At 71.2% G+C, this 54,302-nt stretch carries 29 protein-coding genes; 21 read left to right on the forward strand and 8 right to left on the reverse strand.

Features of this window, described 5'->3' with window-relative positions; genetic code table 11:
• Positions 1-111: 111 nt before the first annotated feature.
• The gene (locus VI078_15840) at positions 112-1,506 is read right to left on the reverse strand and encodes a diguanylate cyclase (protein HEY6000758.1); all 1,395 of its coding nucleotides are present in this window, start codon (positions 1,504-1,506) and stop codon (positions 112-114) included.
• A 234-nt stretch (positions 1,507-1,740) separates the two neighbouring features.
• Between VI078_15840 and VI078_15845 the strand changes: the two genes are divergently transcribed.
• From VI078_15845 to VI078_15885, 9 genes are all read left to right on the forward strand, one after another.
• Positions 1,741-2,751, forward strand: coding sequence for a TRAP transporter substrate-binding protein (locus VI078_15845; GenBank protein HEY6000759.1), 1,011 nt, complete (start codon positions 1,741-1,743; stop codon positions 2,749-2,751).
• A gap of 22 nt (positions 2,752-2,773) precedes the next feature.
• Entirely contained in the window at positions 2,774-3,262 is a 489-nt protein-coding gene (locus VI078_15850) for a TRAP transporter small permease (GenBank protein HEY6000760.1), read from the forward strand.
• Positions 3,259-4,560, forward strand: coding sequence for a TRAP transporter large permease (locus VI078_15855; protein ID HEY6000761.1), 1,302 nt, complete (start codon positions 3,259-3,261; stop codon positions 4,558-4,560). The genes VI078_15850 and VI078_15855 overlap by 4 nt, the downstream gene beginning before the upstream one ends.
• A gap of 14 nt (positions 4,561-4,574) precedes the next feature.
• A complete protein-coding gene (locus VI078_15860) occupies positions 4,575-5,084 on the forward strand; it encodes a universal stress protein (GenBank protein HEY6000762.1) in 510 nt (169 codons plus the stop codon).
• Between the two features lie 18 nt (positions 5,085-5,102).
• A complete protein-coding gene (locus VI078_15865; protein HEY6000763.1) occupies positions 5,103-5,765 on the forward strand; it encodes a TMEM165/GDT1 family protein in 663 nt (220 codons plus the stop codon).
• 232 nt (positions 5,766-5,997) lie between these two features.
• Positions 5,998-8,733 carry a cation-translocating P-type ATPase gene (locus VI078_15870; GenBank protein ID HEY6000764.1) on the forward strand — a complete coding sequence of 912 codons (2,736 nt, stop codon included), beginning with the start codon at positions 5,998-6,000 and terminating at the stop codon, positions 8,731-8,733.
• A 58-nt stretch (positions 8,734-8,791) separates the two neighbouring features.
• Positions 8,792-9,550 (forward strand): metallophosphoesterase family protein, encoded by a 759-nt coding sequence (locus VI078_15875; GenBank protein ID HEY6000765.1) that lies wholly within the window; start codon positions 8,792-8,794, stop codon positions 9,548-9,550.
• Positions 9,550-11,022: a bifunctional serine/threonine-protein kinase/universal stress protein gene (locus tag VI078_15880; GenBank protein ID HEY6000766.1), complete on the forward strand. Its 1,473-nt coding sequence runs from the start codon at positions 9,550-9,552 to the stop codon at positions 11,020-11,022. The genes VI078_15875 and VI078_15880 overlap by 1 nt, the downstream gene beginning before the upstream one ends.
• Positions 11,023-11,146: 124 nt before the next feature.
• Entirely contained in the window at positions 11,147-12,685 is a 1,539-nt protein-coding gene (locus VI078_15885) for a hypothetical protein (GenBank protein HEY6000767.1), read from the forward strand.
• A gap of 100 nt (positions 12,686-12,785) precedes the next feature.
• Here the strand turns inward: VI078_15885 and VI078_15890 are convergent, their stop codons facing one another.
• The 5 genes from VI078_15890 to VI078_15910 all read right to left on the reverse strand — a co-directional run bounded on the left by VI078_15890 (position 12,786) and on the right by VI078_15910 (position 17,713).
• On the reverse strand, positions 12,786-13,370 hold the full coding sequence (locus tag VI078_15890; protein ID HEY6000768.1) for a DedA family protein: 585 nt from the start codon (positions 13,368-13,370) through the stop codon (positions 12,786-12,788).
• Positions 13,352-15,754 carry a phosphoketolase family protein gene (locus tag VI078_15895; GenBank protein ID HEY6000769.1) on the reverse strand — a complete coding sequence of 801 codons (2,403 nt, stop codon included), beginning with the start codon at positions 15,752-15,754 and terminating at the stop codon, positions 13,352-13,354. Before VI078_15895 ends, VI078_15890 begins: the two co-directional genes overlap by 19 nt.
• A 5-nt stretch (positions 15,755-15,759) precedes the next feature.
• Positions 15,760-16,230 (reverse strand): PH domain-containing protein, encoded by a 471-nt coding sequence (locus tag VI078_15900; GenBank protein HEY6000770.1) that lies wholly within the window; start codon positions 16,228-16,230, stop codon positions 15,760-15,762.
• 118 nt (positions 16,231-16,348) lie between these two features.
• The gene (locus VI078_15905) at positions 16,349-17,059 is read right to left on the reverse strand and encodes a rhodanese-like domain-containing protein (protein HEY6000771.1); all 711 of its coding nucleotides are present in this window, start codon (positions 17,057-17,059) and stop codon (positions 16,349-16,351) included.
• A gap of 51 nt (positions 17,060-17,110) precedes the next feature.
• A complete protein-coding gene (locus VI078_15910; protein HEY6000772.1) occupies positions 17,111-17,713 on the reverse strand; it encodes a rhodanese-like domain-containing protein in 603 nt (200 codons plus the stop codon).
• Between the two features lie 221 nt (positions 17,714-17,934).
• Between VI078_15910 and VI078_15915 the strand changes: the two genes are divergently transcribed.
• From VI078_15915 to VI078_15950, 8 genes are all read left to right on the forward strand, one after another.
• Positions 17,935-19,341, forward strand: coding sequence for a sigma 54-interacting transcriptional regulator (locus VI078_15915; protein HEY6000773.1), 1,407 nt, complete (start codon positions 17,935-17,937; stop codon positions 19,339-19,341).
• A complete protein-coding gene (locus tag VI078_15920; protein ID HEY6000774.1) occupies positions 19,338-20,126 on the forward strand; it encodes a DUF3786 domain-containing protein in 789 nt (262 codons plus the stop codon). Before VI078_15915 ends, VI078_15920 begins: the two co-directional genes overlap by 4 nt.
• 301 nt (positions 20,127-20,427) lie before the next feature.
• The gene (locus VI078_15925; protein ID HEY6000775.1) at positions 20,428-22,296 is read left to right on the forward strand and encodes a hypothetical protein; all 1,869 of its coding nucleotides are present in this window, start codon (positions 20,428-20,430) and stop codon (positions 22,294-22,296) included.
• Positions 22,293-28,946 (forward strand): toxin TcdB middle/N-terminal domain-containing protein, encoded by a 6,654-nt coding sequence (locus tag VI078_15930; GenBank protein HEY6000776.1) that lies wholly within the window; start codon positions 22,293-22,295, stop codon positions 28,944-28,946. Before VI078_15925 ends, VI078_15930 begins: the two co-directional genes overlap by 4 nt.
• A gap of 53 nt (positions 28,947-28,999) precedes the next feature.
• Positions 29,000-30,787: a hypothetical protein gene (locus VI078_15935; protein HEY6000777.1), complete on the forward strand. Its 1,788-nt coding sequence runs from the start codon at positions 29,000-29,002 to the stop codon at positions 30,785-30,787.
• A 15-nt stretch (positions 30,788-30,802) separates the two neighbouring features.
• Entirely contained in the window at positions 30,803-41,083 is a 10,281-nt protein-coding gene (locus VI078_15940; protein ID HEY6000778.1) for a hypothetical protein, read from the forward strand.
• A gap of 4 nt (positions 41,084-41,087) precedes the next feature.
• A complete protein-coding gene (locus VI078_15945; protein HEY6000779.1) occupies positions 41,088-42,146 on the forward strand; it encodes a peptidylprolyl isomerase in 1,059 nt (352 codons plus the stop codon).
• Between the two features lie 23 nt (positions 42,147-42,169).
• The gene (locus VI078_15950) at positions 42,170-45,019 is read left to right on the forward strand and encodes a PKD domain-containing protein (GenBank protein ID HEY6000780.1); all 2,850 of its coding nucleotides are present in this window, start codon (positions 42,170-42,172) and stop codon (positions 45,017-45,019) included.
• A 59-nt stretch (positions 45,020-45,078) separates the two neighbouring features.
• On the opposite strand, the gene VI078_15955 is transcribed toward VI078_15950, so the two are convergent.
• Both VI078_15955 and VI078_15960 read right to left on the reverse strand, forming a co-directional pair.
• Positions 45,079-48,195 (reverse strand): efflux RND transporter permease subunit, encoded by a 3,117-nt coding sequence (locus VI078_15955; protein HEY6000781.1) that lies wholly within the window; start codon positions 48,193-48,195, stop codon positions 45,079-45,081.
• Positions 48,192-49,484 (reverse strand): efflux RND transporter periplasmic adaptor subunit, encoded by a 1,293-nt coding sequence (locus tag VI078_15960; GenBank protein HEY6000782.1) that lies wholly within the window; start codon positions 49,482-49,484, stop codon positions 48,192-48,194. The genes VI078_15955 and VI078_15960 overlap by 4 nt, the downstream gene beginning before the upstream one ends.
• 192 nt (positions 49,485-49,676) lie before the next feature.
• Between VI078_15960 and VI078_15965 the strand changes: the two genes are divergently transcribed.
• The 4 genes from VI078_15965 to VI078_15980 all read left to right on the forward strand — a co-directional run.
• Positions 49,677-50,066: a hypothetical protein gene (locus tag VI078_15965; GenBank protein ID HEY6000783.1), complete on the forward strand. Its 390-nt coding sequence runs from the start codon at positions 49,677-49,679 to the stop codon at positions 50,064-50,066.
• Positions 50,067-50,124: 58 nt separating this feature from the next.
• Positions 50,125-51,840 (forward strand): potassium-transporting ATPase subunit KdpA, encoded by a 1,716-nt coding sequence (gene kdpA / locus VI078_15970; protein HEY6000784.1) that lies wholly within the window; start codon positions 50,125-50,127, stop codon positions 51,838-51,840.
• Position 51,841: 1 nt separating this feature from the next.
• The gene (gene kdpB / locus VI078_15975) at positions 51,842-53,917 is read left to right on the forward strand and encodes a potassium-transporting ATPase subunit KdpB (protein ID HEY6000785.1); all 2,076 of its coding nucleotides are present in this window, start codon (positions 51,842-51,844) and stop codon (positions 53,915-53,917) included.
• Positions 53,914-54,302: potassium-transporting ATPase subunit C (locus VI078_15980; GenBank protein HEY6000786.1), on the forward strand; the 389-nt coding region annotated here is incomplete at its 3' end. The genes kdpB and VI078_15980, both read left to right, overlap by 4 nt.

A 54,302-nucleotide genomic window follows, 5' to 3' on the forward strand; every position in this document is an offset into this window, starting at 1 on the left:
CCGGCGGGGTTGCCGCCGGCGGAGCCGGCGCGCATGCCGCCATGAGCGCCACGACCCCGGCCGCACAGGCGGCGCGCGCCCACCGGCACGCCGCAACGACGCGCGGCACGCTCATGGGTCCTGCGCCCCCGCCACCGACAGGTCGCCGGCCTCGCGCGTCCTGCGGTCGACGATGAACTTGCTGCCCGCGATCGTCTTGGCGTACTCCTTGAGCGCCGCCGCGATCTCGCTGACCTTGATCTGGTTCTCGATGGGCCCCTTCTGGTTGGTGACCACGGCAATGGAAAGCGAGACGAACGGGAAACGCGACTTCGCGCCCTGGCGGTTCTCCCCCTCGATATAGCCCCGCTCGCGGTCCTCCGCGTCGTAGAGCGCGGGGACGGCGGCGTCGAAGCGCGCGATGATCTCCCGGCAGATGGCCTCGAAACGCTCCGGAACGGAAATGACGACGAAGTCGTCGCCCCCGATATGGCCGACGAAGTCCTTCGGGTCGCCGAGCGCCTGGTCGACCTCGACGATGATCCGGGCTGCCTGTGTCAGCACCGCGTTGCCGCGCGAGTACCCGTAGCGGTCGTTGAAGGCCTTGAAATTATCGATGTCGATCAGGCAGAAAGCGAACGGCGCCGCGTGCTCGATGCGCGAGCGCAGCGCGTTCTCGATGGCGAGGCCCCCCGGCAGGTGCGTGAGCGGGCTCGAGTCGAGCTTCAGCTGCTCGAGCGCCTTGAGCTTCTGGCCCATCTCGTAGAAGGCCCACGAGAGCTCCCCCAGCTCGTCCTGGCCGCGCAGGCTCGGCAGTTCGTCGAACTTTCCCTCGGCCAGCTGCGCGGTGGCGGCCTTGAGGCGGCCGATCGAGCGGGCGATGTCCCGCGTGATCAGCAGCGCCGCCCCCGCGCCGCCGACGACCCCGAGGAGCGAGAGGGCGATCATCAGCCGGAAGGTGCCGCGCTGCATCTCGGCCATGCGGCGCGTGCGCTCTTCCTGCGCCCAGCGGGCCTCCGCCTCGACCTGCTTGAGCTGGCCGATGATCTCGTCCTGCACCGCGCGGACGCGCTCCCGGAACCCGTCGGCGGCCTCGGCGGCGGGTGCGCCGGCCGCGAACTGCTCGAGGAAGAGGCTCTCGTAGCGCTGGTGCAGCGCGGCGATCGGTTCGGCCCGCGCGGCGAGCGCCGCGGGCGCCTTCTGCCGCAGCAGCGCGAGCCCGTCCTTGAACTCCGCGCCCCGCAGCGCGAAGGCCTCGCGCATCTCGACGCTGTGGAGGATGAAGAAGCGGTTGGCGTAGAGCTCCTGCGAGAGCAGGCTGTCGATCATGCGGCCCGCGGCCTCGGCGGCCGGGATGTCCCGCTCGAGGATGTCCTCGTTGATCGCCATGATGCGCTCGAGGCGCAGGACGTAGGCCGCCGAGAGCGCGACGACGAGCACGACCAGCGGCAGGTAGGCGAAGAGCATCTTCGCGCGGATGTTCAGCCGCAGGTAGCGGCGCAGAATGCCCGAATAGATGGTTTTCACTGCTCCCCCGCGCGCCAGAACCGGTGACCGGGTGTTGCCCGTATCTATTCCTCAAGCCGCGCCCGCTGTCAAGGAGGCGCCCTCCGGCCCGCCTCCCGGGCCGCCGCCGCGGCCCGCCGGCGCGGGTTGACAAACCCCGCCGGAACCGGGCAAATAGTCCCGCCCGTCCGCAGGAGACCGCCGGGCCTTGGAGGAGGAGCGCACACCGTGGGCATGACTGCCGGGAGGACGCCGATGATCAAGAGAGTGCTTTCGCTGCTGGCCGCGACGACGGTGGCCCTGTCCCTGCTCCCCGCGGGCGCCGGCGCCGCGCCGGCCGAGCTGAATTACGCCATCTTCTTCCCGGCGACGCACGGACACACCCTGCTCGCCACCGAGTGGGCAAAGGAGGTCGAGAAGCGCACCAATGGCGCCGTGAAGGTCAACATCTTCGCGGGGGCGACGCTGATGCCGCCGGACCAGACGTACGACGGCGTCGTCAAGGGGATCGCGGACATCGGCCTGTCGGTCTTCAGCTACTCGAAGGGGCGCTTCCCGCTGACCGAGGTGCTCGACCTGCCGCTGGGCTACACGAGCGGCCTGCAGGCCACGCGCCTGGCGAACGCCTACTACCAGAAGTTCCAGCCCAGGGAGCTCTCGGACGTCAAGATCATGTACCTCATGGCCCACGGCCCCGGCATCCTCCACACCAAGAAGCCGGTCGAGAAGCTTGAGGACCTCGCGGGGATGAAGATCCGCGGCACCGGCACCAGCGCGAAGATCGTCTCGGCCCTCGGCGCGACGCCCGTCGCGATGCCGCAGAACGAGGCCTACGACGCGCTGCAGAAGGGCGTCGTCGAGGGGCTCGTCTCGCCGATCGAGACGCTCAAGGGCTGGAAGTACGCCGAGGTCGTCAAGTACACGACGCGCGACCTGGGCGCCTCGTACTCCGTCGGCTTCTTCGTCGCCATGAACCGCGCCAAGTGGGACGCCCTCCCGAAGGAGGCGCAGGCGGCGATCGAGGCGGTCAACGCCGAGTGGGTCGACAAGGCCGGGAAGGCCTGGGACGACTTCGACAAGGCCGGCACCGAGTTCGCGCTCTCCAAGGGCGTGAAGATCATCGAGCTGTCGAAGGCCGAGGACGCCCGCTGGTCCGAGAAGGTGCGGCCGATGCTCGCGGACTACGTCGCCGCCGCCAAGGGCAAGGGGCTGCCCGGCGACGAGGCGCTGAAGTTCGTCCAGGACTGGCTCAAGGCGAACCCGTAGTCGCCGCGTTCGCCGGGGTCCCATGCTCGCGCTCGTCCGCCCGCTCGCGCGCGCCCTGCACTGGGCGGGCGCGGCGGCGCTCGCGTCGATGATGCTCCTCACCGTCGCCGACGTCTTCCTGCGCTCCTTCCGGCGTCCGATCGTCGGCACGTACGAGCTGGTCGGTTTCCTCGGCGCCTTCGCGGTCGGCTTCGCGCTGCCGCAGACCTCGCTGGACCGCGGGCAGGTGCTCATGGACTTCCTCGCCCGTCACCTGCCGGCCGGCCCCAACCGCGTCCTCAGCCTGCTCACGCGCCTGGTCGGCATCGGGCTCTTCGCGGTCCTCACCTGGCACCTGGCGGCGATGGGCCTGGACCTGCGGCGCACCGGCGACGTCACGCCGCTGCTGAGCCTGCCGCTCTCCTGGCCGGCGTTCGCGCTCGCGCTCGCCTGCGCCGTCGAGTGCCTCGTGCTCGCGGCGACGGCGCTGCCGGAGGAGGCGCAGGGCGCCGCCGAGGCGGCGCAGCCGTGAGCCACGCCGCGATCGGCGGGGTCGTCATCCTGCTGCTGTTCGGGCTCTTCGGCCTCGGCGTCGAGATCGGCTTCGCCATGGCGATCGCCGGGGTCATCGGCTTCGCCTGGATCGTGAGCCTGCCGGCGGCCCTGAACCTCATGGCCAAGGACGTCGTCGCGGTCTTCGGCTCCTACGGCTTCACGGTGATACCCCTCTTCGTGCTCATGGGGCAGGTCGGCGCCAGCGGCGGGATCGCGCGCGCCCTCTACGACTGCGCGTACCGCTTCATCGGGCACGTGCCCGGCGGCCTGGCGATCGGCACGGTCGCGGCCGCCACCGGCTTCAAGGCGATCTGCGGCTCCTCGCCGGCCACGGCCGCGACGTTCGCCACCGTGGCGGTGCCCGAGATGGACCGCTACGGCTACGACAAGCGCCTCTCGTGCGGCACGGTCGCGACGGTGGGCACCCTCGGCGTGCTCATCCCGCCGAGCGTGACGCTGATCGTCTACGGCATCCTCACCGAGACGTCGATCGGCAGGCTCTTCCTCGCCGGCATCATCCCGGGGCTGCTCATCGCCTGCTCCTTCGTCGTGACCCTCTACGGCTGGTGCCGCATCAACCCGGCGCTCGGCCCCGCCGGCGAGCGCTCGAGCTGGGGGGCGCGCCTGCGCTCGCTGCCGCCGATCTTCTGGGTGCTCCTGGTCTTCTTCCTCGTCGTCGGCGGCCTGATGAAGGGCTTCTTCACCCCGACCGAGGCCGGCAGCGTCGGCTCCTTCGCGGTGCTCGTGCTCACCGCCGCCAAGCGCGACATGACCCCGCGGCGCTTCGGCAAGGCGCTGCTGGACGCGCTGCGCATCGCCTGCATGGTGATCACGCTCATCGCCGGCGCGACGATCATGGGGCACTTCTTCGTCGTCACCCAGATCCCCTCGCGCGTCGCGGACTGGCTGGGGGCGCTCTCGCTGCCCCCCTTCGTGGTCATGCTGGCGATCATCGCCGTCTACCTCATCGGCGGCTCGTTCATCGAGGATCTGGCGTTCCTGATCCTCGCCACGCCGATCTTCCTCCCCGTGGTGCTGAAGATGGGCTATGACCCGGTCTGGTTCGGCGTCATCGTCTCGGTCGTGACGATGATCGGCGTCATCCTGCCGCCGGTGGCGATCAACGCCTTCGTGGTCTCGGGCGTCACCGGCACCCCGGTCGGCACCATCTACCGCGGCATCTACCCGCACATCGCCGGGATGGCGCTGATGCTGCTGGTGCTGCTGCTCTTCCCGTCGATCTCGCTCTGGCTCCCCTCTCACTTCATGCCTTGAAGGAGGCACCCGCGATGCTGCCCGAGTACCGGACGATCCTCTACGCCACCGACCTCGGCCGCACCGCCCCGGGGGTGCTGCGCCACGCGCTGGGCCTCGCGGCGCGCTACGGCGGCCGGGTGGTCTGCGTGCACGCCGTCGAGCCGCTCGGCCCCTCGGCCCGCCACATGGTCGAGCTCTACGCCGGGGCGGGGGCCTCCGGCGGGGTCGAAGGGCAGCGCTGGCGGGAGCTGCAGCGCTCGCTCGTGGCGCGCCTGGAGGCGTTCTGCCGCGAGGAGTCGTGCCACGCGGCCGACGGCCGCGACCTGCTCGCGGAGGTCCGCGTCGAGCGCGGCCGACCCGACCAGGTGATCCTGGAGGAGGCGCGGCGGGTCGGCGCCGACGCGATCGTCATGGGCTCGCACGGGCACACCTCCGTGGGCGAGCTGTTCGTCGGCTCGACCGCGCATCGCGTCGTGCAGCGCGCGGCGGTCCCCGTACTCCTCGTGCGCGTGGCCGAGGCCGACACCGCCAGCCGCGTCTAGCGCAGGCGGGGAGGGGATATGTCCGCATTCCTGGCCTCGCTGGCCTTCGTCGTCCTCGCGGAGATGGGGGACAAGACCCAGCTGCTCGCGATGGCGTTTGCGGCGAAGTTCCGCTGGCAGACGGTGATGTGCGGCGTCCTCGTGGCGACCATGGCCAATCACCTCATGGCCGCCGCCGCCGGCAGCTGGCTGGCCACCGTCGTGCCGCTCGCGACCATCAAGATCGTCGCGGCCGCGTCGTTCATCCTCTTCGGGCTCTGGACCATCCGCGGTGACCGTCTGGAGGGTGAGGACGAGCGCTATCACTTCAGCCCGTTCTGGACGGTCGCGGTGGCCTTCTTCATCGCGGAGATGGGGGACAAGACCCAGCTGGCGACGATCTCGCTGGCGGTCAAGTACAACGCGATCTGGTCGGTCTGGATGGGGACGACCGCCGGGATGATGGTCGCCGACGCGATCGGCATCGGGGTCGGCATCGTGATGGGCAAGCGCATTCCCGAGCGCGCGGTCAAATGGGGCGCGGCGGCCATCTTCGTCGCCTTCGGCATCTGGGGGCTCTGGGAGAATCTGCCGCGCGACGTCTGGAGCGCGCCGATGGTCGCGGGCGGCGCCGCGGCGCTCGCGGCCGCGACGTGGTTCGTCGCGCGCTGGGGCGCCGGTCGCGAGAAGCCGGCGGGGTGAGCGCAGCGCCGGGCGGCCCCGCTATTGGGGTGTCCGCTTGACCCGCCCCGGGGGTCTTGCTATGGTCGGGGCGACATCGGGGAGTAGCTGAACCGGCCACCATCGTCAGGACGGCCCACGGGGGCCCGGTGGCGCCGGATTCGGGAAACCGAACAGGCGAGACCTTTGTTGCGGCGCAGGCAGTGCCGCGGCAAAGGTCTTTTCTTTTGAGCGGGCAACGGAGCCATTCATCATGAGTGCGGGCGGCATCGAGGACGGCGGCACACCCCGGCGGAGCGGATCTGCGCCCGCTGCCGCCGCCGGGGGGGCGCGCCCGCCCTGGCACCGCCTCGACGTCCCCGCGGCGCTCGCGGCGCTCGGCACGAGCCCGGACGGGCTGACCGCGGCAGAGGCGGCGTCGCGGCTGGCCGGGCATGGCCCGAACGAGCTGGTCGAGAAGCGCCGGCGCACGCCGCTGGCGATCTTCCTCGACCAGTTCCGGGACTTCATGATCCTCGTGCTGCTCGCGGCGGCGCTGCTTGCCGGCGCGCTCGGCGAGGTGGCGGACACCGTCGCGATCCTGGTGATCGTCGTGCTCAACGCCGTCCTGGGCTTCGTCCAGGAGTACCGCGCCGAGAAGGCCATGGCCGCGCTCAGGAGCATGGCGGCGGCGCTGGCGACGGCCGTCCGCGACGGGGTCCCCGTGTCGATTCCCGCCGCGGACCTCGTGCCCGGGGACCTCGTCCACCTCGAGGCCGGGAACATCGTCCCCGCGGACCTGCGCCTGAGCGAGGCCGCGAAGCTGCGGGTCGAGGAGGCCGCGCTCACGGGCGAGTCCGTGCCGGTCGAGAAGAGGACCGCCCGGCTCGCCGAACCCGAGCTGCCGCTCGGCGACCGCACCAACCTCGCATTCAAGGGGACGCGCGTCACCTACGGGCGCGGCGCCGGCTTCGTCGTCGCCACCGGCATGCGCACCGAGCTCGGCCGCATCGCGGCGATGCTCCAGGAGGAAGAGGAGGTCAAGACGCCCCTGCAGAAGCGGCTGACCGCCTTCGGCAGGCGGATCGCCCTGGCGGTGCTCGCGATCTGCGCGATCATGTTCGCGGTCGGCGTCCTGCGCCAGCAGCCCCCGCTCCTGATGTTCCTCACCGCGGTCTCGCTCGCCGTGGCCGCGATTCCCGAGGCGCTCCCGGCCGTGGTCACCATCTCGCTGGCGCTCGGGGCGAAGAAGATGGTCCGCCAGAGCGCGCTCGTGCGCAAGCTCCCCGCCGTGGAGACGCTCGGCTCGGTGACCTGGATCTGCTCCGACAAGACCGGCACGCTGACGCAGAACCGGATGACCGTCGAGGAGGTCTACGCCGGCGGGCGGCTGCTGCGGGCGGCCGAGTTGTGCGAGGTCCCGGAGGCCGCGGGTGCGGAGGGCGGCCGGCCGCTGGCGATGCTGCTGACCGCGCTCGCGCTCTCCAACGACGCGCGCCGGGACGCCGCCGGCGCGCTCTTCGGCGACCCGACCGAGACGGCGCTCTTCGCCCTCGCCGATCGCTGCGGCTTCGCGAAGGAGCGGCTCGAGGAGCACCATCCGCGGCTGGCGGAGCTGCCCTTCGACTCGGAGCGCAAGCTGATGACGACGTTCCACGCCTGGAGGGACGGGAAGGTCGTCTCCTTCACGAAGGGGGCCGTGGAGGTGGTGCTGGAGCGCTCCGTCTCCTCGCTCACGGCGCGGGGCGACGAGCGACTGGAGGCTGCTGGGGTGCTGGCGGAAGCGGACCGGATCGCCGCGGACGGGCTGCGGGCGCTGGGGATCGGGATGCGGGTCTGGGAGCGGCTCCCCGACGACCCGGCGGAGGCGGGGGCGGAGACCGGCCTGACGTTCCTCGGCCTCGCGGGGCTGATGGACCCGCCGCGGCCGGAGGCGCGGGAGGCCGTCCGGACCTGCCGCGTCGCGGGCATCGTGCCCGTGATGATCACCGGTGACCACCCGCTGACCGCGCGCGCCATCGCCCGGCGCATCGGCATCCTCGACGACGGGCACGCGCCGGGGCGGGTCATCACCGGGCGCGAGCTCGATGCCCTCACCCTCGAGGAGTTCGAGCGACGGGTGGAGGAGATCCGCGTCTACGCGCGGGTCGCGCCCGAGCAGAAGCTCAAGATCGTCAAGGCCCTCCAGGACCGGGGGCAGTTCGTGGCCATGACCGGCGACGGCGTCAACGACGCGCCGGCGCTCAAGCGCGCGGACATCGGCATCGCCATGGGCGTCACGGGGACGGACGTCGCCAAGGAGGCCGCGCACATGATCCTCCTCGACGACAACTTCGCGACCATCGTCAAGGCGGTCGGCGAGGGGCGGCGGATCTTCGACAACATCCGCAAGTTCGTCCGGTACGTGATGACCTGCAACTCCGGCGAGATCTGGACGCTCTTCCTGGCGCCGCTCTTCGGCCTGCCGATCCCGCTGCTGCCGATCCACATCCTCTGGATCAACCTCGTCACCGACGGTCTCCCCGGCCTGGCGCTGGCGGCCGAGCCGGCGGAGCCGGGGCTCATGGGTCGCGCGCCCCGCCGGCCCCAGGAGAGCATCTTCGCGCACGGCCTGGGCGCGCACATCCTCTGGGTCGGGCTGCTCATGGGCGCGGCGAGCATCCTCACGCAGGCCTGGTCGATCGGCGCCGGCCTCGCGCACTGGCAGACGATGGTCTTCACGGTGCTCTGCTTCAGCCAGATGGGACACGTGCTGGCGATCCGCTCGGAGAGCGCGTCCCTCTTCTCCCAGGGGCTGCTCTCGAATCGACCCCTCGCCGGCGCCGTCGTCCTGACCTTCGCGCTCCAGATGGCGACGATCTACGTGCCGTCGCTCAACCCCGTCTTCAAGACCGCGCCGCTGACGGCCGCCGAGCTGGGACTCACCCTCGCGCTGTCCTCGGTGGTCTTCGTCGCCGTAGAGGTCGAGAAGCTCGTTCGCCGCCGCCGGGATGTGGCGCGGGTCGCCTGAGGCCGGTATCCCGGGCCGGGTGCACCGTCCCCGCCGCCCCCTTTGCTATGATGCCCCTGTGGACCTCACCGGACAGCGGCTGGCGCTTTTTGCGGACGTGCACGCGAACCGCGAGGCCTTCGCGGCGTGCCTCGCGCACGCGGGCCGGCTGGGGTACGACCGGCCGGTCTTCCTCGGCGACCTCGTCGGCTACTGCGCCGACCCGGCGTGGGTGCTCGACGAGATCGTGCGCCTCGTCGGCGAGGGCGCGGTCGCGGTGCTGGGCAACCACGACGAGGCCGTGGTCCATGGCCCCCAGCCCACGATGCACGCCGACGCCGCGGCCGCGGTGCTCTGGACCCGGGAGCGTCTCGACCCGGTGCACCTGGCGTTTCTCGCGGGTCTGCCGCCGACGATCGAGGCCGGCGAGCTGCTGCTGGTGCACGCCAACGCCTGGGCTCCGCGGCGCTGGGAGTATCTGACGACGGCCGAGGGAGCGGCGCGCAGCCTGGCGGCGACGCAGCGGCGGCTGACGTTCTTCGGGCACGCGCACGAGCCCGCCCTCTACCACCTCGGCACCGTCGGGCCGGTCGGTGCGTTCGCCCCCTCCCCGGGAGTGGAGATCCCGCTTGTCCCGCTGCAGCGCTGGGCGGTCAATCCCGGTTCGGTCGGCCAGCCGCGCGACGGCGTCCCCGCGGCCTGCTATGCAGTCTACGACGGTCGGACGCGCCTTCTCGAATACCACAGGGTGCCGTTCGACGTGGATGCCACCGCGCGCAAGATACGGGCCGCCGGACTCCCGGAGCGCTTCGGGGCGCGGCTCGCCGCGGGGGAGTGATGGCGTCGCGGGGGGCGGACGTCCTCGTGCCGGGGACGGTGCTGGCCGGCTGCCGGATCGACGAGCGGCTGCACCAGGGAGGGATGGCCACCGTCTGGCGGGCGTCGCGGCCCGACGTCCCCTTCCCGATGGCGCTGAAGGTCCCGCGCGCCGGCAACCGGGACGATCCGGCCGCCATCGTCGGTTTCCAGGCGGAGCTGGTCATCCTGCCGCGGCTCGCCGGCCCGCACGTGCCGCGGTTCATCGCCAGCGCCGATTTCGACCAGCAGCCCTACCTCGCGATGGAGTTCATCCCGGGCCCCACGCTCGAGGAGCGCCTGGCCGCGGCGCCGCTGCCCCCGGCCGAGGTCGCGGACATCGGCGCGCGACTCGCGGACGCGCTCCACGAGGTGCACCAGCAGGGCGTGATCCACTTCGATCTTTCGCCGGACAACGTCATGTTCCGCCCGGACGGGGCGGCGGTGCTGCTGGACTTCGGCCTGGCACATCACACGCAGCTCCCGGACCTCCTGGGCGAGGCCTTTCGCCGCCCGCTCGGGACCGCGGCCTGGATGGCCCCGGAGCAGGTGCTCGGGGTGCGCGACGATCTGCGCAGCGACCTGTTCGCACTGGGCGCGATTCTCTACGCCCTGCTCACCGGCAGGCCCCCCCACGGCGCGCCGGAGAGCCCGCGCGGGCTGCGGCGCCGGCTGTCGCACGACCCGGTCCCGCCGCGCGCGTTCGCCCCGGCGTGCCCGCCCTGGTTGCAGGAGATCGTGATGCGCTGCCTCGACGTCGACCCGGCGCAGCGGCACGAGAGCGCGTCGCAGCTCGCGTTCGATCTGCGCCACCCGGACCGGGTCGTCCTCACGGAGCGCGCGACGCGGCTTGGCGGCCGCGGTCTCATCGCGCGGGCGGTGCGCCGCGGGCGCGGGTTGCTGGCGGCGCTCGCGCCGACGCGCGGGTCGACCCGGGCTGCGGCCCGGCGTCGGCGCGTCCAGCGGGTGCCGATCGTGATGGCGGCCGTCGACGTCGCGCAGGGCTCGGAGGCGCTCGGGGAAGCGCTGCGGATCGCCGCGCTCGGCGCGCTCGAACTCGACGTCGAAGCGCGGCTGACCTGCGTGACGGTGCACCGGCTTGCGCCCGGGATGCGGCTGAACGTTGCCGAAGGCGGGCGCGCGGTCCACGTCCAGCGGCTCGTCGAGCTCAAGGAGTGGGCCCGCACGCTGGATCTGCCCGCCGGCCGCGTGAGCTTCCACGTCCTCGACGCCGCAGACCCCGCCGCCGCGCTCGTGGAGTTCGCGCGCGCCAACCACGTCGACCACATTGTCATCGGGGCGCGGGGCGCCTCCGCCCTGCGCCGCCACCTCGGCAGCGTCTCGGCCCAGGTCGCGGCCGAGGCGCCGTGCACCGTGACGGTCGTGCGCGCGCCGGGCGCTGCGGTCCCCGCCGGGCCGCTGGTCGTCCCCGAGACGCGCGAGGGCGGCTTGTAGCCGCGTGTCGCTCCGCGTCCCGCCCCCTGGAGAGCGCCGTCCGCGCTCACGGGACGCAATAACGTTGAGAAATGAAATAGGCGCAGGTATTGTCGGCGCAACAGGCGGAGAGGAGCGTGCGGACATGCGGACGTGGCGGGGCGTCGTCGGTGCGGTGCTGTGTTTCGCGGCGTTGGGAGCCCGGATCCCGTCGGCCGGGGCGGTGGACGAGGTGCTCTCCGGGAGCATCAGGGAGGCGGACAACACGACCGGGCAGAACACGAACGCGGGCGCGGGGATCAAGACGAACCACATCCAGAACAGCGCCGTGACCTCCGTGAAGATCAAGGACGGGAGCGTCACCGGCGCCGACCTGGCGGCAAACGCGGTGACCTCCGCCAAGATCAGGGACGGGAACGTCCTCGCCGCGGATCTGGCCGACGGGGCCGTGACCGCGTCGAAGATCGGCTTCTATTCCCGCGTCATCGTCGTCGACATCAACGGCGGTGGCGACTTCGCGTCGCCGGTCGCGGCGATGGCCGCGGTCGCGACGATGATCCCGGCGCCGTCCGCCGCGGCTCCGGTGCTGGTCAGGATCATGCCCGGGGTCTACGACGTCGGGACGTCCTCCGTGCAAATGCAGTCCTTCGTCGACATCGAAGGCTCCGGCGAGGAGGCGACCCGCATTACCGGCACTGCTCCATACTTTGCCGGGACGGTGCGGGGGGCGAGCGCGGCACAGATTCGATTCCTGACGGTCGAGAACACCAGCGACGACATCCGTCCGGTGGCCTTCCTCGCGCCGCTCGACACCACACCGTCGCTGCTCCACGTGACCGCCCGGGCGGCATCGCCGACGCAGGGCGGCGCGGGGGCCTACTCTTTCGGGGTCTACTGCGCCGTGGGTTCGGCGCCGACTCTGTCGCACGTGACGGCGATCGCGGGCGGCGGCGACCGCACCGCGGCCGTCTACTCCGACAGTGCAGCCCCGCGACTCGAGGACGTGGACGCGACGGGAAGGGACGGCTCGGTATTCAATATCGGCGTCAGCCTCTCCTCCAGCAGCGGCGCCGTGCTGCGCCGGGTCGCCGCGACCGCGTCCGGTCCAAGCGGGGGGACCGTCGGGAATGTCGGGATCTACGTCGGCGTCTCGTCCCCCGTCATCAGCGACTCGACCGCCCTCGCGCTGGGGAGCACCGCCAGGAACACCGGCGTCCGCAACGAGGGGGAGTGCCGGACGCGGATGGCGAATGTGACCGCCCGCGCACTGGACGCCTTGGCGATGGGGATGGAGAATGTCGCGCAAGGCGACGGCACGGCCGACCAGTACGGCATCGTCGTCGACCGCAGCACCTTCGAGGGGGCCACCAGCGCCGTGAACAGCGACAGGGAGTTCACGGTGAGCTTCGGGGCGAGCAAGCTCCTCGGGGGGCCGGCCGCGGGCGGCGGCGGGACTCTCAGGTGCGTCGCCTCCTACGACGCGAGCTACAAGGCGCTCCTGCCCGATTGCTCGAACTGCATACCCGCTTCGGGTGTCTTCACGGTGACCGGCGGGACGTTCGCCGACACCAGCGCCTGCCAGGTCGCGGGGATCGGCCAGGCGGCGGCTGTCTGCTGCAGCGGCTTCGCCACCATGCAGTACGAGCCCGACCCGTTGTTCCTGTGCGCCGGAACCTGCAATTGAGCTGACCCGATCGCGGTCCCGGGCAGCGCCGCTGCCCGGGACCGGCGCCTCTCTCCCGGTCGCTGGTGGCCTCGGGGCGCCGACAGCGCAGCCCCGTGTCTCAGCGAGGTCGTCGCTTCCGGCGTCCGATCCACCTCCGACCCAGCCAGGCCGCGGCCCCGACCAGAAGGATCCCCCCCGCGATCGCCAGCTCGAAGCGCTTGACCCCGCCCAGCAGCGCTTCGATCGAGTGGCCGAGCAGGTAGCCGAGCGCCGCGATGGCCGTGGCCCAGACCGCGGCCCCGGCGGCGTTGAGCGCGACGAACCGCAGCTGGCGCGTGCCGGTGGCGCCGAGGACCACGGGCGTCACGGTGCGGAAGCCGTAGGCGAAGCGGAAGCCGAGGATCACCGGGGTCTCATAGCGCCGCAGCAGCTCGCGCACCCGCGCGGTGCGCTCCTGCCAGTGCGGGCGGCGCGCCAACGCACCCATCCCGCGCCGCCGCCCGATCTGGAAGAAGAGCTGGTCGCCGCTGAAGCTGCCCGCGAACGCGGCCGCGATCACCCAGGGCAGGGGGAAATAGCCGCGGTGGGCGAGGAACCCGCCGAGGATCAGGATCGTCTCGCCTTCGAAGAACGTGCCGACGAGGATCGCCCAGAGCCCGTAGGTCGCGACGAACTGCTCGAGCGTCATCCCGGCCAGCGCCACCCGGTGATGGCGGCGTCGTCCACGCCGTGCTCGTGCGCGTGGCGGCGGCAGGCGATCTGCGCGTTGCGGAAGTGCTCCTTGGCGTGGGCGCCGGCGACGCGCAGCCGCGGCACGCGGTCGATGACGTCGATCGCGACGCTGAAGCGGTCGACCTGGTTGTTGATCGCCAGCTCCATCGGCGTGTTGATGCTCCCTTTCTCCTTGTAGCCGCGCACGTGGATCAGCCGGTTGGCACGCCGGTAGACCAGGCGGTGGATGAGCCAGGGGTAGCCGTGGAAGTTGAAGACCACGGGGCGGTCCGCGGTGAAGAGCCCGTCGAAGTCGGTGTCGGCGAGCCCGTGCGGGTGCTCCGCGGCTGGCGCCAGCCGGAAGAGGTCGACCACGTTCACGAAGCGCACCTTCAGGTCCGGGAACGCCTCGCGCAGCAGCGCCGCGGCCGCGAGCGCCTCGTGGGTGGTGATGTCGCCCGCCGCGGCGACGACGACGTCCGGCTCGACCCCCTGGTCCGAGCTGGCCCAGTCCCAGATGCCGATTCCCTTCGCGCAGTGCGTGATCGCCGCGTCCCGGTCCAGGTACTGCAGGTGCCGCTGCTTGTCCGAGACGATGACGTTGACGTAGTTCTCGCTGCGCAGGCAGTGATCGGCGACCGACAGCAGGCAGTTGGCGTCCGGCGGCAGGTAGATCCGCGTCACCGCCGGGCTCTTGTTGACGACGAGGTCGAGGAAGCCCGGGTCCTGGTGCGTGAAGCCGTTGTGGTCCTGGCGCCAGACGGTCGAGGTGATCAGCAGGTTCAGCGACGCCACCTCCTCGCGCCAGGAGAGACGGTTGCAGGAATCGAGCCACTTGGCGTGCTGGTTGAACATCGAGTCCACGATGTGGACGAAGGCCTCGTAGGTCGAGAAGAAGCCGTGCCGCCCGCTCAGCAGGTACCCCTCGAGCATCCCCTCGAGGGTGTGCTCGCTGAGCATCTCGATCACCCGGCCGTCGGGGGCGAGCTGCGTGCCGTCGGCGTCCTCGGGAAAGCTCTCGGCGAGCCAGAGCTTGCGCGAAACCTCGTAGATCGCGTCCAGCTTGTTCGAGGTCGTCTCATCGGGGCCGAAGACCCGGAAGATGCCCGGGTTCTTGCGCATGATGTCGCGCAGGAACGCGCCGAGTGGGCGCGTGTTCTCGGCCTCGGCGGCCCCCGGGCGCTTCACCGCGACCGCGTAGTCGCGGAAGTCCGGCAGGCAGAGGGTCTTCTTGAGGACGCCGCCGTTGGCGTGCGGGTTGGCACCCATGCGGCGGGCGCCGGCCGGCGCGGCGGCCCGAACCTGCGCGACGGGGCGGCCCGCCGCGTCGAAGAGCTCCTCGGGCCGATAGCTGCGCAGCCAGCGCTCGAGCAGCGCCAGGTGCTCCGCGTTCTGCGGGACATCCGCGATCGGCACCTGGTGCGCGCGCCACGATCCCTCGAGCTGGTGGCCGTCGATCTCGGCCGGGGCGCTCCACCCTTTCGGCGTGCGCAGCACGATCATCGGCCAGCGCGGGCGCGTCGGGTCGCCGGCGGCGCGCGCCTGGCCCTGGAGGGCGCGGATCTCGGCCACGCACTGCTCGAGCGTCGCCGCCATCGCCTGGTGCATGCTCTCGGGGTCGGAGCCCTCGACGAAATACGGCGTCCAGCCGCAGCCGTAGAGCAGCCAGGACAGCTCCTCCGCGCTGATGCGCGCCAGCAGCGTGGGATTGTTGATCTTGTAGCCGTTGAGGTTGAGCACCGGCAGCACGGCACCGTCGCGCACCGGGTTGAGGAACTTCGTGATGTGCCAGGAGGTCGCCAGCGGCCCGGTCTCGGCCTCGCCGTCGCCGACGACGGCGGCGACGATCAGCTCCGGGTTGTCGAAGGCCGCGCCGCAGGCGTGCGAGAGGACGTAGCCGAGCTCGCCGCCCTCGTGGATCGAGCCGGGCGTCTCCGGCGTGCAGTGGCTGCCGATGCCGCCGGGGAAGGAGAACTGACGGAAGAAGTGCCGCAGCCCCTCCTCGTCGTGCCCCTTGTCGGGGTAGATCTCCGAGTACGTCCCCTCGAGGTAGACAGGGGCGAGCACGCCCGGGGCGCCGTGGCCGGGGCCGGCCATGAAGATCATGTCCAGGTCGTTCGCCGCGATCACCCGGTTGAGGTGCGCGTAGACGAAGGAGAGCGCGGGACTCGCCCCCCAGTGGCCGAGCAGCCGGCGCTTGAGGTGCTCGGGGCGCAGCGGTTCGCGCAGCAGCGGGTTGTCGCGCAGGTAGATCATTCCCAGCGCCAGGTAGTTGCAGGCGCGCCAGAAGGCGTCGATGCGGGCCAGTTCTTCGGCGGCGAGCGGCGCCCCCTCCACGGTGGAGCGGGCGGGGCCGAAAGCGCTGAGCGGATGCATGGCGCTCACCCTTGCCCCGCGGCGCGCGCCTGCACCTGCTTGCGGAACTCCAGTGGGTTCGCGATCGACGTGAAGGGCTCGTTGGTGCCGCCCGTGCCGGTGAGGACGATCGTACCGTAGCCGATGAGCCGCGCAAGCAGCCCCTGGTCGACGCGGATCGTCTCGACCTTCGTCAGCAGCATCTCGAGCGTGTGCCGGTGGATCAGGCCGACCTTGATCACGACGCGCTTGTTGGTGATCGCGAATTCCGAGGAGAGGTACAGGATCGCGCGGCCGATGCCGAAGCTGGCGGCATAGATGAGGAAGATGGCGCCGAGCACCCAGAACACGGCCAGCCCCGGGCTTGCGAGGCCGTAGACGACGAAGCCGAGGCCGATGACGCCAAAGACCGCGGACTGCAGGAAGATCACCGGGTGCAGGTGGGCGCGGTACTCGACGGTCTCCCCCGGCAGCAGGTTCCGATCGACATACCCCATGGCTGGCTCCTCCGCTCGCGGTGTGGGCCGCGGTGAAGGGCCATTCTCCGGCCGGCCCCGGGCGCTGTCAACGCTCGAGGCCGGCCGTAGGTGCGCAGCGGGCGGGACGCCGACAGACCTACTTTTCAGTGACCTCGTAGGCGCCGTTGGCGCCGACGACGATGACGGCGTTGAGCCAGCGGACGTTCTTGTATCCCTTCGAGACCAGCAGGTCGTAGGCGTTCTTCGCGAGGATGCCCGTGTTGCAGTGGATGACGACGGTCTTCTCCTTCGGCACCTCGGCGAAGCGGTCCTTGATCTGGCTCTCGGGGATCGGGAGGGCGCCGACGAGCACGCCGTCCACCGGCTGCTCGCGCACGTCCAGGATCAGCGTGTCGGCCGGCCGCGTGTCGGCGATCTTCCTGAACTCCTCGATCGTGATCTCGCCGGGCTTGAGCTTCTTCGTGTACTCGATCTTCGCGGGCGCAGCCAGCGCGCCGGTCGCCAGCTCCCCCTTCCACGAGGTGATGCCGCCCACGAGGACGGTGGCGTTCACGTAACCCCAGCCGCGCACGGTCTTGAAGGCCTCGGCGCCCGCCTGCGCCCCGTCGTAGATGACGATCGGCGCCTTCTTGTTCTCCGGGAAGCGCTCCTTCCACGCGGCGAGGTCCTTCGCCGGGATGCCGATCGCCCCTGGGATGAAGCCCTTCGCGGCGGCCTCCGGGTCCCGCAGGTCGACGAGGACGAACGGCTCGCCGGCCTTCATCCAGGTCTCGAGCCCGACGGGGCCGCTGACGACGAGGTTGCCGGCCTTCTTCCAGGCGGGCAGGCCGGCGTGGAAGACCTTCACGTTCGTGTAGCCCAGAGCCTCCGCCTCACGGGCGGAGAAGGGGCTGAGCGTTCAGGTCTCACCGGCGCAGTAGAAGATCACCAGCGCAGCCTTGTCGGCCGGCAGGACGGAGGCCGCCTTCTCCTTGAAGGCCGCGTACGGGAGGGAGACCGCGCCGGGGATGCGACCCTCGGCGAACATCGGCCCGGGCCGCGAGTCCACGAGCGTGTACTTTCCCGCCTCGGGTCCCTGTGCGACCAGGGCCTGCATCTTCTCGAGCGGCAGCAGCTGCGCCTCGGGGACCTTGAAGGGCTGCTTGACCGCGACCTGCGTGGCGACGGGCGCGGCCTCGCTCCCCTTGAACGTGACCGCGATCTCCCGGTCGCGCGGGATCGTCTTGAGCGCCGCCGGCCCGCCGAAGCTCTGCCCCTCCTTGACCTTGAGATCGTCGCCGTACTTCACGATCCAGACGAGCGGCCCGACCGTCACGCTCAGGCTCTTCAGCTCGCCCGACACCGACACCAGCTTGCCGCGCACCACCCCGTCCGCGGCGGTGTGGCAGATCTTGCAGGACTCCATGATGTTCGGCTTGCCCGCCTCGGCGCTCGCGGTGCCCAGCATGAGGGCGAGGACGCCCCCAGCCGCGGCGATGACTCTCCCAGGTGCTTTCGTCACGACTCCTCCCTCTGTTGGTGGTCCCTCGGCCGCATTCCCTTCTCGCTGCCGTCCGTCCGTTTCCACGCCATAGACAGCAATGCCCGTGCCAACAGCCGGGCGGCGGTCTGTGAAATCCAACACACTGATAATCCACAGGAAGTGTCATATGGGCCTGAAAGCAAGCTTGTAGAGGAATGTTTATCATTGTTTACGCAAACGTTTACTTGTAGTCTATGAACATGAACGTGAACAGCCTTGTCAGGAAGAAGGGATTCCTTCAGAGCGTCCTCGCCACGATGAGCGATGGCGTGATGGTGGTGGACCGCGAGGGCACGATCGTCTTCTTCAACGCCGCGGCCGAGCACATCACGGGCTATCGGGGAGAGGAAGTGGTCGGCAAGCCCTGTGCAATCCTCGACACGGACACGTGCGTCTACCGCGAGGGCGGGCGCACGGCGGTCCGCTGCTCCCTGTTCGACGACGGCGGGGCGGTGCGCAAGAGCTGCCGGATCCGGGCGAAGGACGGGCGCGAGGTCCACCTGGTCAAGAACGCCACCGTCCTGCGCGACGGACGCGGCGGGATGGCCTACGGCATCGAGACGATGACGGACGTCACCTCGCTCGTGCTCAAGGAGCGGCAGATCGAGGAGCTTGCGGGGACTCTCCGCGAAGAGGAGTCCTTCCACGGGATCGTCGGCCGCAACCCCGTCATGCTGCGCCTGCGCGAGCAGATCAAGAACGCGGCCCGCAGCGAGGCACCCGTGGTCGTCCTCGGGGAGAGCGGCACCGGCAAGGAGCTCGTTGCGGCCGCGGTGCACGCGCTCAGCCGACGCCGGGAGGGGCCGTTCGTCAAGGTCAACTGCGCGGCGCTCAACGAACAGCTGCTCGAGAGCGAGCTGTTCGGGCACCGCCGCGGCGCCTTCACCGGCGCGATGCGCGATCGCCAGGGGCGGCTCGAGGCCGCCAGCCGCGGCACGATCTTCCTCGACGAGATCGGCGACATGTCACCGGCGATGCAGGCCAAGCTGCTGCGCGCGCTCGAGGGGCGGGAGATCGAGCGCGTGGGGGAGAACACGCCGGTGCCGGTGGACATCCGCCTGGTCTCGGCCACGAACCGCGACCTCGAGACCCTCGTCGCGGGCGGCGCCTTCCGCCGGGACCTGCTCTACCGGGTCAACGCGATCCCGATCGTGCTCCCGCCGCTGCGGGAGCGGCCCGACGACATCCCGCTGCTGGTCGCCCACCTGCTCGCGCGCATGGGGGCGGCGCACGGCCGGCCCGGGCTGCGGGTGACGTCGGCGGCGCTCGAGAAGCTGGGCGCTCACGAGTGGCCGGGGAACGTGCGCCAGCTCATCAACGCGCTCGAGTACGGGGTCGTCACGAGCCTCGGGGCGGAGATCGACGTCCCCGATCTTCCGGCATACCTCGCCGGCGAGCGCGTCCAGTCAATCCCGCCGCCGGGGCGCCGGGCGGCGCTCACCCGGGAGGCCGTGGCAGCGGCGCTCGCGTCCGCGCGAGGCAACCGCGCAGCGGCCGCCCGGTCGCTCGGCGTCTGTCGCGTCACGCTCTGGAAGCGCCTCCGGGAACTGGGCGGTGGCGAGGCCGCGCGCGCGGGCGCGGCGGGCAGAGAGGCAGGAACGACATGAACGTCCTGGAGCTCTACCGGCGACTGCCGCGGACCAACTGCGGCACGTGCGCCCCGAAAGCGTGCATGCCGTTCGCGGTGGCGCTCGCGAAGGGCGACGCGACGGCCGACGCGTGCCCCGGGCTCACCGAGGAGCAGCGGCGGGAGATCGTCGGCGGCAGCGCGAAGGGCGACTGGCGCGAGACGGTCGTCGCAGGGCTGCGCGCCGAGGTCGCGGCGCTGTCGCTGGCCGACGCAGCGCCGGGGATTGGCGCGGTCTTCGAGGCTGGCGCGCTGCGCATCCGCTGTCTTGGCCGCGACTACCTCGTCGCGGGCGACGGGGCTGTCAGCATTGCGGGCGACGCGAAGCCGGTCCCGCCCTGGACGAAGATCCTGCTCCTGCACTACGCGCGGACGCGGGGCGACGCCCCGCCGGCCGGGCGCTGGGTGGCGTTCGCGGACCTGCGGAGCGGCCTGGTCAAGGCGACGTCGTTCGCGCGCGAGTGCGAGGAGCCGCTGCGGGAGCTCTTCGACCGCGACACCGCGGCGGCGGAGCGCGCGCTCGAGCGGATCGGCGGCGCGCGCGAGGCGGGCGCACCGGCGCCCGTGGCGTGGCGCGTCGAAGCGCTGCCGCGCGTGCCGGTGCTCGTGCTCTACTGGCCGCCGGAGGAGGAGTTCCCCTCCAAGTGCAAGGTCCTCTTCGACGCCAGCGCCGACCGCTTCCTCGACGTCGAGTCGCTGACCTTCCTCGTCGAGGGTCTCGCGAAGAACCTGGAGCACGGCCCCGACGCCCCCCCTCACGACTGACAGACCGCCGCTAACGGCCCATCAGCGCCCGGCGACGGGGTTGCATCGGCGGCCTGTCCGGGGGCGTCTCTCCGACAGTTTTTGTCAGCAAGAGATGAGGCGCAACCCTGTTGACAGGCGCGAGTCGGGAGGCGTATTAGGCTGGAGGTAGACCGCGTTTGACGGCCAGTCCTGGTTCCAGGACACGCACCGAACGATGATGAAGGGCGACTCGCCGTCTTGGGGGCGCTCATGAGTATCCAGGCCGCGAAAGCGAGCGAATGCCATGTGGGACTGCAGGGCGTTCCTTCTGCTCCGGTGTGTGACGGCGCAGCTGTTCCTGGTGTTCTTCCCGGCAGCTGCGTACGCGCTGCTTCCCGAGCCGCCGCACCTGGTCAACGGCGCGGTGACGGTCAACGGTTCCGCGCGGACGTGGGGGACGGTGTCGCTGCGTCTGAGCGGGGCACCGGACCCGATCGCCACCTTCTCGCTGGGGACACTCCCCGGCGCCCTCAACGGCTACGCGCTGGCGGTGCCGATGGACGCCATGGAGCCGCGGGAGCCGGGGACCGCGCGAGAGGGTGACGCCGCGCAGGTGTACCTGGACGGGGTGGCGGCCGCCGCGGTGACGATCGGCGCGCGCGGCGCCTTCCAGACGGTGGACGTGTCCCTGACGGTGGCGCACGCGATCGTGCTGATCCGCGGCCCGACCGGGACGCCGTCGACCACGCCCTCGGGCGGCGCCGTCTACCTGGACGTGGAGGCCGCGGACACCCTGGGGGCGCACACGCTCAGCTACGGCTGGTCCGCCTCCTGCCCGGGGGCGGACAACGGCGCGTTCGACAACGCGCAAACGCCTGTCCCCGTCTGGACCGCCCCGGTGGCCGGCGGCACCCCGCTGGTCTGTACCCTGACCGTCACGATAGCCGACGGGCAGGGCCTGTCGATCGAACCCTCCGTTTCGGTGACCGTCCAGCCGACGGTCGCGCCCGACCCGGTGGCGCAGTTCGTGGCCGGCCCCGACCCCTCGCTGTGCGGGGAGCAGATCGCGTTCGACGCGAGCGGTTCGTACCACAGCAACCCCGAGCGCACGATCGCGCTCTACGAATGGGACTTCGACTACGACGGGATCGCGTTCACGGTGGACGCGACGGGCGTGGCGACGGCGAGCGGGTTCGCGGGCCGCATGACCCCGGTGACCGTGGCCCTGCGGGTCACCGACGACGGGGCGCCGCCGCGCAGCGTGATCGCCACGCGGGAGCTGCACCCCGGCGGGACCAACCGCGCGCCGCTTGCGGCTGCGGGAGGCCCCTACGCGCTGAGCGCGGGGGGATCGCTGGCACTCAGCGGCACGGGTTCGAGCGACCCGGACGCGGCCTGCGGCGACGCGGCCGCCTCGTGGGAGTGGGACCTGGACGCGGACGGCGTGTTCGACGACGCCACGGGCGCGCAGCCGGTGATCGCCTGGAGCACGGCGGAGGCGCTGCTCTGCGGCGGGCGGTGCGTGGACAAGGCCAGCTACCCGGTGGCGCTGCGCGTGACAGACGCCCGGGGCGCGGATGCCGTGGCCGGGGGGACGGTGGCGGTTTCGCTGCTGATCTTCCGGGACGACTTCGCGCACGGGACGTTCAAGGGGGACCCGGACTGGCAGGTCAGGAGCGGGGCCTGGGCAGTGCTCGGGGCGGTCCCGTCGACGAAGTATTACGCCTCGGACCCGCGGCGCGGCGGGCTGGCGGTGGCGAAGCCGGCGCCGCTGGCGGCGCTGCGCGCCGGGCGATTGGAGACGAAGATCGCGCTGACGCGCAGCTTCGTGAGCTATGCCAACGGGGCGCTGGTGTTCGGGTACACGAGCAACACGCGGTACCGCTACGTGCGGTTGCAGCAACAGAACGGCGTGTGGAATCTGGTGCTGGGCCAGGTGGGCGGGATTGGCTCGGACCCTGCGGGAGTCAAGAGGACCAAGAAGCTCACGGGGCTGCGCGTCGGCGGCTGGTACTGGCTCTGGGTGAACGTGTACGACACGGGGTGGGTGAAGGTCTACTTCAAGACATACCCGGGGACGCCGGGGACGACGCCGGCGATCATGTACAAGTTCAAGGCGGCGGCGGCCGGCAAGGCGGGCTACCAGGCGACGGCGGCGCGGGCGTATTTCGACAACTTCGGCGCCTGGGACAAGGCGGTGCTGCCGTGAGGCGTCGGGTGTTGTCGGCGCTGGCCGGCGCGCTGCTCGTGCTCGCCGCCGTCCCCGCGTCCGCCGCCGACAAGAACGGCGTCTCCCCGAACGCGATCTCGCTGCCCTCGGGCCCCGGATCGATCGAGGGGCTCGGCGAGTCGTTCCAGCCGCAGCTCAACACCGGCTCGGCGCGCTACGCGGTGAAGATCCCGCTGCCGAGGCTGCACAACACGCCGGAGCTGAAGCTGCAGTACGAGAGCGGGTTCGGGGACGGTCCCGCGGGGATCGGCTGGACCTACGGCCCGGGGAGCATCGCGCGCCAGGTGGACAAGGGGCTGCCGCGGTACGTGGACGGGCCCAACGGCGTCGACGACGACGCGGACGGGCAGATCGACGAAGCCGACGAGAGCGACACGTACGTGGGCCCGGACGGGGAGGAGTTGGTGCCCGTCGGCGACGGGGTGTACCGGGCGCGGATCGAGGGGAGCTTTGCGCGCTACCGCCGGCTGGTGTCGGGGTGGGAGGTGACGCTGCGCAACGGCACGCGGGTGGACTTTGGCACGAGCGCGGCGGGCCAGGTGGCGGACGCGAGCGGGGCGAAGGTCTTCCGCTGGCTGCCCGAGCGCAGCACGGACACCAACGGCAATGTCGTGCAGTACGCGTGGGCGTCGTACCCGGGCTCGGAGTCCCAGAAGTACCTGCGGCAGATCCGCTACGGCCCGGGGGCCCCGCCGTGGGGGGCGTTCTACTTCGCGTCGTTCAGCTACGAGGACAAGCCGGACTGGCGGGCGGACTACCGCGCCGGCTTCCTCGTGCGGACGGCGAAGCGCCTGGCGAAGATCGAGGTCGGCATCCAGGGAACGCTGCCGGCGCAGTGCGCGGTGGGGGACTGGAACGCAGACGGGACGCAGGACGCGCTGATCGCCCGCTACGCGATCGCCTACGACGGAGCGCACCCGGACCGCTCCTTCCTCGCGAAGATCACCCGCTACGGCGCCGACGGCGTCAACTGGCTCCCGCCGATCTCGTTCGCGTACGCCGCTCACGATCCGCCGCCGGTCGTCTCGGCGTCCAGCGTCCGCGTCGACACCGACAACGCGCCGCTGTCGGTGATGGACAGCCTGCTCGCCGAACTCGTGGACCTGAACCGCGACGGCCTGCCTGACGTCCTCCAGACCGACCGCGAGGGCGGCTTCCACCGGGCGTTCCTGAACCTCGGCGCGGATGCGCTCTCCGGCGGGCGGGTGCGCTGGGCCGATGGGCGCTACCTCGCGAGCGAAGACGGCGTGGCGCCGCAGCTGCAGCTCGCCGAGGCGCGCGTTCACCTCGCGGACATCGACGGGGACGGGATCGCCGATCTCGTCCAGACGAGCGCCGCGGGCGAGGTCTCCTGGTTCCCGAACGACGGCGCCGTCGGCTGGAAGGCGCGTCGGCGCATGAGCCTCGCCGGGGCGGCGCCTCCCGCGCCCTTCACGACCGCGGATGCCGCCGTCGCGGACCTCGACTTCGACAAGCGCATGGACGTCGTTCTCAGCACCGAGAACGGGTACGCCGTGTGGTTCAACCGCGGGGATGACCGCTACAGCGAGGAGGTGCGGACGCCGGGGGCCCGCCACGAGGGCGCGGTCCTGCGGTTCTCCACCCCCGGGGTCCGCCTCGCCGACATGAACGGCGACCGGCTCGCCGACGTGGTGCGCGTCACGCCGACGTGTCTCGTCGTCGCGGCGGGCATGGGCCACGGGCGCTTCGCGCCTGCCGTCGAGGTGCCGATCGCCGGGGCGACGCTGACCGACGGCGCCGACGGGCAGATCGCCCGCGCGCGGCTCGAGGACGTCAATGGCGACGGCCTCGCCGACCTCGTGGTCGAGCGCGCCGAGGTCGGCGAACTGCACTGCTGGCTCAATCGCGGCACCGACACGCTCGGTCCGCGCATCGTCGTGACCGGCATGCCCGTCGTGTACGCGGCGGGCACGGCGGTGCGCTGGGCCGACCTCAACGGGAACGGCACGACCGACCTCGTCTACGCCGACTCGACGGCCGACGAGCGGCTGCGGATGGTGGACGTCGGCGTGCTGCTCGGCGGCTCGTCGCACCCGAACCTGCTCGAGCGCGTCGACAACGGCCTCGGCGCGCTCACCGCCATCGAGTGGCGCGCGAGCACGGAGCTTCTCGTCGCCGACGGCCGCACGGCGCATCCCTGGGCGTCGACGATTCCGTTCCCCGTCCAGGTGGTCGTCGCGATCGAGACCACCACCGGGATGGACCTCGACGACGCGCCGGGGCCCGACCGCATGCGCCGCGAGCTTGCCTACCGCGACGGCTTCTACGAGGACCGCGAGCGCGCCTTCCGCGGCTTCGGCGAGGTGCGGGTCACGGAACCGGGCGACGCCGCTGCGCCCACGCGGGTGGACGTCAGCGGCTTCTTCACCGGTGGGCCCGACGGTGTCGACGACGACGGCGACGGCCTGATCGACGAGATCGGCGCCGGGAACCACCGCGAGGAGGAGGCCCTGCGCGGCAAGCTGCGCTTTGCGGAGGCTCGCTCGGCGACGGACGTCCTCTACCAGCGGGAGGAGAACGACTGGCGGGTGCGGACGCTCCTGACGGCGATGGACGGCTCCGAAGTCCGGCTCGCCTGCCGGACACGCAACGACGCTCTGCAATACGAAGGCACGGCGGCACCGGAGACGGTGCGCACGACGTGGGCGTACGACGACTTCGGCAACCCGACGGAGGAGCGGCGTCAGGGCGCCCTCTCGCTCGAGGGCGACGAGGCCTTCATCCTCACGGAGTACGTCAACGACACCGGGCGCTGGATCATCGGGCTGCCGAGCCGCCGCCGCGTGACGGACGCCGCCGGGACCGACATCGCCGAGACGTTCAACTACTACGACGGGCCCGACTACGCGGGGCTCCCGTTCGGGAGGGTGGAGAAGGGGAACCTCACGCGGACGCTCGGCAAGGTGCGCACCGGCGAGTTCGTCGCACTCACCCGGAACGCGCGCGACGCGTGGGGGAACGTCGTCGGCTCGCTCGACCCGAACGGCGGGCAGCGCACGGTGACCTGGGACTCCCTGCTGCACGCCTTCCCCGTGCGCGAACAGATCCAGGTCGGCGGCGGCAACCCGGACCTGGCCATCGCCGCCGAGTACCACGCGGCCTTCGGCGCGCTGACCGCGAGCGAGGACTTCAACCGCAACCGCTCGGAGTTCCGCTACGACGCCTTCGGCAGGCTCGTGACTATCGTCAAGCCCGGCGACAGCGCGGAGTCGCCGAGCATCGAGTTCCATTTTCGCATGGCGGCCCCGCGTCTGCCGGACGCGGCCGGGGGGCTGACCTACGACTACGACGCCGCAGGCGGCCTGACGCTCACCGCCGGGCCGGCCGGGCCGAGCTCCGTGACGACGGGCGCCCGCGAGCGTTCAGGCGAGGCGGGAACCTGGGACGTCGTCAAGTACACGGACGGGCTGGGCCGCCCGCTCGCCACGGTCTCCGAGGCGGAGGCCGGTTGGACGGTGAGCCGCGCGGTCACGTTCAACGCGCGAGGCACGCCGAGATTCGCATTTCAGCCGTATGCCGCCGGCGCCGCGGCCTTCGGGCGCCCCAGCGCGGTCCTGGCGGCGACGGAAGTCCGCCTGGACGCCATGGGGCGCGAGGTGCTGCGTCTCAACCCGCCGGACGCGCTCGGCGTGGTGAGCGACGTCGCGACCTCCTGGTTCCCCCTCGGCAGGACGCGAACCGACGAGGAGGAGCGCTCGCGGACGTTCCTCCTCGACGGGCTCGGGCGGTTGATCGAGATTCGCGCCCACCACGGCGCCGAGACCTACACGACCCGCAACGCCTACGACCCGCTCGGCCGCGTGGTGCAGGCAACGGACGCCCTCGCGAACGTCCGCACCTTCGCCTACGACGGTCTCGGCCGGCGGACGCTCATCGAGGACCCCGACCGCGGGCGCGTGGAGACGAGCTACGACGCCGCGGGCAACGTCGTCCGCCGCGTGGACAACAAGGGTCAGGGCGTTCTCTACGCGTACGACGCTGCCAACCGGCTGCTGGCCGAGTACCGGCGCGACGGCTCGGGGCCGGGCCCGGCGGTCGAGTACCACTACGACGCGCCTGCGGCGGACTTCCCCGCAGCCGCGAACCTCGCTGGGCGCCTGGCGTGGGTCACCGACCCCTCGGGCGCGCAGCACTTCTCCTACGACTCGCGCGGCAACCGCACGGAGGCGTTGCGCCGCGTCCGCGACCGCGGCACGAGCCGGGACTTCCTGCGCCAGTGGGAATACGACGCGCTCGACCGCGTGACGGCGGAGACCTTCCCCGACGGGGACCGAGCGACCTACGAGTTCAACGGCGGGGGGCTGCTCGAGCGGATCCCGGGCGTCGTCAGCGGCATCGACTATCTGCCGTCGGGGGCGGTCGGACGGATCGCGTACGCCAATGGCCTCGCGTCCGACTACGGCTATGATCCGCGCAACCGCCTCACGGGACTGACAACCGCCCCGGCGGCCGGGTCGGCGATCCAGGACCTGGCCTACGCGCTCGACGGCGTCGGGAACGTCCGCGCCGTCGCCGACGGGCGGCCCGGCGTGACAGGGTCGCCGTCGGACGGCACGCAGTCCTACCAGTACGACGACCTCCACCGGCTGGTCCGTTCCGAGGGGCCCCACGGCGCGGTCATCTTCGAGTACGACGCAATCGGAAACCTGACGTCGACCTCGTCGCCGGCTCTCCCGGACCCGCTGCACATCGCCGACGACCTCGTGAATCTCGGCGCGCTCGCCTACGGCGGCGCCGGCGGCACGAGCGGCCGCGGCCTGCGGGCGCCGGGCGCCGCGCCGGGGCCGCACGCGATCACGGCGACAGCGAGCGGGCTGGCGTACGCCTACGACGACAACGGCAACATGACGAGCCGGGGCGCCGGCGATGCCTACGAGTGGGACTTCAACGACCGGATGGTCCGCGCGCAGGTCGGGACCGCCGTCGCCCGGTTCGTCTACGACTGGGCCGGGCAGCGCGTGATCAAGGAGTTGAGCGCCGGCGCCGCGGTCTCGTCCGCCTGGTACATCGACCGCGGCTACGAACTGCGCGACGGGCGGCCCGTCAAGAGCATCTTCGCCGGCGACCGGCGCGTGGCGCAGATCGAGGGGCGCCTGGCCCCCGGCGCGGAGAGCGGGCAGCAGACGCTGCGCTTCGGCAAGGGCTGGAACTTCTTCTCCCTGGAGGTGGAGCCGGCAGATCCGGCGCTCGCGGCGGTGCTGGCGCCGATCGCCGGCAAGTACGACGGCGTGTGGACGTTCGACGCCGCGGCGCAGGCCTACGTGGCGCCGGCGGAGCTGCACGGTCGGCGGGGGTATCTCATACGCGCCACCGAGACGGTCGAGCTGACGGTGACGGGGACGAAGTCCACGGCGGCCATCGCGCTCTCGCCGGGCTGGAACCTCGTCGCGTGCCCGGCGGAGAACGCGCTGCCGGCCGCCGACGCCTTCGCCGCGGCGGCGCCCGATGCCGTGTGGGCCTACGAGACGGGCGCCGCGACGTGGCAGGCCTGGTCGGCCGCGCCGCCGCAGGGCATCGCGCCGCTCACGCTCGTCGAGCCCGGCCGCGCCTACTGGGTCCACGCGGGGTCGGCGGCGTCGCTGGCGCTCGCGGCGCGCCCGACGCGCATCTTCTTCTACCACCCGGACCACATCGGCAGCACCGCCGTGGTCACGGACCTCTCCGGCGCCGTCGTCGCGCGCAACGAGTACTACCCGTACGGCCGGACGCGCTACACCGAGCGCGCCGGGTTCGATCCCGCCTACGCCTTCACCGGCGCCGAGCTGGACGCCGAGACCGGTCTCGTCGCCCTTGGGGCCCGCTCGCTCGACCCGGTCACCGGCCGCTTCGTCAGCGTTGACCCGGCGTTCGCCGACGCGTACGCGTACGGCTGGAACAACCCGCTGCGCTTCACCGACCCGCGGGGGACGTACGGCAACCAGGACCTCGCCCGGGAAATCGGCGCGCCCGAGCCGACCGACTACACGCCCGGCGAGGAGACGAAGGATCTGGTCGGGAAGGTCAAGGAGACCGGCGGGAAGCTGGCCGACATCTCCATCCAGGACATCGTCAACTTCCTCATCAAGGAGCTGGTCAAGGTTGCGGTCGACGCGCTGATGAGCCAGATCGGCAGCCCCGTGCTCAAGCAGCTCGTCACGAACCTCCTGGAGTCCGACATCCTGGACCTGGACTACGCGCTGAACGAGGTCTGGGGGGCGATCGACAGCGAGGTGATGACCAAGCCGATCATCCAGCAGGTGCGGGAGGCCGGCGGCGAGGGCATGGAGAGCTTCCTCTCCGACGCCGGCGGCGTGCTCAAGGACGTCGGCGGCGTCGCCGAGAGCGCGGCCGGCATCGCCGGCAACGCCCTGGAGTTCGTCGGCAGCATCCCGGGAGGCACGTATCTCACCAACCCGATCGCCGAGAAAATGCGCTCGCTCGAGACCGACATCACCGACAAGATCGAGAAGCCGCTCGACGAGGTGAGCTCCCTCGCCGACCGGATGTCGGCTGCGACGGTCGCCCACACGGGGCCGAACTACTTCTGGCAGGGCGACGAGACGGCGAAGCTCGTCGTGGTCATGGGGCTCGCCAAGGGGATGGACCAGTTCATTCCGCAGCCGTGGTGAGCCGCGGGCCGCGAACGACTGAACGAACGACACGGGGGCAAGGGGGACGGACGATGGACAAGGCGACGCTCCGGCGGCTGGTGGTGCTCACAGGCGTTCTCTCGGTGATCCTGGCGTCGGGGCCGGCGCGTGCGGCGACCGTCATCCAGTCGGTCCCGCTGCTGGCAGGGTGGAACGCCGTCTTCCTCGAAGTCGAGCCGGCGAACCAGGACCCGGCGGCCGTGCTCGCCGGGGTGGCGGGGCTCGAGAGCGTCTGGGCCTGGAACCGGAACACCTCCACCGTGCAGTTCGTCCAGGACCCCGGCCTCCCGGTGGAGCCGCCGCCGTACATGCTGGCGTACGTCCCCGGCAACCCGCTGATCACCAACCTGCACGCCATCCGCGGCGAGACGGCCTACCTGGTGAAGATCGCGACCGGCACCTCGCCGCAGTCCTGGAACGTCAGCGGCCAGCCGGCGGTCCCGAAGGCCGACTGGAAGCCGAATTCCTTCAACCTCGTGGGCTTTCACCTCGACCGCAGCCTGGCGCCGGGGGCTCTGCCGACCTACTTCGACTTCTTCGCCGCGTCGCCGGCGCACTACCTCACCCCGCCGCTCCCGGACCTGCCGGGGCCGGAGATTTACCGCCTCGACAACGCGAGCGGGACCTGGAAGCGCGCCGTTTCCACCGACAAGATGCAGCCGGGAGAGGCGTTCTGGGTCTACAGCCAGGGTTCATCGACATTCGCCGGGCCGCTCGCTGTCCAACTCGAGCAGGGCAACGGGCTGGACTTCGGCGCGGTCCTCGACCAGCAGGTGGTTGTCATCCGCAACGACGGCAGCGGGCCCGGGCCGCGCACGGTCACGGTCCGCGCGGTCAGCGGCACCGCCCAGCTGTATCACGGCCAGTGGGTGGAACAGGCCCCGCCCGCGACGCCGGCCTGGCGTCACGAGTGGCGGAACCTGCTCACGTCGCACCCGGCCCTGGCGATCGCCGCCGGCGGGCAGCACCGGCTGCGGGTCGGCGCCGTCCGGGCCGGCCTTGCTTCGGGGGGAACCTTCGAGGACAACGTCGAGATCCGGGACGGCGTGGGGATGAGCATTCTCCTGCCGGCCAAGGTCAGGGGCATGAGCACGGCGGGGCTCTGGGTCGGCAGCGTCGTGGTGGACAAGGTGCGCGACAACGGCAGCGGCTCGCCGGACGCCACGGCGGTGGGCTCGCCGTTTGCCTTCCGGGTCATCGTGCACGTCAGCGACGACGCGACGCCGCAGGTGCGCCTGCTCCGCGACGTGGTGCAGCTCTGGCGGGAAGGGACCTGGAAGGCCGACCCGGACAACGTCGGGCACCTCGTGGTGGACCAGCCCGGGCAGTTCGTGCTCGTCGCCAACCCGCTGCGGCTCGGCGAGTTCCGGGGCGCGGCGCTGCGCGACGGCCAGGAGGTGGGGCGGCGCATCAGCACCGCGGCCTTCGGCTTCGCGACGCCGCAGCCGAAGTCCGGAGGTTCCTTCGCACCCGGGAGCACGCTGGGCTTCGATCTGACGCTGGCGCCGAACGACCCGACGAACCCCTTCGTCCACCAGTACCACAAGGACCACTCCGCGAAGGACTCCTATGAGGTGCAGCGGCTGCCGGCATTCGAGTTCCTCCTCGACGACCCGGCCGGTTCCTCCCTCGCGGGGGTGCCGTTCCTCGGCTGGGGCAGCAGCGAGGTCGGCGGGCGCTACAGCGAGACGATCAGGTTGCGCCGGGCCAACCCGGCGGACCCGTCGCAACCGGACCCCGGCGACGCGTCCTACGGCGTCGAGGTCAGGGGCACCTTCCGCTTGCGGAGGGTGAGCGACGTGGGCCAGCTCCAGCTCTAGGCGGAGGCGACGACGATGAGCGGAGCGACGGTGCGGACGGCGATGGGCACGGGACGGAATCTCACGCAGGGAGGGGGGTGGCGAGGCATGATGGTGGCGAGGAAGCGAAAGCAGGGCCCGCGCGCGGGGTGGCGGCTGTCCGCCCTTCCGGCCGCGCTCGCCGTCGTCCTGCTCTGCGTCCTGCCGGCGGCGGCGAAGGAGATCATCGTCTTCCCCGACACGGCGACGAACTACAACTACGTCTGCGGCGGCGTCAATGACCGGCGCACGACGGGGGTCCTCAAAGAGTCCGGCGCCGCCTGCGGGAGCGTCGGCGACCTGTCCGTGCCCGCCGGGGCGATGAACTGGGCGATCCTCTACGGCAAGCTCTACGCGTCCTCGACGCAGGTGCGCGGCAAGGAGCTGAGGGTGCGCGTCGAGACGAAGACCGGCGGCGACCTGACCTTCAAGTTCGCCCACGCCGCCAGCGGGGTGACTCCGTCCACGATCACCGAGTTCCCGGCCGCCCAGAACGTCACGGTGCACCTCCCCCCGAGTGACGGCGTCGTCTCCCACCTGATCGACCTGCGGGGGATGAAGGGGACGATCCCGGCCAACCGGCGGCTTGTCTTCGTCGTCGACAACGCGAACTCGACCTTCGTCGGCACGGTGAAGCTCGAGCTGGACATGCGGCTCACGTACTACGAGAGCGTCTACTACGTTCCCGGGGACTACGCCAGCATCTCCGCCGCCATTGCCGCGCCCGTCGACTCGCACATCTTCGTCGGCGACGGGACGTGGATCGGAGCCGCCAACCGCAGCGTCACGTTCAGCAAGGCCCTGACGCTGCTGAGCGAGAACGGGCCGGACCGCTGCATCGTGGACGCCCAGTACCAGGCCGGGAGCTTCACCTTCAACGCCGGGGCGACGAACAGCACGGTGATGGAAGGGTTCACCTTCACCCACTTTGCGACGGCGGTCAAGGTTAACGCCTCCGCGTACCCGATCGTCCGCAACTGCGCGTTTCGAGACAACCTGCTCGCCGACGGCAACCTGGGCGGCGCGGTCCAGGTCCTCGACGGCGCCGGCGCGGTGACCACCTTCATCGAGGACTGCCTCTTCGAGGGCAACGTCGCCTCGGGCGGGGGCGCGATCGGCCTCAGCAACGCCAGCGCCACGCAGCGCTACCTCATGGTGCGCGACTCGGTCTTTCGGGGAAACTTCGCCGCGACGGGGGGGGCGATCGCCCTGTCCTACTCGCAGACCACGGGCCGTGTCGACATCGAGCGCTGCGCCTTCAGCGGCAACACCGCGGAGAACGGCGGGGCGATCGCCGCCATCACGGCCGGGGAAGACGACATCCTCGGCTGCGACTTCCAGGACAACCGCGCCTACGACTACGGCGGCGCGATCTACACCGGGAAGGTCACCGGCAACGGCATCAAGACAGTCAGCGACAGTATCTTCCGCGGCAACAGCACACGGTACATCCATGGCGGGGCGATCTACACCGACGGCGCTTCGGTCAACCACTGCGACCTGATCGAGAACGCCGCCGGCGGCGGCGGGGGCGGCATCGCCACGACCGGCGCCCTTTACGTCTACAACTCCATCCTGCGCGGCAACACCCAGAAGGACGCCGGCGCGGGGAAGGAGATCTTCGCCGACACCGGCGGGACACTCAACCTCGGCTACTCCAACGTCGAGGGGGGGAACAACTCGATCTCGTACAAGGGCGCGGCCTCCCCCTACACCTATGTCGGCCTCATCGACGCCGATCCCCAGTTCGTGGCGCCGGGCGTCTTTCACCTGCTCCCGACGTCCCCCTGCATCGAGGCCGGTATGGACGCGCCGCCCCTTGCGGCGGGCGCGACGGTCGTCAACGAGGACAAGGACGGCGTCAAGTGGCCGCAGGGGCCGGACTGCGGCGCCGGCAAGCCGGACCTCGGGGCCTACGGATACCACGGGGGGTGCGGGGAGGCGGTGCCGGTGATCGAGCCGATGACCCTGCTGCTCACCGCCCGCAAAGGCGGCTCGCCCCCGGACGTAGCCACGCTGGCGATCCGCAACGCCTCCGCCACGAACCTCGCCTGGAGCGCGGCGGCGGACGCGGACTGGATCACCCTCGAGCCCGACCCGGCGAGCGGGGAGGTCGGGGCCGATGCCGCGGCGCTCGGTCTCCACGTCGACACGAGCGGACTGGAGGAGGGGGTCTATCAGGCGAATGTCGTGGTCTCCGGCCAAGCGCCGAGCGTGCCCGCGCACCGGACGGTGCGCGTCGTCCTCCACGTCACCCGCGCGCGGCTCGTGCCCTCCGAGTATGTCAACATCCAGTCGGCGATCGACGCCGCTCTCAGCGGCGACGAGGTCGTCGTCGCCGCCGACACCTATGTCTCCGCCGCCGACAAGAACCTCAACCTGCGGGGCAAGGCGCTCCACCTGCGATCCGAGAGCGGCCCGGACTCCACGATCATCGACTGCGCGGGGGTCGGACGGGGAGTGACCCACGACTTCGGCCCGCCGGGGGCGATCCTCGAGGGCTTCACCTTCAGGGGCTGCAGCACCCCGGGCTCCCCGAACGCCGGATACGGCGGCGGCGTCTACGTCGGCCAGTACGCGAGCATGGAGATCGTCAACTGCGTTTTCGCCGACAATCACCTCGTCGCCTCCAGCAGCGACCGCGGCGGCGGGATCTACGCCGACGGGGTCGTGACCGTCAGCAACTGCGCGTTCTCGTCGAACATCGCGCGCAACCAGGGCGGCGGACTCTACCTCGGGTCCAACGCCGACGGCAGCCGGGTCATCGGCTGCAGATTCGAGGGCAACCAGTCGAACTACGGCGGCGGACTCTATTCGACCGCCCAAGACACCGTCGTGCTCGGCTGCACCTTCCTCTCCAACACCGTCCCCTACGACATCGCCTACGCGTACGGCGGCGGCGCCTACCTCACCGCCTACGGCGCCTACGTCAACGGGAGCTTCTTCGAGAAGAACAGCGCCGTCTACGGGGGCGGGCTCTACGTCAACAACATCTCGACGACCGCCGCGCCGTCGCGGGTGGTGAACTCGATCTTCTACGACAACTCGGTCGCCAGCACCGCAACCGCGAGCTGGGGCGGCGGCGCCTACGCCTACGGCTCGGGGTGCAAGATCACCAATTGCACCTTCTACGCCAACTTGCACAACGGCGGATTCACGGGCGGCGGGGCGGGAGGGCTGCGCGACGCCAACGGGTCGCCGGAGGTCCGCAACTGCATCTTCACCGGCAACAACGCCGCCGGCGCTTCGCCGGACACGGACGCCAACAACCTCAGCTACAGCATCGTCTGGAGCAACACCGACAACGCGGCGTCGCACATCTACGGCGGGGATCTCGCCGGCAGCGTCTTCGTCGCGCCCACCGCCACGCCGCCCGACCTGCGGCTGCGGACCGCATCGCGGGCCGTCGACACCGGCACGACGATCGACGACCTCTTCTCGGACTATCGCGGATCGGTGCGGGCGATCGACGGGCGCGAGGAGCCGGTGACGCTCCAGGGCGCGCAGGAGAGCACGAGCGGCGCTCGCTTCGACCTCGGCGCCCACGAGTACAGCGACTACTACGGCGGCGCTGCCGTGGACGGCACGGCCAAGGCCTTCAAGAACCTGCGAATCAACGGCAAGATCGTCGCCACCGGCTACGAGTACCGGATCCAGTGGGACGCGAAGGACCCGTTCCCGGAGCAGATGGACGGGCGCGTCAAGCAGGCGGGCGAGTACGAGGCGCGCCTCCTCCTCGTGACCGACGCCGGCCGGCGAATCGAGCTGGGGACCTGGAAGACGGCGCTGGGGGTCGGCTACACCGTCCCCTACACCTTCGGCGCGGCGCACGTCGGCACCTGGCGGCTGCGTCTCGAGATGGCCTCCGACCCGAACCAGTTCGTGCTGTCCGACCTCTTCCCGATCCAGTACAAGGCGCTCGTGCCCTACACCCTCGGGCGCAAGATCGGGCCGCCGGCGGGCGCCGTCGCCGGGCAGAGGCCCGACGTGAACAACCCCGCGGCGGTCTACTGGAGCACGGAGACCAACGAGCTCTACGCGATCGCGCCCTACCCGATCCAGCTCACCTGGTACGCCGACAAGGAGCGCACGACCCCGATCCTCGTCATGGGGATCATCAAGACTCCTGCCGACCCCGTGTTCCACGTCGCCGACGCGCCGCCGGTGGAGCTGCGGCCCGCCGGGACGCGCTTCAGCTCGGTCGCCATCCTCTGGTCCGAGAGCAGCGCGATGATCTCCTCGGACCGCTTCACGGCGCCGCAGGACGGCTGGACGACGCTGCTCTTCAAGGACTCGGTGAACCCCGCGCCGGAGAAGCGCGAGTTCTTCACGGTCGTGCGCACGCTGACCTGGGACCACCAGGGCGTCACGAACGTCACCGGCGCCCCCTACAACGGCACCCTCGGGGCGCTGCCGCCGGTCGACCCGGTCTACCCGATCGAGAAGACGACCGGCGTTGGCGCGCTCGTCACCGACGCGGAGCACCAGCCGAATGAGGCCTGCAGCGGCGGCTACATCCTCAACGAGATCGCGCCCTACGATGGCGTCGGGGACAAGCGCGCCTACGACCGCCCGACGCGCAGCGGCCAGATCTTCGCGGTGAACGACGACGACCCGAACGCCGTCGCGGACGATCTCGTGGTGATCTGGTACCGCCGTCAGGGGAGCGTCACGGACGGCGCCCCCGGCGTCTGCTGGCCCTTCAAGCCCGTGCGCTACGACCCGGCCTGGCCCGCGCCGACCACCACCTGCGTCGGCGGCCAGAACGGTGCCTGCGACCGGATCGAGATCGCCAGCGCCCTCGGCTCCGGGCAGCTGCCGCCCGACACCTTCGGCGCCTGGGACAACATGATCGTCTACAACCAGCCGGACCGGAAGCTGCCGGGCTTCAACCCGAACGAGGAGCACACACTGCTCTTCGCGGCGGAGGGGACGCCGAACCCCGGCGCGTTCCCGCTGCGCAACGACATGAACCGCTTCAACGCCGGCGACTGGGCGGCGAACCCGGTGCGCTACACCTCGCAGCCCTACGCCCTGGTCAAGCACCGCGACCCGGTGAGCGGCGAGTGGCGCTTCAAGGTCTTTGCGGTGACCCCGGGCAACCTGGCGTACAGTCCGGAGGCGGGCAACGAGTTCAACCCGCCGTACCCGCTGAACCAGTTCGTCTTCGGGCCCTGCCGCGACGTCCTGCCGGCCGGGGTTGACCCCGCCGACCCCGCCTCTCCGCACAACGGCACCTGGTCGGACGCCGTGCACTACGCCGCCGACGGCTCGAACATGGCCACGGCCACGGCGCTCAAGGACAAGGACAACAAGCTCTTCTCCATCCGCGGCGGCGTCACCGTGAGGACTTATCAGTTCTACCGCCTCCACGAGAGCTTCTGGTTCGACCTGGACAACAACGGCTACCCCGACAAGCCGGCGGGGACCTGCGTCCCCTTCCTCGGCTACAACCCGGCCTGGACGAACTGGAATGCGGCCTGGGACCCGGCGCCGATCACGTACAACGTCATCTGGCCGCCGACGCCCACCCTCTACGTCGGCGAGACGCTCGCGGACGCCAAGACCCAGGCCGGCGAGACCGAGGGGCTGCCGAACGTCAAGGACCAGTGCATCGTCGCCAAGCTCTGGGACGAGGCGGGTGTGCGGCTCTTCGACCCGCTCAAGGAGATCAGGTACCCGGACAAGGGGACGCAATACCCCGCCGACCCCGATGCGCTGGACCCGGCGGTGGTCGCCGAGGTGGACAAGCTCAAGACCGATCCGCCCGTCGCCGTCGGCAGCCGGGTGGTCTTCCTGGACCTGCCGCCGCAGCTGCAGCAGCGCCTCATCTACGACGCGGTGGCGAAGAAACTCAAGCTCTCGGGCCAGTACATCACGACCACGGGCGAGCCGGTGCTCCTGCTCAACACGCTGAGCATCCGGGAGCTCAACGGCATCAAGACCGCCCTCAAGCTCGAGGACCCGCAGGAGCCCAAGCCGGTGCTGCTCGCGGCGCTGGTGAATGTCCAGCAGCGGGGCACCGCGAACCTCGCCGGCAAGCCGAGCCTGGCGCGCTGGCAGGCGGACTTCAAGGCGCTCTCGGCGGGGAATGTGGACAACACCGGCTTCGTCACTCTCGCCTTCAACAACCACCCGGACTGCGCGGCGCCGACCATGCTCAGCGTCATCGAGGTCGACTGCCCGCTGTATCGCGGCGACCTCAAGGTGATCGAGTCGCCGAACCCCTTCGAGGAGAAGGTCACGCTGCGGCACAACGGAGACTTCGGCGGCCTGCCGGACATGCGCTACTTCGAGTGGGTCTACCTCCAGAACTACTCCGGCATCCCGGAGGGGCCGGGGACGCCGGGGGAGAACTGGCTCCCGTTCAACCCCGCCAACTCCTTGCCCGCGCCGACGGACCCCTCGCCCTTCCCGATGCCCGACGGGCAGAACGCCTATCGCGGCCTCGTCGACATCACGCCGATCGGCACCGGCCAGCAGCTTCTCCCCGACCGCTGGTTCTCCGTGCGCTACCGCTACCGGGATTCGCTGAACTCACATGCGGATCCGCCGGACAACGTCCCGCCCGCCGCGTGCACCATGATCAGCCCGTGGACCGCGCCGCAGTTGGCGGAAGGGTGGGTCAAGCGCGTCGTGAAGAAGATCAACCTCTTCGACCAGAAGGTGAAGGACTTCCACAAGACCGACGCGGACACCGTGGCCAACATGATCGCCCAGGCCGGCCGCGCCTACGAGGGGGACGTCGCCCTGAGCGACGACCCGGAGTACCTCAAGCGCCTCGGGCTCATCGAGCTCTACGAGACGCTGCTCAACCGCGCGCTGGCGCTCAGCATCGACGCCGCCCCGCCGGACGTGAGCCTGCGCGACGCCGTCCTCTTCGCCGCCAACCGCCTCTCGACGCTTTACATGCTCCTCGGCAACGAGGCGTACGCGGACTCCGCGGACCCGACCGTGGGCTTCGGCACTCAGGATGGCCAGTACGGGTCCATGGCCTCCTCGATGTTCGCCTTCCAGAACCAGGTGGACGCGCTCCTCGACGAGGAACTGGCCCTGCTGGAAGGGCGCGACGACGCCGGGATGCGGCCCTACTACAACCGCCTCCCCTGGAACTTCACGATCGGCGAGGGGGAGGTCGCCTACCGGCAGGTCTACAACATCCAGGACGTCGCGAGCGTGGAGGACCCGCTCACGCCCGACGGCGAGATCAACGAGTATGACGCCAAGGCCATGTTCCCCCAGGGGCACGGCGACGCCTGGGGTCACTACCTGAGCGCGATCGAGAAGCTCTACTACCTGATCACCCACGACGGCGTCGCCTGGGTGCCGACCGTCGAGGCGATCCTCGTGGCGCAGGCGCCCGTGGAGGTCGACTACCGCGACGAGCGGCTCTTCGCCAACGCCGCGGCGGCCCGGGCGCGCGCCGGCGCAGACCTTGTCAACCTCACCTACCGGCGCTTCTACGACGAGGACCCGCAGAAGCAGTGGCAGGGCTATCGCGACAGCAACCCGACACGCGCCTGGGGCCTGGCGGAGTGGGCCAGCCGCGCCGGCCAGGGGGCGTATCTCGACTGGGCGATGGGCAACGCGCTGCTGCCGTCGAACTCGACGACGATCAGGAAGATCGAGACCTATCCCGCCCCGGTGCAGCCGCGCTACGTCCTCGGCGCGGACTACGCGCGCGGGGGCCTCGAGATCTACGTCGACGACGCGCTCCAGACCTCCGGCTACACCGTCACCCTGATCTACGACGAGGTGCAGGCCGTCCATCGCGCGCAGATCGACTTCGCGCCGGTCCCGGCGGCGACGCGGGAGATCGTCTTCCGCGTCAGCCTCCCGGCGGAGGGCATCAAGAAGGTCGACCGCACGACGGTGGTCGAGCTGCGGGAGATCGCCGCGCAGTACGACGCGATCCAGGCCACCCTCGACCAGGCCGACGCGGGGCTGAACCCGCTCGGCGTGGCCAAGGACACGGTGCCGTTCGACATCGACCCGGTGCTCGTCGCCTCCGGGCAGACGCACTTCGAGCAGATCTACAACCGGGCGCTCCAGAGCCTCCAGAACGCGGCGACGGTCTTCGACTACGCGAACCAGTCCTCGCAGATGCTGCGCCGGCAGCAGGACCGCCTCGACGACTTCAAGCGGACGGTCGCGGACCGCGAGGCGGACTTCACCAGCCGGCTCGTCGAGGTCTTCGGCTATCCGTACCCCGAGGACTGCGGCCCCGGCAAGCTCTACGCGACGGACTACTGCCAGAGCGGTCCGGACCTCTACCACTACATGTACGTCGAGCCCTCCCAGCTCATGGGGGACGCGAACTCCGACCAGAACGCGACGACGGCGCCGCGGCAGCTCGACTACACCGTCAATTTCCGCGACCTGACCGCGGACGCCGCCGGGGGGCTGACCCAGACCGAGGTGCCGGTGACGTTCACGATCGACGAGGACCGGCGCTTCGGCATCGTCAAGCCCGCGGCCTGGACGGGCAACCGGCGCGCGGTCGGCGCCCTGCAGCTCGCGCGGTCCGACCTGCTCCAGCTCCAGGGGCGCTTCGAGCGCGCCATCATCGAGTACGACACGCTCATCGGCCAGGTCGAGGACCAGCGGGACCTGATCGTGGCGCAGTACGGCCTCAACGCGGAGGAGATCAAGGTCATCCAGGACGCGAACCAGAAGGTGACCGAGATCAACGCCTCGATCCTCGAGGCGCGCGAGTCGGCGGCGGACGACCGGGCGGCGGCGCAGGACGCGATCCTCGTCGCGAACATCGCGATGGAGGCCTTCCCGAAGGTGATCGGCATGGCGACCGACGCCATGGGGGCGGCGCGCGCCATCGCGCTCGCCGTCGGGCAGGGGATGTCCCTGATGTTCAACCAGCAGGCGGACTACTCGCAGGTCACCGAGTTGAGCAACCAGCAGGCCAAGGAAGTCGCGGGGGCCGAGGGGAACGTGACGGTCACCACCATGCGCGGCGACTTCGCCGTCAAGCAGCAGATCCTGCAGCTCGAGAACCTCGTCCGGCGCGAGGCGGTGCTCCGCCAGGAGCTCTACACGCTCGTCGAGGGCCTCCAGCAGAGCGCCGCGCGCTACCTCAACGGCCTGACCGCCGGCGAACGGATCCTCGAGGAGCGCCTGCGCTTCCGCAAGCAGACGGCGGCGCAGGTGCAGGACTACCGCTACACCGACATGACGTTCCGCGTGTTCCGCAACGACGGGCTCCAGAAGTACAAGGCGCAGCTCGACCTCGCGGGGCGCTACGCCTATCTCGCGGCGAAGGCCTACGACTACGAGACGACGCTGCTCGACTCCAGCGGCATGGCCGGCGCCGCGTTCCTGAAGGACATCGTGAAAGAGCGCAGCCTCGGGACCGTGCTCGGCGGCCAGCCGCTGACCGGCACCGGCCTCGCGGACGTGCTGCGACGTCTGGCCATGAACTTCCAGGTGCTCAAACCGCAGCTCGGCTTCAACAACCCGCAGATCGAGACCAACCGCTTCTCGTTGCGTCGCGAGCTCTTCCGGGTGCGCTTCGACGCGGGCTCGGACGAAACGTGGCGCGGGGCGCTCGCGAAGTACCGGGTCGACGACCTCTGGGCCGTGCCGGAGTTCCGCCGGTTCTGCCGGCCATTCGCGGCGCCGGGCGTGGCGCAGCCGGGTCTCGTGATCCCCTTCCGCACCACGGTGACCTCCGGCTTGAACTTCTTCGGCTGGCCGCTCGGCGGCGGCGACAGCTACTACAGCGCGGCGAACTTCGCGACCAAGGTCCGCTCGGTCGGCGTCTGGTTCAGCAACTACAACGCCACGGGCCTGGCGCAGACGCCGCGCGTCTACCTCGTGCCCGCCGGCGAGGACGTGGCGCGCTCGCCGACGGGCGACGCGGGGGACATCCGCGCCTGGCGCGTGCTGGACCAGCGCCTGCCGGTGCCGCAGCTGGTCAACGCCCGCGAGCTGTCCGGGGACCGCGCCTGGATCCCGTCGGTGAACACCATCCTCGACGAGTTCGGCGCGCCGCGCCGCCAGGCGGACTTCAAGGCCTACCACGACAGCGGCTACCTCGAGCCGTCGGAGCTGACGTACGACACGCGCCTCGTCGGGCGCTCGGTCTGGAACACGAAGTGGATGCTCATCATCCCCGGGCGCAGCCTGCTCTACGACCCGGGCGAAGGGCTGGACACCTTCATCAACGGGCCGCTGGTGCTCGGCGGGACGGGGGACCGCAGCAACAACGGCATCTCGGACATCAAGCTCTTCTTCACGACCTACGCGTACTCGGGGAACTAGAGCCATGGGCGCGCACGGGATGGGCGTGAAGATGCGGGGGCCGGCTGCCGGCGCGGCACTGGCTCTCGTCTGCTCACTGGGGGGCGCGGCACCCGCGCCGGCAGCCGATGCGCCGGCCCCGCCTGGACAGGGCCGGGCGCTCGCGGATGTCGCCGGCCGCACGATCTCGGTCGCCGACCTCGAAGGTTACGTGCGGATGCGTCCCCAGAAGCGCGACGTCGAGCCGGGCGAGGAGGCCGTCCGCAGGCGGCTCGAGGAGCTGGTCCAGACCGAGGCCCTCTACGCCGAGGCGTTGCGCCGGGGCATCGACCGGGAACCCGACGTCAGGCAGACGATCCGGCAGGTGGTTGTCCAGCGGCTGCTGGAGCGCGAGGTCGACCGCCCGGCGTTCGAACGGAAGATCGCCGAGGATGAGTTGAAGCGCTACTACGACGAGCACCTCACCGACTTTGTCCGCACGGAGCGGGCGCGGGCCTCCGACATCTTCTTCGCGGCGCCGGAGAGCGGTGATCCAGCCGTCCGCGCGGAGAAACGCAAGAAGGCCGAGGCGGTGCTGGCGGAGGCGCTGGCGCTGCAGGACACGCGGTTCGGCTTCGGCGAGCTGGTGCTGAAGCACTCCGACGAGCCCGCCGGTCGGCCGAAGGGGGACACCGGCTTCTTCGACCGGGAGGGAAAGCCCGGCGGGATCCCGCGGCAGCTCGCGGAGGCGCTGTTCGCGGTGGAGCGGCCTGGGGCGATGACGGGCAGCGTCGTCGCGGCGCCCGACGGCTTCTACATCGCGATGCTCACCGGGCGCCAGTCGGCCGTCTCCCGGCCCTTCGAGGACGAGGGCGTCCGCCGCGAGATCGACGATCGGATCCGCACCGCGGAACGTCGCCGCCGACAGGACGAGTTCGTGGCGGCGATTCGCAGCGCGGCAGGCGTGAAGGTGGACGAGGCCGCGCTCGGGGAATTGCTGGCCGCCTTACGCGCGGAGGGCGCGGCGTCACAGATCGGCCTTCCAGTGCTGCCGGGAGCGAGTTCGCAGCAGGCGCCGCCGTCGGTGCCGGGGATCGGGCGATGAGAGCGTGGGGAGGTGAGGGAGTCATGAAGAGCAGGGACCGGGTGGCCGGTGTTGCAGCACTTTCAGCGCTGGCCGTGGTGCTCGTACTGTCAACCGCCGCCCTCGCCAAGATCCCGGAGCCGCACCACGTGGTGTACGGGGCCGTGACGGTGGACGGTGTGGCGGCGACCAAGGGCGTGGTGGCGCTGCTGCCGGCGGGCTCGACCGAGCCGATCGCGACGTACGCGCTGGGCTCGCAGCCGGGCGCGGAGGGCAAGTACGTGCTGCGGGTGCCGATCGACGCGCTGTATCCACGTGCGGCGGGGACGGCGCGCCCCGGCGATGCGGCGCAGATCCTGGTCAACGGTCTGTGGGGCGGGGACGTGACCATCGGCGAGAAGGGCAGCTTCCAGGAGCTGGCGCTGGCGGCCACATCCGAGCACAAGATCGTCTTCGTCGCCGGTCCCGGCGGCGTGCCCAACCCGGCGGAGTCCGGCGGGACGGCGGGCGTCGGTGTTCTGGCCCGCGACACGCTGGGGCACACGCTGAGCTATGCGTGGAGCGCGCTGTGCCCGGGGCTGGCAGGGGCGGGGAGCTTTGAGGACGCGACGAAGGCGGCGACGCTGTGGACGGCGCCGGCGAACCTGACGGGCGCTCCGCAGGGGTGCACGCTGACGGTGCAGGCGGGGGACGGGCAGGGGCTGGCGGCGAGCCGCTCGTACAGTCAGGGGGTGCTGGCGCTGCCGGATCGCGTGACGCTGGTGAGCGGGCCGTCGGGGACGCCCAACCCGGTGGCCTCGGACGGCGTGGTGACCTTGAGCGCCACGGCGCAGGACAGCTTCGGGCACGCGGTGGCCTTCGTGTGGAGCGCGCAGTGCGCGGGGCTCGAGGGCAACGGGACGTTCGTGACGGCATCCGACGGGACGATCACGTGGACAGCGCCGGGCAACTACACGGGCGAGGCGCGCGAGTGCCGGCTGCAGGTGGTGGCCGGCGACGGGCTGGGGCACGAGGTGCAGGGGGCGTACGCGCAGCAGGTGAGCTCGGACGCGCACGTGATCGCGATCTCCTCGCCGGCGGGCGGTGCGCCCAACCCGGCATCGCCCGGGGCGGTGGTGAGCCTCTCGGTGGAGGCGTCGGACAACCAGGGGCACCCGCTGCGCTACGCGTGGCGGGCGTCGTGCGTGGGGCTGACGGGCAACGGGAGCTTCGACGACGCGACGAGCCGCACGCCGCGCTGGACGGCGCCGGGCAAGAGCGTGCCGGGGCCGGGCGCGTGCGCGATGGAGGTGCGCCTGGACGACGGACTCGGCGCGAGCCGGGTGAGCGGCTACCGGCAGGTGGTGTCGGACGGCCGCCCGGTGGCGGTGGCGAGCGCGAGCGCGGCGTCGGTGGCGTGCCCGGGCGAGATCACCTTCGACGGCAGCGGCTCGTACCACCCCAGCGGGGCGCGCCGGGTGGTGAAGTGGGAGTGGGACTTTCACTACGAGCGGGGCGAGTTCCGGACCGAGGCGGTGGGCGCGCAGGTGTCGTACGCCTACGGCGATGTGGGTCCGCACACGGTGGCGCTGCGGGTGAGCGATGACGCGCCGCTGCCGGGTCGGGACATCGCGACGCTGGAGGTGCGCACGGAGGGCGCGGCGCCGGTGGCGAGCGCAGGCGGTCCGTACGCGATCGGCTACGGCTCGCCGCTGGCGCTGGACGGCTCGTGGAGCACGGACCCGGACGTGGCGTGCGGGGACCGGGTGGAGGGCTACGCCTGGGACCTGGACGACGACGGGGAGTACGACGACGCGGCGGGGATCAAGCCGCTGTTGAGCTGGACGCAGGTGCGGCAGGTGGTCTGCGGCGGCTCGTGCGAGGTGGGGCTGGCGTACCCGCTGTCGCTGCGGGTGACGGACCGGCTGGGGTACACGGCGGAGGCGCCGGCGCAGGTGACGATCGGCGCTCTGGAGGTGCCGATCCGCCTGGCCTCGCCCAACGGCGGGGAGGTGCTGGGGACGGGCACGAGCGCGGCGGTGCGCTTCGTGAGCGGTGCGACGGTGGAGGAGGTGCGGCTGCTGCTGCGCCGCGGCGACGGTCCCTGGCGGACGGTGCTGCCGTCGGGCACGTACCGCGCGGCGGGGACGGCGGAGGACGGCGCGGTGGTGGACGGGGTGCGTTTCTGGAAGGTGCCGCCGGCGCTGGAAGGGACGTACCGGGACTACGCGCTGAAGGTGGTGGGGTATACCGGCGGGGACGCGGTGGGCTCGGACGAGAGTGACGGGCGCATCGGGATCGGGCCGGTGGAGGTGACGGCGCCGGCGACGGGGGCTCTGCTCGTGGGCGGTCGGCGGGCGAGCGTGCGCTGGAGCCGCTGGGCGACGGTGCGGCCGGTGGCGGCGGTGCGGATCAGGTACACGGTCGACGGGGGCGAGAGCTGGCAGCTGGCGGGGTACGCGCGCCCCGGTGCGGGGGAGTACTCCTGGCGGGTGCCGGTGCTGCGCCGGCGCAGCGATCGCTGCCGCGTGGCGGTGGAGCTGCTCGGCGTGATGGGCGCGGTGCTGGGGCGGGACGCGGGCGCCGGCGCCTTCAGCATCGGCGGCGGGGTGGAGCTGCTCGGGCCGCAGGCGGGGGACCTGGTCTACGGCGGGACCGGGAGGCTGGTGCGCTGGCAGACGGCGGCGATCGGGCCGGTGGCCCGCACGCGCGTCTCGTCGAGCCTGGACGGCGGTGCGACATGGACAGTGTTGGCGACGCTGGCGGGCAATCCGGGTGAGTACGCGTGGGATGCGCCGGCGGTGACGGAGGCCAACGCGCAGTGCCGTCTGGCGGTGGCGCTGCTGGACGCGCGCGGGGCGGTGCTCGCGCGCGATGAGGGGGAGGGGCTCTTTACGCTCGTGCCGAAGCCCTGATCTGCGGGAACTTCACGGAGTCCCGGCCGGCGCCTGTCGCCGCGCCGGCCGGGCGGACGTCAGGCCGCGACGGGGCCGGTGGGCTTCTCTTTCATCCCGAGGAGCCGCCGCACCCGGTGCTGCAGGCCATCGAAGTAGGTGTAGAAGACCGGCGTCACGTACAGCGTGATGAACTGCGAGAAGGCCAGCCCGCCGACGACGGCGAGGCCGAGCGGGCGGCGGCTTTCGGCGCCGGCGCCGAGGCCGAGCGCGATCGGCAGCGTGCCGAAGAGCGCGCACATCGTGGTCATCATGATCGGGCGGAAGCGGATGGCGCAGGCCTCGAGGATGGCGTCCAGCGGCGCCTTGCCTTCCTTGCGCTCGGCCTCCAGCGCGAAGTCGATCATCATGATGGCGTTCTTCTTGACGACGCCGATGAGCATGATCAGGCCGACGTAGCTGTAGACCGACAGCTCCTGCCGGAAGACCAGCAGCGTCAGCAGCGCACCGAAGCCGGCGAACGGCAGTCCGGAGAGGATCGTCAGCGGGTGCACGAAGCTCTCGTACAGGATGCCGAGCACGAGGTAGATCACCAGGACCGCCAGCACCAGCAGGGCCAGCAGCCCGGCCTGCGACGCCTTGAAGGCCTGGGCCGTCCCCGAGAAGCTCCCGGTGACGGTCTGGGGCAGCACGCCCCGGGCCACTCCTTCCACCTGCTTCACCGCGTCCCCGAGCGCGACGCCGGGCTTCGTGTTGAAGGCCAGCGTGACCGCCGGCAGCTGCCCGGCGTGGTTGACGGTGAGCGGCCCGAGGCCCGCCCGCATCGTGGCCAGGGTCGAGAGCGGCACCAGCTCGCCCTTCGCGGTGCGGATCGACAGCAGGTCCAGCGCCGCGGGGTCGCGCTGGTACTCCGGCAGCGTCTGCAGGATCACCTGGTACTGGTTCGTGGGGGTGTAGATCGTCGAGACCTGCCGCGCGCCGTAGGCGTAGTAGAGGGAGTTCTCGATCTGCTGGGCGCTGACGCCGAGCGCCGCCGCGCGATCGCGGTCGATCTCGATGGTGACCTCGGGGTTCTTCAGCAGCAGGTCGCTCGTCACGTCCTGGAGGCCGGGCAGCTCGCGCAGCTTCGCCTCGAGCTGCGGCGCGACCGCGTACAGCTCGTCGAGGTCCTGACCCTGGAGCGTGTACTGGTAGAGGCTCTTGCTCGATGCGCCGGGCAGGCGGATCGTCGGGGGCACCTGCGGGAACGCGCGGATGCCCGGGACCTGCGCCAGCCTGCCGCGCAGGCCCTCGACGACCTGGGCGCCGTCTGCCGTGCGCTCGCGCCGGTCGCGCAGCTTGATGAACATCCGTCCCTGGTTCGAGCTGCCGCCGCCCGGCCCGCCGCCCGCGGAGGACATGAAGGACTCGATGTTCGGCTCCTTCGCGACGATCTCCATCAACGCCTGCTGGTGCGGCACCATCGCTTCGAAGGAGGTCCCCTCGGCGGCCTCGGTGATGATCGAGAGCCGGCCGGTGTCCTCGATCGGGAAGAGGCCCTTGGGGACGAGCCTGAAGAGCCCGACCGTGCCGGCCATGATCGCCAGCGAAGCCGCCAGCGCGACGCGACGGTGGCGCGTGAACCAGGCGAGACTGCGGACATAGAGGCCGAGGAAGAACTGGTAGCCGCGCTCGGTGAAATTGAAGAAGCGGCCGTGCGCGGTGTCGTGCGAGCTGCGGATGAAGCGGCTGCACATCATCGGCGTCAGCGTCAGCGAGACGACGCCGGAGATCAGGATCGCCGAGACGATCGTGATCGAGAACTCGCGGAAGAGCCGGCCGATGACCCCGGGCATGAAGATCAGCGGCAGGAAGACCGCGGCCAGCGAGATCGTCATCGAGAGGATCGTGAAGCCGATCTCCGCCGCGCCATCCAGCGCGGCCTGCATCGGTCTCTTGCCCATCTCGACGTGGCGCACGATGTTCTCGAGCATCACGATCGCGTCGTCGACGACGAAGCCGAGCGAGAGCGTGAGCGCCATCAGCGAGAGGTTGTCGATGTTGTAGCCGAAGGCCTTCATGACGGCGAACGTGCCGATGACGCTCATCGGCAGCGCGAGGCTCGGGATCACGGTGGCCGAGACGTTGCGCAGGAAGAAGAAGATCACCAGCACCACGAGCACGAAGGTCAGCAGCAGCGTCCACTGCACGTCGTTCACCGAGTCCTTGATCGACTCGGAGCGGTCGTAGAGCACGTCCACGCTCACCGACGCCGGCAGCTGCTGGCGCAGCACGTCGAGGGTCTGGCGCACTGCCTTCGCTACGGCGACGGTGTTGGTGCCGGGCTGGCGCTGGATCGCCAGGATGACGCCACGGCTCGCGACGCCCTCGTTCGTGAACCAGGCGGCGGTCTTGTCGTTCTGGACGCTGTCGAGCACGCGGCCGACGTCGTCGAGGCGCACCGGCGCGCCGCCGCGATAGGCGACGATCAGCTGGCGGAAGGCATCGGCATCTTCGAGCTGCCCGGAGGCGCGCAGCGTCAGCGCCTTCTCCGCGCCCCAGAGGGTGCCGGTCGGCATGTTCACGTTCCCCTGGTCGATCGCGTTCGAGACCTCGTCGATGCCGATCTGCTTCACGGCCAGCCGGCGCGGGTCGACCTGGACGCGCACCGCGTACTTCTGCGAGCCGTAGACCTGCACCTGGGCCACGCCCTGGACCATCGAGATCCGCTGGGCCATCAGGTTCTCGCCGTACTCGCTGAGCGTGGAGAGCTGGAGCGTCTTCGAGGTCAGCGCCAGGAACAGGATCGGGTCGTCGGCCGGATTGACCTTCTGGTACGACGGCGGCGTGATGTCCTGCGGCAGGCTGCGCATGGTCTGGGCGATCGCGGCCTGCACGTCCTGGGCGGCGGCGTCGATGTCGCGGTCGAGCGCGAAGGTCAGCACGATCGTCGCCGAGCCCTGGCTCGACGACGAGGTCATCGAGTCGATGCCGGCGATCGTCGAGAACTGCTTCTCCAGCGGGGTGGCGACCGCGGAGGCCATCGTCTCCGGGTCGGCCCCGGAGAGACTGGCGCGCACCTGCACCGTGGGGTAGTCGACGTTGGGCAGGTCGCTCACCGGGAGGGTGCGGTAGCCCATGACCCCGAACATGACGACCGCGGCCATCAGCAGCGTGGTCGCGATGGGCCGGCGAATGAAGAGGCCGGCGATGTTCAACGGGCTTTCTCCGCCAGGCCGGTCTTGAGGACCACGGGCGAGCCCGGCGTCAGGCGCAGCTGGCCGTCGGTGACGACGGTGTCGCCGGCGGCGAGGCCGGCCTCGATCACGGTGCGCCCATCGGCGGCCGGGCCCGGCTTCACCGGGCGGACGGCGGCGGTGCCGCCCGCCTCGACGATGAAGACGTACGGCCCCTGCTGCCCGTTCTGGAGCGCGGCGGTGGGTACGACGACAGCCTTCCCGCGCACGGTCAGCACCAGCGAGACGTCGACGAACTGCCCCGGCCAGAGCACGCGGTCGGCGTTCGCGAACTCGGCCTTCAGGGCGATGGTCCCGGTGGCCCGGTCGACCGAGTTGTCGACGAAGACGACACGGCCTTCCCGGGGCGCTCCCTCGCCGCCCGACAGCGCGACCCGCACGGAGAGCGTCCCGGCGGCGCGGTAGCGCTGCACCTCCGGGAGCCGCGGCTCGGGCACCGCGAAACGGACGTGGATCGGCTGGATCTGATTGACCACCACGAGGGTCACGTCGTTGGCCTTGACCAGGTCGCCCTTGTCCGCGAGCAGGCTCCCCGCCTGCCCCGCGATCGGGGAGGAGATGACCGTGTAGGCGAGCTGGAGCTTCGCGTTCTCGATGCCGGCCTTCGTGGACTCCGCGGAGGCGCGGCTGGCCTCGAGCGCGGCGCGGGCGGCGCTCGCCGAGGCGCGCGCGGCGTCCAGCGCGGCGCGGGCTGCGTCGAGGTTGGTCGCCCGCTGGTCGGCATCCTCGCGCGAGACCAGTTCCTTGGCGAGGAGGTCCGCGTAGCGCTTTGCCTGGCTTTCCGCGTTGCGGACCTGGGCCTCGGCGCTGCGCACCTGCGCCTCGGTGGTCTGCGTCTGGGCCTCTGCGGAACGCCCCTGGGCCTCGTCGCGCGCCAGGTTCGCCTCGAGCTGGCGCAGCGTCGCCTCCAGCGGCCGCCGGTCGAGCCGGAAGAGGACCTGCCCGGCGCGGACCATGTCGCCCTCGCGGAAGGCGACCTCGGTGATCGTGCCGGTGACCTGGGAGCGCACCGGGGAGGATTGGACCGCTTCGACCGTCCCGAGCGCCCGGACCTCGATCGGCACGTCAGCCAGTTCGGCCTTCGCCGCGAGCACCGGCACCGGCGGGCGCTTCGCCGCCGCGCCCGCCTGGCCGCCGCCCTTGCCCGCGCCCTCCGGTTGCTTCGCGCACCCCGAAGGAACGAGGAGAGTCGCCGTGAGCGCTGCCAGAACGAGCGCTGCCGCTGTCGTCTTCCGGGGATTTGACTTCATGCCTGCCCTTTCCGCTTCGCGGCTTCGACTCGAGCCGCCGTGGTTCCCATCAGCCAGTTAATCGACGGACTATACTCTTTCGTGCGGGAATTTTCAGCAGCACGTCCTGACGAAATCCTGACGCCCCCGTGCAAGTTCCTTGCGCCCTTCTTGCCTCGAAAGACCTACGTTTGAAGGCAGGAGGAGGAGACGATGAGGTTGAGAGCGGCAGTGATGGGAGGCGCCGCGGCACTCTGGCTGGCCGCCGCTGTGCCGACGGGTGCCGGCGCCGCGTCCTACGACCCGCTGACGCAAGGCGGGGAGGAGGCGCCGGCCGAGATGGCGAAGGGTGCGGCGGTGCACCTCTTCTCCAGCGGCAACGAACAGATGGCGAAGTCGCTTCACGCGGGCGACGTCTTGACGGTCCTCGGTCGAACCGGTGGCGCGGACGCCAGGCCTGTCGGATCGATCCGGGTGACGGCGCTGGTCGGGAAGACCTGTGTCGCGGGGGAGGTCCTCGAGGGGAACGTCCGGATCCACGACCTTGCCGTCAAGGACGGTGTATATTTCCTCGTGATCCCCGCGGCGCTCTGTACGGAGTGACCGCCGTGTGCCGGGGCGACGTTCCCCGACGGCGTGCAATGCCCGGGAGGTCCCGACGATGACGCTTGCCGACGCGGCCCAGGTGGTTGCGCTCCTGGCGCTGCTGCTCCTGGCGGCCGGTCCCCTCGGCGCGTACATGGCGCGCGTCTTCGCGGGGGAGCGGACGTTCCTAGACGGGATCCTCGGCCCGTGCGAACGGCTCGTCTATCGCGCCGGCGGCGTCGACCCGGAGGAGGAGATGGGCTGGAGGCGCTATGCCGCCGCCATGCTCGCCTTCAACGCCGCGGGACTGGCCGCGCTGCTCGCGCTGCTGCTCCTGCAGGGAGTGCTCCCGCTCAACCCCCGGGGCCTGCCGGGCTTCGACTGGGACCTGGCGCTCGGCACGGCGGTCAGCTTCGTCACCAACACCAACTGGCAGAACTACGCGGGCGAGGCCAGCGCCGGCGCCCTCGTGCAGATGGCCGGCTTCGCCGTCCAGAACTTTCTTTCCGCGGCCACCGGCATCGCGATCGCCGTCGCCCTCGTGCGCGGTCTGGCGCGCCAGCGCTCCGCCACCATCGGCAACTTCTGGGCGGATCTCGTCCGCGTGACGCTCTACGTGCTCCTCCCGCTTTCGCTCGTCGCGGCGCTCCTGCTCGTCTCCCAGGGCGTGATCCAGAGCTTCGGCCCCTACCGGCCGATCGAGCCGCTGGAGGCCCGGGCGGCGGCGGGCGAGGGGGCGGCGCTGCTGCCGCTGGGCCCGGTCGCCTCGCAGGAGGCGATCAAGGAGATCGGCACGAACGGGGGCGGGTACTTCAACGCGAACTCCGCACATCCCTTCGAGAACCCGACGCCGCTGACGAACTTCCTCGAGATCTTCCTCATCCTGCTGATCCCGGTCGCGCTGACCTGGACCTTCGGGCGGATGGCCGGCGACCCGCGCCAGGGGCGGGCCCTGCTCGCGGCCATGCTCGCGCTGCTGCTGGCGGCCGGCGGCGCCCTCGTCCGGGCGGAAACGCGCGGCAACCCGCTGCTCGCCGGGGCGGGCGTCGCCGGCCCGGGCCTGGAAGGGAAGGAGACGCGCTTCGGCGTCGTCGGCAGCGCGCTGTTCGCGACGGCCACGACCGCCACCTCCTGCGGTGCGGTCGACGCGATGCACGATTCGCTCACGCCGTTGGGCGGCCTTGTGCCGCTGGGCCTGATCCTGCTCGGCGAAGTCGCCCCCGGCGGCGTCGGCTCCGGCCTCTACACGATGCTGGCTTTCGTCCTGATCGCGGTCTTCGTCGCCGGCCTGATGATCGGCCGGACGCCGGAGTACCTCGGGAAGAAGATCGAGGCGCGCGAGATGTGGCTCGCGATCGTGACGGTCCTGACCCCGGGCGCGCTCGTGCTGGTCTTCTCCGGCGTCGCGGTCGTCCTGCCCGCCGGGCTCGCGACGCTCGGCAACCCGGGCGCGCACGGGCTGAGCGAGGTCCTCTACGCCTTCGCCTCGATGGCGAACAACAACGGCAGCGCCTTCGCGGGCCTGGGCGGCGACACGCCCTTCTACAACCTCGCGGGGGCGCTGGCGATGGCGCTCGGCCGGTTCGTCCCGGCGGTCGCGGTGCTGGCCATGGCCGGCTCGCTCGCGGCCAGGAAGGCAGTGCCGCCGAGCCTCGGGACATTGCCGACCCACCAGGCCCCGTTCGTCCTCTGGCTGATGCTCGTCGTGCTCGTCGTCGGCGCCCTGACCTTCTTCCCGGCGCTCGCCTGCGGGCCGATCGTGGAGCACTTCCTGATGTCGGGGGGCCGCTGACGTGTCGCGGCATTCACCGGAGCAGGTCTCGATCTTCGACCCGCGGATTCTGCGGCCGGCGCTCGTCGAGTCGCTCCGGAAGCTCGACCCGCGCGCGCTCTGGCGCAGCCCGGTGATGTTCGCGGTCGAAGTCAGCGGCGCGATCGCGCTCGCCACGTTCCTGCGGTCGCTGGCCGGCTTCGGCGACGAGCCGGCCTGGTTCGCCGGCCTGGTGTCCTTCTGGCTCTGGCTGACGGTGCTCTTCTCGACGTTCGCCGAGGCCCTCGCCGAGGGGCGCGGCAAGGCGCGCGCCGCCTCGCTGCGCAAGACCCGCACCAGCGTGTCCGCCAGGCGCCTGGCGCGTCCGGCGTTCGACAGTCCGGCGCAGACGGTGCCGGCGTGCGAGCTGCGCAAGGGAGACCATATCCTCGTCGACGCGCACGAGACGATCCCCGGCGACGGCGAGGTCGTGGCGGGCGCCGCGCTCGTGAACGAGGCGGCGGTCACCGGGGAGTCCGCGCCGGTGGTGCGGGAGGCCGGCGGCGACCGCAGCGCCGTCACCGGCGGCACCGAGGTTATTGCCAACCGGATCGTCGTCCGCATCACGGCGAACCCCGGCGAGACCTTCCTCGACCGGATGATCGGCCTCATCGAGGGGGCGAAGCGCCGCAAGACGCCGAACGAGGTGGCGTTGGAGGTGCTGCTCATCGCGCTGACGGTCGTGTTCCTGCTGGTCGTCGCGAACCTGAGCCCCCTCTCGCGCTACAGCGTGAAGGCTGCCGGCCGGGGCGAGCCGGTCTCGCTGACGGTGCTCACGGCGCTCTTCGTCTGTCTGGCGCCGACGACCATCGCCGCGCTGCTGCCGGCGATCGGCATCGCCGGCATGGACCGGCTCTTCCAGCGGAACGTCGTCGCGCTCTCGGGCCGCGCGATCGAGGCCGCCGGCGACGTCAACGTGCTGCTGCTGGACAAGACTGGGACGATCACGCTCGGCAACCGCGCCGCCGTGCGGTTCGTGCCGGTCGGGGAGCACGCGGAGCGCGACGTCGCCGAGGCGGCGCTCATGTCCTCGCTCACCGACGAGACGCCGGAGGGCCGCAGCATCGTCGTGCTCGCGAAGGAGCGGTTCGGGCTGCGGCTGGCGGCGCTGCCGGCGGGGGCGTCGGGCGTCGCCTTCAGCGCGGAGACGCGCCTCAGCGGCGTGGATCTGGCGGACGCCCGCTACCGCAAGGGCGCGGCGGACTCCGTGGCCGCGTTCGTCCGGGCGGCGGGCGGGGCGGCGCCCGCCGAGCTCGGAGGCATCGTCGAGGCGATCGCGCGCGCCGGCGCCACGCCGCTGGTGGTCGCCGTCGGCGCGCGCGTCGTCGGCGTGGTCGAGCTGAAGGACATCGTCAAGGGCGGCATCCAGGAGCGCTTCGACGCGCTGCGCAGCATGGGCATCAAGACGCTGATGATCACCGGCGACAACAACCTGACGGCGGCGGCCATCGCCGCCGAGGCGCGTGTCGACGGCTTCCTGGCGCAGGCCAGGCCCGAGGACAAGCTGCGCCTGATCCGGGAGCACCAGGAGCAGGGGCTGATGGTGGCGATGACGGGCGACGGCACGAACGACGCGCCCGCGCTGGCGCAGGCCGACGTCGCGGTCGCGATGAACACGGGCACGCAGCCGGCGCGGGAGGCCGCGAACATCATCGACCTCGACAGCAACCCGACGAAGCTCCTGGACATCGTCGAGATCGGCAAGCAGATCCTCATGACCCGCGGGAACCTGACGACCTTCAGCATCGCGAACGACGTCGCCAAGTACTTCGCGATCATCCCCGCTGCGCTCCTCGGCATCTACCCGCAGCTCCAGGCGCTGAACCTGATGCACCTGGGCAGCCCGGCGAGCGCCATCCTCTCGGCGGTGATCTTCAACGCGCTGGTCATCCCCGCGCTGATCCCGCTGGCGCTGCGTGGCACGAAATACCGCCCGATGCCGGCGGAGCGCCTGCTGGTGTTCAACCTGCTCGTCTACGGGGTCGGCGGCATCGTCGCGCCGTTTGCCGGCATCAAGGCCATCGACGTGCTCGTGGGGCTGCTCGGGGGGACGGGATGATGAAGCAGGCGCGGGCCGCGATCCTGGTCCTGCTGGCGCTGACGGTCGTCTGCGGCGGGCTCTACCCGGCCGCCGTGACGCTCGCCGCGCGACTGGCCTTTGCCCGCCAGGCCGAGGGGAGCCTCGTGCGCGACGCCGGCGGGAGGGTCCGCGGCTCCCTGCTCATCGGACAGGCCTTCTCGGGGCCGGGATACTTCTGGCCGCGGCCGTCCGCGACCGGCGGCTTCCCGTACAACGCCCTCGCCTCGGGCGGCTCCAACCTCGGGCCCACGAACCCGGCGCTGTTCCGCCGGGCCGCGGAGCGCGCGGTGGCGCTGCGGGACGCGGGCGTCGCCGACCCCATCCCCCCGGAGCTGCTGCTCGCCTCGGCCAGCGGCCTCGACCC

It is taken from the genome of bacterium, assembly GCA_036524115.1.
GTDB lineage: Bacteria > JAUVQV01 > JAUVQV01 > JAUVQV01 > DATDCY01 > DATDCY01.

Excerpts from the sequence above, each read along its gene's own strand:
- VI078_15860 (HEY6000762.1), top strand. The coding sequence starts at position 4,575 with ATGCTGCCCGAGTACCGGACGATCCTCTACGCCACCGACCTCGGCCGC.
- VI078_15950 (HEY6000780.1), top strand. The coding sequence starts at position 42,170 with ATGAAGAGCAGGGACCGGGTGGCCGGTGTTGCAGCACTTTCAGCGCTG.
- VI078_15920 (HEY6000774.1), top strand. The coding sequence starts at position 19,338 with ATGAACGTCCTGGAGCTCTACCGGCGACTGCCGCGGACCAACTGCGGC.
- VI078_15885 (HEY6000767.1), top strand. The coding sequence starts at position 11,147 with ATGCGGACGTGGCGGGGCGTCGTCGGTGCGGTGCTGTGTTTCGCGGCG.
- VI078_15880 (HEY6000766.1), top strand. The coding sequence starts at position 9,550 with ATGGCGTCGCGGGGGGCGGACGTCCTCGTGCCGGGGACGGTGCTGGCC.
- VI078_15960 (HEY6000782.1), bottom strand. The coding sequence starts at position 49,484 with ATGAAGTCAAATCCCCGGAAGACGACAGCGGCAGCGCTCGTTCTGGCA.
- VI078_15850 (HEY6000760.1), top strand. The coding sequence starts at position 2,774 with ATGCTCGCGCTCGTCCGCCCGCTCGCGCGCGCCCTGCACTGGGCGGGC.
- VI078_15845 (HEY6000759.1), top strand. The coding sequence starts at position 1,741 with ATGATCAAGAGAGTGCTTTCGCTGCTGGCCGCGACGACGGTGGCCCTG.
- kdpA (HEY6000784.1), top strand. The coding sequence starts at position 50,125 with ATGACGCTTGCCGACGCGGCCCAGGTGGTTGCGCTCCTGGCGCTGCTG.
- VI078_15865 (HEY6000763.1), top strand. The coding sequence starts at position 5,103 with ATGTCCGCATTCCTGGCCTCGCTGGCCTTCGTCGTCCTCGCGGAGATG.
- VI078_15935 (HEY6000777.1), top strand. The coding sequence starts at position 29,000 with ATGGACAAGGCGACGCTCCGGCGGCTGGTGGTGCTCACAGGCGTTCTC.
- VI078_15945 (HEY6000779.1), top strand. The coding sequence starts at position 41,088 with ATGGGCGCGCACGGGATGGGCGTGAAGATGCGGGGGCCGGCTGCCGGC.
- VI078_15940 (HEY6000778.1), top strand. The coding sequence starts at position 30,803 with ATGAGCGGAGCGACGGTGCGGACGGCGATGGGCACGGGACGGAATCTC.
- VI078_15965 (HEY6000783.1), top strand. The coding sequence starts at position 49,677 with ATGAGGTTGAGAGCGGCAGTGATGGGAGGCGCCGCGGCACTCTGGCTG.
- VI078_15915 (HEY6000773.1), top strand. The coding sequence starts at position 17,935 with ATGAACGTGAACAGCCTTGTCAGGAAGAAGGGATTCCTTCAGAGCGTC.
- VI078_15900 (HEY6000770.1), bottom strand. The coding sequence starts at position 16,230 with ATGGGGTATGTCGATCGGAACCTGCTGCCGGGGGAGACCGTCGAGTAC.
- VI078_15895 (HEY6000769.1), bottom strand. The coding sequence starts at position 15,754 with ATGCATCCGCTCAGCGCTTTCGGCCCCGCCCGCTCCACCGTGGAGGGG.
- VI078_15870 (HEY6000764.1), top strand. The coding sequence starts at position 5,998 with ATGAGTGCGGGCGGCATCGAGGACGGCGGCACACCCCGGCGGAGCGGA.